39 protein-coding genes are annotated in these 51,050 nt (G+C 66.7%); 16 read left to right on the forward strand and 23 right to left on the reverse strand.

Going from position 1 to position 51,050, the window contains the following annotated elements:
- Positions 1-171 precede the first annotated feature (171 nt).
- From CYU59_RS13645 to CYU59_RS13655, 3 genes are all read right to left on the reverse strand, one after another.
- Complete coding sequence (locus CYU59_RS13645; RefSeq protein ID WP_292990331.1) at positions 172-564, reverse strand: holo-ACP synthase; 393 nt, start codon at positions 562-564, stop codon at positions 172-174.
- Positions 565-652: 88 nt separating this feature from the next.
- Positions 653-9,883 carry a type I polyketide synthase gene (locus tag CYU59_RS13650; protein ID WP_292990333.1) on the reverse strand — a complete coding sequence of 3,077 codons (9,231 nt, stop codon included), beginning with the start codon at positions 9,881-9,883 and terminating at the stop codon, positions 653-655.
- A gap of 490 nt (positions 9,884-10,373) precedes the next feature.
- Positions 10,374-11,609 (reverse strand): low temperature requirement protein A, encoded by a 1,236-nt coding sequence (locus CYU59_RS13655; RefSeq protein WP_292990418.1) that lies wholly within the window; start codon positions 11,607-11,609, stop codon positions 10,374-10,376.
- A 142-nt stretch (positions 11,610-11,751) separates the two neighbouring features.
- On the opposite strand from CYU59_RS13655, the gene CYU59_RS13660 reads away from it, so the two are divergent.
- On the forward strand, positions 11,752-13,383 hold the full coding sequence (locus CYU59_RS13660) for a serine/threonine-protein kinase (protein WP_292990335.1): 1,632 nt from the start codon (positions 11,752-11,754) through the stop codon (positions 13,381-13,383).
- A 7-nt stretch (positions 13,384-13,390) separates the two neighbouring features.
- On the opposite strand, the gene CYU59_RS13665 is transcribed toward CYU59_RS13660, so the two are convergent.
- On the reverse strand, positions 13,391-14,713 hold the full coding sequence (locus CYU59_RS13665) for a lipocalin-like domain-containing protein (protein WP_292990338.1): 1,323 nt from the start codon (positions 14,711-14,713) through the stop codon (positions 13,391-13,393).
- Between the two features lie 129 nt (positions 14,714-14,842).
- Between CYU59_RS13665 and CYU59_RS13670 the strand changes: the two genes are divergently transcribed.
- The gene (locus tag CYU59_RS13670; RefSeq protein WP_292990340.1) at positions 14,843-16,312 is read left to right on the forward strand and encodes an aldehyde dehydrogenase; all 1,470 of its coding nucleotides are present in this window, start codon (positions 14,843-14,845) and stop codon (positions 16,310-16,312) included.
- A 104-nt stretch (positions 16,313-16,416) separates the two neighbouring features.
- Here CYU59_RS13670 and CYU59_RS13675 read toward each other — a convergent pair whose 3' ends face one another.
- Genes CYU59_RS13675 through CYU59_RS13695 form a run of 5 tightly spaced genes read right to left on the reverse strand, consistent with a single transcriptional unit; the run spans position 16,417 to position 20,493 of the window.
- Positions 16,417-16,824, reverse strand: coding sequence for a MaoC/PaaZ C-terminal domain-containing protein (locus CYU59_RS13675; protein WP_292990343.1), 408 nt, complete (start codon positions 16,822-16,824; stop codon positions 16,417-16,419).
- 60 nt (positions 16,825-16,884) lie between these two features.
- Positions 16,885-17,355: a MaoC family dehydratase N-terminal domain-containing protein gene (locus CYU59_RS13680; protein WP_292990421.1), complete on the reverse strand. Its 471-nt coding sequence runs from the start codon at positions 17,353-17,355 to the stop codon at positions 16,885-16,887.
- Positions 17,356-17,411: 56 nt separating this feature from the next.
- On the reverse strand, positions 17,412-17,813 hold the full coding sequence (locus tag CYU59_RS13685; RefSeq protein WP_292990346.1) for a nuclear transport factor 2 family protein: 402 nt from the start codon (positions 17,811-17,813) through the stop codon (positions 17,412-17,414).
- 17 nt (positions 17,814-17,830) lie between these two features.
- A complete protein-coding gene (locus CYU59_RS13690; RefSeq protein WP_292990349.1) occupies positions 17,831-19,378 on the reverse strand; it encodes an AMP-binding protein in 1,548 nt (515 codons plus the stop codon).
- A complete protein-coding gene (locus CYU59_RS13695; protein WP_292990352.1) occupies positions 19,378-20,493 on the reverse strand; it encodes a Rieske 2Fe-2S domain-containing protein in 1,116 nt (371 codons plus the stop codon). Before CYU59_RS13695 ends, CYU59_RS13690 begins: the two co-directional genes overlap by 1 nt.
- A gap of 179 nt (positions 20,494-20,672) precedes the next feature.
- Here CYU59_RS13695 and CYU59_RS13700 point away from each other — a divergent pair, with 179 nt between their 5' ends.
- Complete coding sequence (locus CYU59_RS13700) at positions 20,673-21,896, forward strand: cytochrome P450 (protein WP_292990355.1); 1,224 nt, start codon at positions 20,673-20,675, stop codon at positions 21,894-21,896.
- A gap of 4 nt (positions 21,897-21,900) precedes the next feature.
- Here CYU59_RS13700 and CYU59_RS13705 read toward each other — a convergent pair whose 3' ends face one another.
- Positions 21,901-22,092, reverse strand: a complete 192-nt coding sequence (locus CYU59_RS13705; protein WP_292990358.1) for a ferredoxin — start codon at positions 22,090-22,092, stop codon at positions 21,901-21,903.
- A gap of 22 nt (positions 22,093-22,114) precedes the next feature.
- Complete coding sequence (locus CYU59_RS13710; RefSeq protein WP_292990361.1) at positions 22,115-24,496, reverse strand: CoA transferase; 2,382 nt, start codon at positions 24,494-24,496, stop codon at positions 22,115-22,117.
- A gap of 191 nt (positions 24,497-24,687) precedes the next feature.
- Between CYU59_RS13710 and CYU59_RS13715 the strand changes: the two genes are divergently transcribed.
- Both CYU59_RS13715 and CYU59_RS13720 read left to right on the forward strand, forming a co-directional pair.
- Complete coding sequence (locus CYU59_RS13715; RefSeq protein ID WP_292990364.1) at positions 24,688-25,509, forward strand: FCD domain-containing protein; 822 nt, start codon at positions 24,688-24,690, stop codon at positions 25,507-25,509.
- A gap of 3 nt (positions 25,510-25,512) precedes the next feature.
- Positions 25,513-26,238, forward strand: a complete 726-nt coding sequence (locus CYU59_RS13720; protein ID WP_292990367.1) for an SDR family oxidoreductase — start codon at positions 25,513-25,515, stop codon at positions 26,236-26,238.
- Between the two features lie 7 nt (positions 26,239-26,245).
- Here CYU59_RS13720 and CYU59_RS13725 read toward each other — a convergent pair whose 3' ends face one another.
- A complete protein-coding gene (locus CYU59_RS13725; protein ID WP_292990369.1) occupies positions 26,246-27,097 on the reverse strand; it encodes an LLM class flavin-dependent oxidoreductase in 852 nt (283 codons plus the stop codon).
- A gap of 79 nt (positions 27,098-27,176) precedes the next feature.
- Between CYU59_RS13725 and CYU59_RS13730 the strand changes: the two genes are divergently transcribed.
- The 9 genes from CYU59_RS13730 to CYU59_RS13770 all read left to right on the forward strand — a co-directional run bounded on the left by CYU59_RS13730 (position 27,177) and on the right by CYU59_RS13770 (position 36,813).
- On the forward strand, positions 27,177-28,265 hold the full coding sequence (locus CYU59_RS13730) for an acyl-CoA dehydrogenase family protein (RefSeq protein WP_292990371.1): 1,089 nt from the start codon (positions 27,177-27,179) through the stop codon (positions 28,263-28,265).
- Complete coding sequence (locus tag CYU59_RS13735) at positions 28,262-29,392, forward strand: acyl-CoA dehydrogenase family protein (protein ID WP_292990374.1); 1,131 nt, start codon at positions 28,262-28,264, stop codon at positions 29,390-29,392. Before CYU59_RS13730 ends, CYU59_RS13735 begins: the two co-directional genes overlap by 4 nt.
- Before the next feature lie 2 nt (positions 29,393-29,394).
- Positions 29,395-30,540 carry an acyl-CoA dehydrogenase family protein gene (locus CYU59_RS13740; protein ID WP_292990377.1) on the forward strand — a complete coding sequence of 382 codons (1,146 nt, stop codon included), beginning with the start codon at positions 29,395-29,397 and terminating at the stop codon, positions 30,538-30,540.
- Positions 30,540-31,475 (forward strand): acyl-CoA dehydrogenase family protein, encoded by a 936-nt coding sequence (locus CYU59_RS13745; RefSeq protein ID WP_292990379.1) that lies wholly within the window; start codon positions 30,540-30,542, stop codon positions 31,473-31,475. The genes CYU59_RS13740 and CYU59_RS13745 overlap by 1 nt, the downstream gene beginning before the upstream one ends.
- Positions 31,472-32,974, forward strand: coding sequence for an AMP-binding protein (locus CYU59_RS13750; RefSeq protein WP_292990381.1), 1,503 nt, complete (start codon positions 31,472-31,474; stop codon positions 32,972-32,974). The genes CYU59_RS13745 and CYU59_RS13750 overlap by 4 nt, the downstream gene beginning before the upstream one ends.
- 74 nt (positions 32,975-33,048) lie before the next feature.
- Entirely contained in the window at positions 33,049-33,516 is a 468-nt protein-coding gene (locus CYU59_RS13755; protein ID WP_292990384.1) for an RICIN domain-containing protein, read from the forward strand.
- 60 nt (positions 33,517-33,576) lie between these two features.
- Positions 33,577-34,623 (forward strand): hotdog fold thioesterase, encoded by a 1,047-nt coding sequence (locus CYU59_RS13760; protein WP_292990385.1) that lies wholly within the window; start codon positions 33,577-33,579, stop codon positions 34,621-34,623.
- Positions 34,624-34,720: 97 nt separating this feature from the next.
- A complete protein-coding gene (locus CYU59_RS13765) occupies positions 34,721-35,914 on the forward strand; it encodes an amidohydrolase family protein (RefSeq protein ID WP_292990387.1) in 1,194 nt (397 codons plus the stop codon).
- Between the two features lie 44 nt (positions 35,915-35,958).
- Positions 35,959-36,813 carry an enoyl-CoA hydratase-related protein gene (locus tag CYU59_RS13770; protein WP_292990390.1) on the forward strand — a complete coding sequence of 285 codons (855 nt, stop codon included), beginning with the start codon at positions 35,959-35,961 and terminating at the stop codon, positions 36,811-36,813.
- Positions 36,814-36,884: 71 nt separating this feature from the next.
- Here CYU59_RS13770 and CYU59_RS13775 read toward each other — a convergent pair whose 3' ends face one another.
- The 9 genes from CYU59_RS13775 to CYU59_RS13815 form a co-directional block, all read right to left on the reverse strand.
- Positions 36,885-38,582, reverse strand: a complete 1,698-nt coding sequence (locus tag CYU59_RS13775) for an FAD-binding protein (protein ID WP_292990392.1) — start codon at positions 38,580-38,582, stop codon at positions 36,885-36,887.
- Entirely contained in the window at positions 38,579-39,940 is a 1,362-nt protein-coding gene (locus tag CYU59_RS13780; protein ID WP_292990424.1) for an aromatic ring-hydroxylating dioxygenase subunit alpha, read from the reverse strand. Before CYU59_RS13780 ends, CYU59_RS13775 begins: the two co-directional genes overlap by 4 nt.
- A 37-nt stretch (positions 39,941-39,977) precedes the next feature.
- On the reverse strand, positions 39,978-41,510 hold the full coding sequence (locus CYU59_RS13785) for an acyl-CoA synthetase (protein ID WP_292990394.1): 1,533 nt from the start codon (positions 41,508-41,510) through the stop codon (positions 39,978-39,980).
- A 15-nt stretch (positions 41,511-41,525) separates the two neighbouring features.
- Entirely contained in the window at positions 41,526-42,398 is an 873-nt protein-coding gene (locus CYU59_RS13790; protein ID WP_292990396.1) for an enoyl-CoA hydratase-related protein, read from the reverse strand.
- A gap of 34 nt (positions 42,399-42,432) precedes the next feature.
- Positions 42,433-42,669, reverse strand: a complete 237-nt coding sequence (locus tag CYU59_RS13795) for a biotin/lipoyl-containing protein (RefSeq protein ID WP_292990398.1) — start codon at positions 42,667-42,669, stop codon at positions 42,433-42,435.
- Positions 42,662-43,660: a pyruvate dehydrogenase complex E1 component subunit beta gene (locus CYU59_RS13800; protein WP_292990400.1), complete on the reverse strand. Its 999-nt coding sequence runs from the start codon at positions 43,658-43,660 to the stop codon at positions 42,662-42,664. Before CYU59_RS13800 ends, CYU59_RS13795 begins: the two co-directional genes overlap by 8 nt.
- 4 nt (positions 43,661-43,664) lie before the next feature.
- On the reverse strand, positions 43,665-44,657 hold the full coding sequence (locus CYU59_RS13805; RefSeq protein ID WP_292990402.1) for a thiamine pyrophosphate-dependent dehydrogenase E1 component subunit alpha: 993 nt from the start codon (positions 44,655-44,657) through the stop codon (positions 43,665-43,667).
- The gene (locus CYU59_RS13810) at positions 44,654-44,977 is read right to left on the reverse strand and encodes a DUF4286 family protein (protein WP_292990404.1); all 324 of its coding nucleotides are present in this window, start codon (positions 44,975-44,977) and stop codon (positions 44,654-44,656) included. Before CYU59_RS13810 ends, CYU59_RS13805 begins: the two co-directional genes overlap by 4 nt.
- A gap of 94 nt (positions 44,978-45,071) precedes the next feature.
- Entirely contained in the window at positions 45,072-45,935 is an 864-nt protein-coding gene (locus CYU59_RS13815) for a mycofactocin-coupled SDR family oxidoreductase (RefSeq protein ID WP_292990407.1), read from the reverse strand.
- Between the two features lie 299 nt (positions 45,936-46,234).
- Between CYU59_RS13815 and htpG the strand changes: the two genes are divergently transcribed.
- Positions 46,235-48,160 carry a molecular chaperone HtpG gene (gene htpG / locus CYU59_RS13820; protein WP_292990409.1) on the forward strand — a complete coding sequence of 642 codons (1,926 nt, stop codon included), beginning with the start codon at positions 46,235-46,237 and terminating at the stop codon, positions 48,158-48,160.
- Here the strand turns inward: htpG and CYU59_RS13825 are convergent.
- Together CYU59_RS13825 and CYU59_RS13830 are read right to left on the reverse strand one after the other, a co-directional pair.
- Positions 48,157-49,422, reverse strand: a complete 1,266-nt coding sequence (locus CYU59_RS13825; protein ID WP_292990412.1) for an acyl-CoA dehydrogenase family protein — start codon at positions 49,420-49,422, stop codon at positions 48,157-48,159. The genes htpG and CYU59_RS13825 overlap by 4 nt on opposite strands.
- A complete protein-coding gene (locus CYU59_RS13830; RefSeq protein ID WP_292990414.1) occupies positions 49,422-50,561 on the reverse strand; it encodes an acyl-CoA dehydrogenase family protein in 1,140 nt (379 codons plus the stop codon). The genes CYU59_RS13825 and CYU59_RS13830 overlap by 1 nt, the downstream gene beginning before the upstream one ends.
- A gap of 120 nt (positions 50,562-50,681) precedes the next feature.
- On the opposite strand from CYU59_RS13830, the gene CYU59_RS13835 reads away from it, so the two are divergent.
- Positions 50,682-51,050: hypothetical protein (locus tag CYU59_RS13835; RefSeq protein ID WP_292990416.1), on the forward strand; the 369-nt coding region annotated here is incomplete at its 3' end.

The raw sequence follows: 51,050 nt of genomic DNA on the forward strand, positions 1-51,050 counted from the left end.
CCGACGAACTCAACGGACGAGCCAGAAAACGATTCAACTGGGACAACCCCACCAACCGAGTTAACCAACTACTACTGTCACCACCAACAGAATCCACTGTTGCAACCAAACCTTGAAACCGCCCGAGAGCCGACCACGCTGATGTCGATCTCGGCGGTAAGAGCGGCAAAACTAGGGCAGCTCGAGGATCGCGACCGCCGCCGCCGTGTCGGCTTCGTGCGTCAACGACACGTGGATCGTCACGTCCTTCAGATGCGCGGCAATGTCGCCGCTGAGCCGCACCTTGGGCCGTCCCCACATGTCGGTGACCACCTCGATGTCGCGGTGGATGTCCTCGCGCAACACCGGCCGCTGCGAGAATCGTGACCCGGACCAGGCCTTGATCACTGCCTCCTTGGCCGCCCACCGAGCCGCCAGGTGGCGGGCCGCCGACGAGCTCTTGTCCGAGGCGTCCCGCCGTTCACCCGGCGTGAAAGTCTCGGCGAAGACCGTCCCGGGCTGATCGACCTGCTCGGCGAATTCAGTGATGGAGACAAGGTCTATCCCCACTCCGACGATGCTCAAAGGCGCCGTTCCTCCTCATTGGCCCCGCTTCTACGGGGCACAGTCCCGTCGCCGGCGCGGCTCATCGGCTAAGAACCTATCGGATGACTCACCGGCTGTAGACGTCGTCGTCGCCCAGCCGCGCGTCGGCGTCGAGCAACATCGCCGATTCCTGACGCTTCTCCGACCCTTCGTGGTCGAAGCGACGGTCGGCGGGCCGCTCGTACATCGGGCGCCCACCCGCGATCGCCGAGGCCAGTCGACGTTGTCCGGCCAGCACCCGGGCGTCGGCCCGCTGCTGGTAGTCCGCGCGCTGACCGGCGTCGAGCGTGGCCAGGAAGGCCTCCGGGTGCACCAGCGCGACCAGACCCGAGACGTGACCGAACCCGAGGCTGGTCACCAGACCGGCCTTCAGCGGGAACTTGTCCCCGAGTCGCAGCGTGTCGCGGACCCAGACGAAGTGCGCGGAGTCGGCGAGTTCGTCGTCGACGCAGTCCAAGCTGCGGTTCGGCGGGATCACGCCGTCGCGCAGGATCTGGCACAGGCCCATCATCTGGAAGACCGCAGCGCCACCCTTGGCGTGCCCGGTGAGGCTCTTCTGCGACACGATGAACAGCGGCGCACCATCGGACCGGCCGATCGAATCGGCCAGCCGCTCGTGCATTTCGGTCTCGTTGGGGTCGTTGGCCAACGTCGAGGTGTCGTGCTTGGAGATCACCGCGACGTCGTCGGCGCCGACGCCGAGTCTGGCCAGTGCCCGAGCCAACGGCGAATCCTTACCGCCGCGGCCGGCACCCAGCGCGCCGAGGCCCGGGGCCGGAATCGAGGTGTGCACGCCGTCGGCGAACGACTGCGCGTAACCGACGACCGCGAGCACCGGCAGACCCATCTTGACCGCGAGGTCTCCGCGGGCCAGCAGGATCGTGCCGCCGCCCTGGGCCTCCAGGAAGCCGAGCCGGCGACGGTCGTTGGGCCGGGAGAACTTCGCGTCGCTGATTCCCCTGCCGCGCATCATCGAGGTGTCGGCGGTGGCGGCCATGTCACCGAAGCCGATGATGGCTTCCAGCGTCAGGTCGTCGAAACCACCCGTCACCACCAACTCGGCTTTGCCGAGCCGGATCTTGTCCATGCCCTCCTCGACCGAGACCGCCGCCGTGGCGCACGCGCCGACCGGGTGGATCATCGCGCCGTAGCTGCCGACGTAGGACTGAATCACATGCGCGGCAACGACGTTCGGCAAGACCTCCTGCAGGATGTCGTTCGGCTTGTTCCGGCCGAGCAGGTTGCCGTGGTACATCGTCTGCATCGACGTCATACCGCCCATGCCGGTGCCCTGAGTGCTGGCCACCAGGCCCGGGTGCACCCATCGCATCAATTCGGTCGGGGTGAAGCCCGACGACAGGAACGCGTCGACGGTCGCCACGATGTTCCACAGCGCCACCCGGTCGATCGAGCTGGCCATGTCCTGGCTGATGCCGAACACGGTCGGGTCGAATCCGGTCGGGATCTGCGCACCGACGGTCCGCGACAGTTTCGTCTTGCGCGGAACCCGGATCTCGGTGCCCGCCTTGCGGGTGACCTGCCAGTCGCTCGATCCCGGAATCGGCTGGACCACCGTGTGTTCGGCGTCGAACTGGGCGAACCCGCGGGCGTCGGCCTCCGAGGAGACGACGAACGTGAAGTCCTTGTCGAGGAACACGCTCACCATCAACGGTGACGCGTGATCGGGGTCGATCGCACCGTCGTCGACGAACTCGCGGATGCCGACGCGCTCGACCACCACGTCGTGGTAGCGCTCGACCAAGTCGGCCTCGTCGATCAGGTCACCGGAAGCGGTGTCGTACCAGCCCGGTGTCGGATCCTCTTCCCACTTGATCAGCCCTGTGGTCCAAGCCAATTCGAGTACACCGGCTGCCGAGAGTTCGTTGTCGACCTCCATCTCGAAGCGCGTCCGAGACGAGCCGTACGGACCGAGTTCGGCGCCACCGACGATGACCACCAATTCCGACGGGTCGAGGTCGAGGCGGTCCCACACCGGCGGCGGTGCCGGGCTGAAGCCACGTGGCGGCGACGGCAGCGCGGCGATCGTGCCCGCGTCGGACTCGTCGTCCTCGGTGGCAGCGCCGGACGTCATCTCCTCGCGGGCCTTGGCCGCCAGCTCGGCCATGTCCAGGTCGACATCGCCGAGTCCGCCGGTGAAGTCCACGTTGATCGGCGAACTGGCAGCGGCGGCCCGCGACTCGATGTTGCAGAGCCCGAGCAGCATCTCGGCCATTTCGTCGGTGGAATACGTTGTCACACCGGCTTCTTCGACCGCACTGACGATCGCGTCGTTGTGACCCATCAGCCCGGTTCCGCGGGTCCAGCCGATCAGCGCGTGGGCCAGGCTGACGCGCTGCGCCCACGACGACTCGGCGCTCCACCGGGTCACCACGGCGTCCAGCGCCGACTTGGCCTCGCCGTATGCCCCGTCGCCACCGAACATGCCGCGGTTCGGCGAACCCGGCAGCACCACGTGCAGTCGCGAAGCGATGTCACGCTCGGCACCGATCTTGGAAAGACCGCCGATCAGCCGCTGAACGGCCCACAGCAGCACCTTCATCTCCATCTCCGAGCGCGAACCGGCCTCGGACAGATCGCCGGCCACCCGCGGCGCCGCGAACGGGAACAGCAGCGTCGGAACCTGAGCGTCCTTGATGTGAATCGACTGCGGCCCAAGGCTTTCGGACTGCTCGTTACCAACCCACTCGGCGAGTGCATCGATGTCGGAGTAGGACGCCATGTTGGCCGCCACTACCCACAGCGAGGCGCCGAAGCGGGCGTGGTCGCGATAGAGGTTGCGGTAGAAGGCCAGTCGGTCGTCGTCGAGCTTGGACGTGGTGGCGATCACGGTGGCGCCGCCGTCGAGCAGCCTGCCGACCACTGACGCGGCGATCGAGCCCTTGGACGCACCGGTGACCACCGCGACTTCGGCGTGGTACGGGCCGGGATCCGGGTTTTCGGCGCCGGCGGCGATCCGGCCGTACAGCGAGGCGTGAATCTGTCGCCCGGCCGCCAGCGCCCTGCCCTGCCACCAGGTGGCCTGGGTGGCCACCACGTGGCCGGCCCCCTCGAAGCGCTCCGACAGACGCGCCCAGTCGGCGTTGGCCTCGTCTTCCTCGACCAGCCACAGTTTGACCAGGTCTTCGCGTGCACTGGCCCACCGGTCGTCGAACACGACGGCCTTCTTGCCGTCGAAGACCGGAGCCACCAGCCGCGGCCAGTCGGCGCCGAGTTCGGCGGTCACCAAATCGATCAGCTCGGCGTCGTTGGCGGCCGGCGGCGCGCTCACCTTCTCGTCGAGACCCAGCTGGCCCAGCACCAGCCTGGCCGCCGAGGCGAGCACCCCGTCGCGGCCGGTGATCTGCTCGGTGAACTCGCCGAGCGCGGCCGCGTCGACGGTTGCGCCGCCGCCCGCACTGCCGCTGGACGGCAGCGCCACCGCAATGCCCCGGCGGGCCGCCACGGACGTGACAGCGGCGTCGATGACGCTGTCCACCGCGGCGGCATCCGCCAGCGCACCCTCGTGCAGGTTCCCCAGCGAACCACCACGGACACTGGTGCCCTCACGTGTGCCCAGCGCCACCTCGACCGTGACGTGCTTGACCCAGCCCGCGCCGAGCTCCCAGGTCTTGGTGACCCGTTCGGCGATCGCGGCGGGCCGCTTGCCGGACGGTCCGAGGATGGTGCGCAGCTGGTCGTTGATCGCGTCGGAAAGTACTGGGCCGTAAGGCTTGTACGTGCGAGCCAGCTTGGTCACCTGTGCCCGGAGCGCGGCCAGGTCGGCCTCGGCCGCGCCGTCGATGGCACCGAGGTTGAGCTCCGAACCCAGGTCGACCAGCAACTGATTGCGTCGCGAGGACGCGCCGTCGGTGATGGACTCGATGGAGTCCAACTCCTCGATCTGATCGATGCGCATCTTGGCCGACAGTGCGATCAGCGCCAGCGTCGCGTCGGCGGCGTCGAACCCGATGTCGTCCGGCCTCGGAGCACCAGACGGAGCCACCGGCGTGGCCGGAGCGGCGGCGGGCGCTGCTTCGACGGAGGGCGCAGTGGTCTGCTCCGCGGCCGGCGCCACGTCGACGACGTCCTCGGGCTCGGGGTCGGTGTCGGTGGCGAACAGCACCGCGGCGTCGCGCTCGGCATTGAGCACTTCCACTGTGCTGTGCGCGTATTCGGCCAGCTTCAGGGTGTTGGTCGCCAGACCCGCGACGGTCGGCGCCGACTTCACGCCGATCTCGACGAACCGCTCCACACCGAGACCGCCGGCGGCTTCCTCGGTGAACAGCAGATCCTGGGTCTCGATCCAACGGACCGGGCTGGCGAACTGCCACGCCAGCAGCTCGATGATCAGCGTGCGGGCCAGGTCGAACGGCCGCTCGTTACGCCAGTAGTCGTAGTTCTCCAGAATCTCGTCGAGCGGCTCGGCCGGCACCAGATCCCGTATCTCCTGGATGAAGTCACGCTCCAGGCTGAACGGCCGCGGCACCAGGTTCGGGATGTAGCGCCCGATGATGACCTCGGGGTCTTTGCCCCGCGGCATCGCCCGTTCCAGCGAACGCCGGAATTCGGCGACGCCGACCCGCAGCACCTCGGAGTGGAAGGGCACGTCGATGCCCGGTACCAGGATGAATGACCGCTTGCCACCAGAGATTTCACGACGGCGCTCCACCTCGGCCTCGAGCTCCTCGAGACCGGCAACCGTACCGGCGATCGCGTACTGCGATCCGCGCAGGTTGAAGTTCACGATCTGCAGGAACTCACCGGTGCGCACCGAGACCTCTTCGACGAACGCCGGCACGTCGGCGTCGTCGAGATCGATCTGCGACGGCCGGATGGCGGCCAGCCGGTAGTTGGAGCGGCCCAGCTCGTCACGCGGCACGATGTCGTGCATGTTGGACCCGCGCTGGAACACGGTCTCCAGCAACGCTTCCAGACCGTAGACGTCGCTCACGCAGGCCAGCGCGGTGTACTCGCCGACGGAGTGGCCGCAGGCGATCGCGTCCTCGACAAAGGCGCCCTGCTCGCGCATCTCGGCGACCTGAGCCGCGGCCACCGTCGCCATCGCGACCTGAGTGAACTGGGTCAGGTACAACACGCCCTCGGGGTGTTGGTAGTGCACTCCGCTGGCGATCAGGCTGGTCGGGTTGTCGCGCACCACGTGCAGGATCGAGAAGCCCAGGGTCTCGCGGGTGTACTTGTCCGCGTCGTCCCAGACCTTGCGGGCGGCCTTGGAACGGGCCCGGACGTCCATACCCATGCCCTTGTGCTGGATGCCCTGGCCCGGGAACGCATACACCGTCTTGGGCGAGGCCAGTCGCGCGGTAGCAGACATCACCAGATCGGAGCCGATCCGGGCGGCGACTTCCAAAACCTCGGCGCCCCGGTCTATTCCGACCCGGTCGACACGGAAGTCGACCTCGTCGCCCGGCCGGACCATGCCCAGGAAGCGGGCCGTCCAGCCGATCAGCCGGGCCGGCGGCCGGGCTTGGCCGTCAGTGGCGGTCACCACGTGCTGCGCGGCCGCCGACAGCCACATGCCGTGCACGATCGGCGAGTCCAGGCCGGCCAGCAGTGCGGCCGCCCGGTCGGTGTGGATCGGGTTGTGGTCACCCGAGACCACCGCGAAAGGCCGCATGTCGACCGGAGCGGTCAGCGTGACGTCGCGGCGGCGACGGCGTGGGGTGTCGGTGGCGTTCTCGGAGACCGCGCCGCCGGCACGCAGCGGATCGGTCAGCTCGGCGGGCCCGGTGCGGCCGCGGATGGCGAACCGTTCCTCCATGGTGGCCAGCACCCTGCGGGCGGAGTCGGTCACGGTCACCGAGATCGGGACGACCCGGCCGACTTCGGTGTCGAAGGCCACCGACGTCGTTGCGGTGACGGTCAATTCGGCCGGCACCTTCGGCAACGGGGCGACCAGGTGAGCCGCGTGGTCCAGGTGCACCAGGCTCAGCAGACCCTCGACCACCGGAACGCCGGAGCCGGTGACCGCGGAGCCGATGGCCGCGAAGACCGCGGGCCAGCACCGGCCGACCAACGCGTCGGGCACGGTGGTCAGCGTCGGCGCCAGCAGCTCGCTGAAGATCGCGGTGACCCCGGTGTGGTCGGCGACCCGCTCGGGATCCCACGGCACGGTGACGGTCGCAGTGCCGTTGTGCACCCGGGGCAGGCTGTCCGGCCCGTCGGCACCGGCGGCGATCGCCAGCACCGAGCGCATGGCCTCGATCGCATCCTTGGTCCGGATCACCGGGATCGCGCCGTCAATGGTGTTGGCGGGCAAGCTGAATCGAATGTCGATCCACACACCGGCGATCGGGACGCTCAGCACGACCTGGTCACCCTCGGTCTGCAGGCGCGCACCGGTGGACGAGTGAGTCGCCCGGGGCTCCTCGAGCCCGTCGAAGTCGCCGTGCACCTGCCAGTCGGCCGGGTCGGCGATGCGGTGCACCGGGTTGATCGCAACGCGGTTGGCCCACAACACATCCGGCGCGTCGAGCACGGTGGCCAGCGGACCCCGCACGTCGAGACGGCCCTGCCGCCGCGCGGTGACCGGCGTGGGCGTCGTACCGGTGGCGAGCACGTCGTCGACCGCGGCCTGCTCGAAGCGGTCGAGCAGATCACCGACGGGCTCGTCGAGCCGGGTGATACCCGCGACCGCCGCGGTGCCGGGAATGATGCAGACCTGGTCGGCGTCGTAGCGGGCGTCGTGCGCCTGCCACAGCGAATCGCTTCGCCACCAACGGCGTACGTCCTTGTCGATCACCGGCACGAAGTTCACCGGCTTGCCCGGCGTCTTGCACTGGGTGACGAAGAACGGCACGTCGGCCGGATGCAGCTGCACCGTGGAGGCGTCCGGATAGCTCGCGACCAGCGCGGCGATCGCCTCGGCCGGCCGCTCCAGGAGATCGGCGTCGGAGAACAGCGTCTCGATCGGCCCGGAGTCCCGGGGGTGCAGCCGCGCCTCGGCGCGCTGCAGCATGGCCTCGAACCGGTCACGCCAGGTGTCGGCCAGCCAGGGGCTGCCCGGGGCGGCGGTGTCCGCGGTGCTGTCACCGTCGCCGATGGCCAGCTCGACGTAGCGCTGCAGCCACTGCAGGTAGGTCATCTCGCCGATGTCGCCGAAGTACGGCTTGGCGGTGTTGGCCATCGCGGCGATGATCTCGTCGCGCCGCGCGGCAACCGCGTCGACGTCACCGGCCACCTCGTCGAGCAGCCGGCCGCAGCGCGAGGCGGTGTTGTCGATCTCGTGGATGTCGGCGCCGAGCTGGCTGCGGCCGGAGGCCATGCCGCCCTGGGCTTTTCCAGCACCCACCCACTGGTCGGTGCCTTGGATGTCGACCAGCATCTGCTTGACCGACGGCGAGGTGGTCGCCTCGAGGGCGGCCATTGCCGCGGTGCCGACCAGGATGCCGTCGACCGGCATCAGCGGGAAGCCGTAGGACTGGGCCCAGCGCCCGGACAGGTATTCGGCCGCCTGCTCCGGCGTACCGATGCCGCCGCCGACGCAGACGGTGATGTTGGGCCGCGATCGCAGCTCGGAGTAGGTGGCCAGGAGCAGGTCGTCGAGGTCCTCCCACGAGTGGTGGCCACCGGCGCGTCCACCCTCGACGTGCATGATGACCGGCTTGGTCGGCACCTCGGTGGCGATGCGGATGACCGAGCGGATCTGCTCGACGGTGCCGGGCTTGAACACGACATGCGAGATGCCGATCTCGTTGAGCTCCTCGATCAGCTCGACGGCCTCTTCCAGCTCGGGGATTCCGGCGCTGACCACGAGCCCGTCGATCGCCGCGCCCGACTGGCGAGCCTTCTGCACCAACCGCTTTCCGCCGACCTGCAGCTTCCACAGGTAGGGGTCGAGGAACAGCGAGTTGAACTGGTAGGTGCGGCCCGGCTCCAGCAGCCCGGCGAGCTCCTCGATGCGGTCGTTGAAGATCGGTTCGGTGACCTGGCCACCGCCGGCGAGCTCGGACCAGTGGCCCGCGTTGGCCGCGGCGGCCACGATCTTGGCGTCGACGGTTGTCGGGGTCATGCCCGCGAGCAGGATCGGCGACCGGCCGGTGAGCCGGGTGAATTTGGTCGACAGCTTGACCCGCCCGTCGGGCAGGGTCACCAGCGTGGGCGCGTAGCTCGACCACGGCCGGGCCACCTCGGGGACGGCGCCGACGGTGAACAGGTTGCGCTGACCGCCACGGGTCGCCGCGGGCACGATGCCGACTCCGAGTCCGCGGATCACGGGCGCGGTGAGCCTGGTCAGGATGTCGCCGGGGCCCAGATCGAGGATCCAGCGCGCGCCGGCCTCGTGGACCTGAATCACCTCGTCGACCCAGTCGACCGGCTGGACCAAAATGGCCTCGGCCATGGCGCGAGCCAGCTCGACGTCGATGCCGACCTTCTCCGCCCATTCGCCGACGATGTCGATGCTGTCGGCGAGTCGCGGGGTGTGGAAGCCCACCTCGACCTGGACCGAGTCGAAGACCGGCGCGAAGACGTCGCCGCCGCGGAGCTTGTTCTTGCGCTCCGCTTCTTCCTTCTCCGAGATCTGCTTGCAGTACAGCTCGAAGCGGGACAACTGCTCGGGCGTGCCGGTGATGACCACCGAACGGCGGCCGTTTCGGATGGAGAGCACGGGCGGCAGCACCGTGCGGACGTCCTGCGAGAAGTCTTCGAGCAGGCGGTAGAGCCGCTCGGGGTCGGCGTTGGTGACCGACACCATCGGCGAACGATCGCCGAGTACCGAGATTCCGCGCCGACGGGCCACCAGCGTGCCGGCCGCGCCGATCAGCTGAGCCATCGCCAGCAGCTCGATGTCGCGAGTGCCGGCCGCCTTCAGCGCCTCGACCGCCAGGATGCCCTGCGAGTGGCCGACGACGGCGACCGGCGGGGTGGCGACCAGGTCCATGCCCTGCCGGGCCAGCGTGCGGATCGCCGCGATCTGGGTGAGCAGCACACCGGGCAGCGACACTGCGGCCGAGGTGAGGTGCTTGGCGGACGGCACCGGGTCTTCGGCGGCCAGCGCGCGGACCCATTGCAGCGGCTCGAAACCAATCGGTCGCACGACGACGAGCTCGTTGGCCACCGGCTCGAGCAGCAGGTCGACTTCACCGGCCAGGGTCGTCAGCTCCGATTCGATGCCGGAGGACGACACCAGCTCCTCGAGCGTCTCCAGCCACGCGCCGCCCTGGCCGCCGAACGCGACCGCATACGCCTCACCGGCGGTCAGACGATCGACGAGCGCATGAGTGTCCGGGGCGAACCCGTCGCGGTCAGCAGAGACTCGATGGTGCTCATAGATCGTCACGTGTGTATCTCCCTCAATAGCGCTCGTCCGCTCAAGTGTCAGAGCCGCGCTGCCCCATAAATTTCGTCAACATGCCGATCGAGCCCCCGGATCCCTTCCGGCCATGCCATGGCCGGCCCGGCTTGCGCGGGCCACGCCGGAGGACGTCATCGGCTGCACTAAGAGTGTCATAAGGAAATCGGAGGTTTCCCAGGGAAATTGGTTACTGGTGAGTACTACGCGCGAGTAATGGTGGGCTGGGTAACACTCCGCACAACAGCCGCCGAGGACGTCCGAACCAAACCTGCTGCATGCGGGTGGTTACGGTTGAGTAGCTATAACTGTGCAGATCAAAGCAGTATTGTTACCTAATCGTTATCTCGAAAAATTGCGCCTTATCCGGCGCTGCGGTCGCGCGTCGACGAGATGGTGTGCGGCGACTCGTCCCGATCCAACGGGTTGGACGCCGTGCAAAAGTTTGCTGGGAACTTACTCAAGAGTCAGCTTGGGCTCAGATCAGCGGCGTGGAGTGGCCACCACCCGTCCCCCGGCCGCCCGCCAGCGCCGCCGCCGTCCGCTGATGGCCCAACCATTCGTAGCCGGCGACCACCGCGGCCGGCGCGGCCGCGACCACCAGCAGACACACCGGAGTGGACACTCCCGCTACCGCCAGACCGACCGCGGTGCCCAGCACCGACAGCGTGACCAGCACGACGGCGGTGTAAAAACCGTCCCAGGCTCGGGTCAGCAACAGGTAGGTGCCGTAGACAGATCCGATGTACAGCCCAACCGGCGCGGCGACGGCCACCACCGACGCCACCGCGTCCAGCGAGGATCGGTGCTCGATGGAGTCCGCGGCCGCATGCAGGCCGGCGCCGGTGGCGACGATCGATCCGAACACCGCGATGTGCAGGTAGCCGTAGCCGAAGGAGCGCTCTCGGTGGGCGTGCAGCAGCTGAGCTGCCGGCACCACGAAGTACACCCACCACATCCCGAACGTCAGACCAGTACCCGCGATTGCGACCAGTGCGGCGTCGGTGGTCCAGCCGTGTTCGGCGACCATGGCCGACAACGAGGCGACGGTCCCTACCACCCCCTCACCCAGGGCGATGATGGTCAGCAGCCCGTTGCGCTCGGCGATGTGGTGCGCATGCCAGGGCGTTCCGCCCTTTCGCTTCTCCGCGATCAGCGGACCAGTCAGTTCGATCGCCACCATCACGGCGAACAGCACGAACGTGACGGTCACCGAGCTGTTGACGATCGCGACGGCAATCCACCCGAGCTGCGCGACGGTGATGGAGCCGGCGTAGGTCAGACATGCGACCTTGCGGGCCGGGTCCTGCCCGGCGGCCCGCAGCCACTGGATCACCATGGCCACCCGCATCACCACATAGCCGCCGACCAGTACCCGGTTGTCGACATGGGCACCCTCGGCTATCGACGAGAACACCGGCGGAATCCCCAGGGCCAGCACCAGCACGCCCACCATCTGCAGCATCGTGGTGAGCCGGTAGACCCAGTCGTCGGTGTCGTAGGCAGAGGCGAACCAGCTGAAATTGATCCACGCCCAGCACACCGAGAACGTGGCGAAGGAGAAGCTGATCAGGCCGGCTTCGACGTGACCGGACGCCAGGGAATGGGCGAACTGCCCAGCGGCGACGCCGAAGGCGATGACGAACGTCAGGTCGAACAGCAGCTCCAGTGGTGTGGCCACCCGGTGCGGCTCGTGCGGGTCGCGTCCCGACATTCGACGAAGCCGGTGGGTGCGGACCACGTGGTCGTGGCGATTTCCAGGTTCGCTCACGGGATTATTTTCCTCCGGTCTCGATTCGGTGACCGCTTAGCACCATGACCGTTGACGGCCGCGGGCAGTATGTACGATCCTCCCCATGCCGCTGGTCATTGGAGCGACAGCCGCTGGATTCAATATTGTTCGGCCGCTCGGATACGAGGAGTTCGGCGAGCTATACGTCGCCGAACATCCACGTCTACCCCGCCAGCAAGTGCTTCACCTGATTCCCGCCGACACCTCGCTCGATCTGGACTACCGCTTGCGGTTCCAGCAGGAATCCGACCAGGCGGCGACGCTCTGGCACCCGAACATCGCCGGGCTCACCGACCGCGGGGAGTTCGAGGATCAGTTGTGGCTCTCGTTCGACTATGTCGACGGTTCCGACGCCGCGGAGCTGATGAGCGATGGCCATCTCGACGGCATGCCGCCGCGGATGGTGATGGAGATCGTGTCCGCGATCGCCGACGCGCTGGACTACGCGCACGACAGCGGCGTGCTGCACCGCTACGTCAATCCCGGCAACATTCTGATCAGCAACTCTCCGGCCGACCGACGCCGAATCGCGTTGACCGGCTTCGGTGTAGCGCGACCCGAGGGTGCCCACAACACCTTGACCCGCGCCGGCATGTTCATCGGTACCGCCGGCTACACGGCTCCCGAACAGCTGATGGGCGAGGAACTCGACGGCAGAGTCGACCAATACGCTTTGGCCGCCAGCGCTTTTCACCTGCTGACCGGGGCACCGCCGTTCGCTCATTTCAACCCGACCGTGGTGGTCAACCGGCAGCTCAACGATCGACCGCCCCGACCGAGCGAGATCCGCCCCGACCTGACCGACTTCGATGCGATCTTCGCGCGTGCCCTGTCCCAGGATCCGGTCGACCGGTTCCGGCGATGCCGAGACTTCGCCAAGGCGCTCGAATCGACCGGCGGCACACGGTCGCATATCCGCGCCACCTCCGAGGTGCGCGCCGCGTCCATCTTCCGCGAGTCGACCAACGGCAACGGTGAAACCGCCACGATCGCAACGCCGGCCAAGGCCGACGAGCCGGCGCCCACCGTCGCAGCGCCCGAAGCCGCCGCTCCGGCCGTCCGGTCGAACGGCCACGCCAAACACCACGTCGACGAGGACGCCACGACGGTCCTTCCCCCGTCGTCCGCGAAGCTCGTCGACGTCGATGACGACCTCTCCGACGACTTCTCCGACGACGAAGCCGCCGAGGCGCGCAAGCGCCGGCTGCGGCAATCGGCGGCAATCGGCGGGGCGATCGTGGTCGTGGTGATTGCCTGGTTCGCCGGCGTCAAGGCCCTCCGTTCGGCGTCTCAGCACGACGACGCCCCGGCCAACGTCGAGACCACCACCACGGAGTCGACCAGCCCGGCCCCGGCAATCATCGCGCCGCCGGTCGTGGTGGCCCCGCCCCCGCCGCCACCGGTCATTCCGCCGCGGGTCACGGTCACCACCTCGTTGCCGACGACCACAGTGCCGACCACCACCAAACGCCCGACCAGTACGGCGCCGGCGTCGAGCGCCGCACCGCAGACACCCGCAACGAACCCGCCCAAGCCGGCGACCACACCGCCGACCGGGCCGAACGCCCTGGACACCCGGCCCGCAGTTGGGATGCCCTGTGGTGCAGAGGGTTCCACTGCAGTGTCCAACTCGGGTGTGCCGGTGAACTGCGTCGGCACCCCGGGCGGGTTCGCCTGGCAACCGCCGGGCGCCTGAGCCGCGGTCAGCTGTCGGGCGAGAGCACTTCGATCAACGCCTCGGCGACGTCGCGGCCGCCGACAGGAAACGTTGTGAGGTTGTCCTGCAACAACTTCTGCGCTCCAGCCCGATTACCGGCCGCGACCAGCCGACCGAGCTCCTCGACCACATCGGCGTGGCCGTCGAGGGTGGACGCCAAGACGTCGACCAGCTCCCAGTCCCGGTACAGCGCCAGCGAGCGTTCGTAGAACGCAAATCCGCTCACCTGCTCGCCACGCATGGTGCCGTCGTAGCGATATGGCCCTTCCATGTACTCGATCGGCAACCCGTGCGCGGGCGCCGCCACCAGCGGCTCGCCGATCAGGTCCAACTCGAGAGCGTCGCTGTGCAGCCGATGCAGATTCGGCATGAACCGGTCCGGCGCGGGGGGACGCACCAGGGGCCGGATCGCATTGGGCCAGCGGACATAGCTCTCGACCGTGACCTCGACGTCCTCCGCGCACTCTGGCGCCTTGGCTGGATCCGGGTAGCTCACGGTCGCACCCGAGAACGGTTGCGGCGCATTACCGTTCAGCCGATCGAACTGGTGCCAGATACTCATGTCGACACCGTTGTCGAGGTTGATCGTCCGCCATTCGTGCGACCGGGAGCGTGGGTCTCCCCCGTCTCCGCCACCGTTGGCGTATTTGGGAAACCACTGCCGGTCAACGTGTCCCGCGCTACCGCTGACCTGTTCGCGCTGCTCGCCCCAGCGCAGTGTTCCGTTCATCGCCATACCGGTTTGGAAATATGAGTAGGTGTCGGCCTGGCCGAAGCAGACGATCCTGCCGTCGTAGGTGTCCGCACCGACGGGGACCGGAGCACGCGTCGGCGTCACATCCAGGTCCAGTTCCATCGACCGGCCGGTCTGGTCCAGGCCGCGCAGGCTGATCCGGTAGGTGTAAGGCTTCAATTCGCCGTCGTCGTCCCGGCAGGAGCACCACGTCACCGGTCCGGCACTGCTCTGGTATCCGATGTCGAGATACCCCGCGGCCATCGTCATCTTGGGCTGGGCACCCGGTTGCATGTTCCGCGGCGGCATGTCGTAATCGGTGTATGTTCCGTATTCGCCTGTGTCGCAGTCGAATAGCGCCATAGTGTAGAAATCGGCGACGATGGTTCCGCCCGGACGGTTCTTGTTGAAGATGGTCAGGTAGGAGAACGTGCGGCCCGTCTCGCCGGTCAGCTCGCCCGCGATGAACCAGGTGTCGGACTCTTGGTCTTCATGCAGACCCTCGGCTGCCGGGAAATCCAGAGCGCGGTCGTTCTCCACCAAACGGAACGGGTACTTGCGCCAGTCAGTGTCCATCTCACACCTCGGGGTTTGGATCGCGTCGCTCTTGCCACCGGATTCACGATAGGTGTCAGGCGTCCCGTCTTTTTTGCTATGTTAGCATCAATAGCGAAGTTGCCATCGCCTTTCCAGAGGTCGTGCCCCATGCCGGAAACCCGTGACCACCGTTGCTACGACCAGCTTTTCGTCGGCGGACAGTGGCGCAAGCCGTCCACCGATCAGCGTCTGACGGTCATCTCCCCGCATACCGAAAAGTCGATCGGCGACGTCCCCGCCGCGACTCCCGCCGACGTCGACGACGCAGTCGCCGCCGCTCGGCACGCGTTCGACCACGGTCCGTGGCCGCGGCTAACCCCGCAGGAACGGATGAGTAAGGTCGAGCAACTCGCCACCATCTACGGTGGCCACCTCGACGAGATGGCCGACCTGATCACCGACGAGATGGGCTCCCCCCGCAGTTTCAGCCGGCTGGGCCAGGCCGCGGCGGCGGTCACGATGATCCATCTGACCCTGGGTGTGGCCCGTGACTTCGCCTGGACCGAACGACGGCACGGCGTGCTCGGCGAGGTGCATCTGCACCGTGCCCCGGTCGGCGTCGTCGCGGCGATCGTGCCCTGGAACGTGCCGCAATTCCTGATCATGCCCAAGCTGATCCCGGCGCTGATCGCCGGCTGCCCGGTGATCGTCAAACCCGCACCCGAAACGCCCTTGGACGCTTTGTGGTTGGCGGAGATGATCGAGCAGCTCGACCTGCCGGAAGGGGTGGTCTCGGTCCTTCCGGGCGGCACCGACGTGGGCGAGGCACTCGTGCGTCATCCGGGAGTCGACAAGGTGTCCTTCACCGGGTCGAGTGCGGTCGGACGCCGGATCGCGACGTTGTGCGGCGAGCAACTCAAGCGGGTCAGCCTCGAACTGGGCGGCAAGTCGGCGGCGATCATTCTCGACGACGCCGACATCGCCAAGACCGTTCAGGAGTTGAAGTCCGCGAGCCTGATGAACAACGGGCAGGCTTGCGTGGCGCAGACCCGCATTCTGGTCAGCGAGCGGCGCCACGACGAAGTCATCGACGCGCTGTCGGCGATGATGACGGATTTGCAGGTCGGCGACCCGGCCGACGAGGCCACCGACGTCGGGCCCCTGGTCGCTCAGCGTCAGCAGGCTCGGGTGCAGGACTACATCCGCTCCGGGGTCAAAGAGGGCGCCCGGATCATCCTCGGCGGCGAGGACGCACCGCATGACCAGGGGTGGTACGTCCGCCCGACGCTGTTCACCGACGTCACCAACGACATGCGGATCGCGCGCGAGGAGATCTTCGGTCCCGTGCTCAGCGTTTTGACCTACCGCGACGAAGCCGAAGCCGTCCGCATCGCCAACGACAGCGACTACGGCCTGGCCGGCTCGGTGTGGACCGCGGACATCGCGCACGGTCTCGAGGTGGCCGCGAGGGTGCGGGCCGGCACCTACGGCATCAACATGTACACGCTCGACATCGGCAGCCCGTTCGGCGGTTTCAAACAGTCCGGCATCGGCCGCGAGTTCGGACCCGAGGGTCTGCACGAGTACGTCGAGTTGCAGTCGGTGATCAGCAAGGGCGCGATGCCGCCGCTGTCCTAGCGCGGCCGCCGCGCGGTGTCGGCACTCGATGTGCCCGCCTCGTAGCGACAAATTCGTCTGACGCCCAGCGTTGTCGCTCAGAGGTGGGCAATCGAAGGTGCCCGCTACCCAGGCAAGTGCAGCGTCAATTCCACCGGTGAGCACAGTTCGCCGCGCTGGTTGACGATGTCGATCTCCAGGTCGATCAGCCCCGCCGAGGGTTTGGCCACCACCCGGCCCCGGCCCACCATCGTGTCGCCGGCGTAGATCGATCCGGCCAGCCTCATCTTTCGGCGCACCACGCGACTCTGCGGCCCGGCCCAGTCGGTGGCGACCCGGTCGGCAAAACCGGCGATGTGCATGGTGTTGACGAAAATGCCTGGGTGGCCCTGCTTTTCGGCGTAGTAGGGGTCGAAGTGGACCGGGGTGTAATCCCAGGTGGAGCCGGAGTTCATCACCACCCGCTGGTAGCTGATCTCGTCGCGAACCTCGGGCAGGTCGGTCGGCACCGTGACGCTTTCCCAGGCGATCATGCGGCGCTCCTCCTCAGAACTTCGTTCTGCATCGTCGCCACCGCGGCGATCATGCGGCGATCATGCGGCGCTCGGACTGAAGCGGAACAACGTGTTCCGATTGGTGGCCACCACCGCACCGTCCTGCCGGGTGAAGGTGTCCAGCGTCTCGATGAAATGCCCGACCCCGAGCTTGGAGTTCTTCTCCGGTGAGACCGACACCACCTGTTCGACGATCGTGAGCCGGTCGCCCTCGAGTACGGGCAGCGGAAAGTCCGCCTCGTTGGCGGCGTTGACGATCGTGGTGCCGGGCAACGGAACCCGCAGCGCGATCGCCGCGACCGGCGGCCGCCCGCCCGGTTCCCACGGCAGCGGGACCAGCCAACCCATCAGCAGGGCCGGGGGTGCCAGCAGCCCTCCCCATATCGTGGTGGCGAAGTCAGCGTCCCAGTACGACGGGTTGCCGTCTTGCACTGTGGCAGCGAACATCTGGATCCGCGCCGCGCTGACCACGGTTCCCGCGACCCTCGGCTCGGACGTCACGCCGACCATACGCAGCGCATCCTCGTAGGTCCCGAATGCGAGCTTGTAGCTGATCGGGGTCGCTGTCACGCCGAGACCGGCACCGAGTCCCACTGAAGTTCGCGAGAAGTGAAGTACCAGCCGCCGCGCTCGTAGATCAGTTGATCGCGATAGCTGCCGGTGGCACGCAGCGTAGATCCGCCGGTGAACAGCAGCGCCACACATCGCTGCGTCGCGTTGACGCCGTCGACGGTGATCTCGTGGTCGACCGTGACCAGCCGGCCGCCACCGCCGTCGAAAGCCTCACGCAGGTCGGTGAATTCGGCGCCGTCACGGACGAAGCTGGCGCCCGAGTGCCGGAACGTCGCGATCCACCCGTTGCGGTCCCCCTCGGAGAAGCACCGGTTGTGCCGCGCGGTCAGGTTCAAGATTGCGTCGCGCCCCACCGAGCCGTCCAGTACGTACTGCTGCTGATAGGTCATGGCCATGTGTTGTTCTCCCTGTTCTAGCGACTGACGATGTATCCGTGGCTTTCGCGGTCCCAGGCCGCGGGTCCGGCCCCTTGGGCGCGAAGGACGTCCTTGCGGATGCGCCCGATCACGTTCTTGGGCAACTCGCTGACGATCTCGACGTAGCGCGGCACCGAGAAGTACGGCATCCGGTCGGCGCAAAAGTCCAGCAGCTCTGAGTGGTCGAGGTCGTGGCCCGGGCGCACGGTGACGAACAGCAGGATGTCGTCCTCGCCCAGTTCACTGGGCACGCCGACGACAGCGGCTTCGAGCACCGCGGGATGCCGCATCACCACGGTCTCCACCTCGACCGACGAGATGTTCTCGCCGCGCCGGCGCAGCGAATCCTTCACCCGGTCAACGTAAGTCAGGTTGTGGTCGCCGTCCAGCACACCGAGATCTCCGGTGCGGAACCACTCCGGGTGTGGATCCACACCCGAACCGGACGGCCGCACGTAGCCCTCACTCATCACGTGCGAATGGCGGGGGCGGCACGCGATCTCACCGACCGTGCCTTCGGGAAGTGGGGCGCCGGCCGCGTCGACGATGGTCACGTCGAAGTGGGGATTCAGCCGACCCGACGTTCCGGGCACTCCGTCTTCGGCAACGCCTTTGACCGCGATCGGAAAGGCTTCGGTCAGGCCGTACATGGTCACGATCCGGCAGTCGTAACGCTTTTCGATGTCGCGATAGATGCCCGCGGCGATCGGCGCGGCGGAGATGAAGCGCAGCGGCAACTGTGCGTCGCGGGTGTCCGGCGGCTGATTCCACAGCATCGACACCATCGCGCCGGCGCCGACAAAGCCGACGGCGTTGCTGGCCCGCACGTCGTCACAGACCGAAGCGGGATGGAAGCTCGACGCCAAAACTGTTGTGCCACCGACCAGCATCGGTGCCAGCACGGCCGGCGCGGCACTGAGATGAAACAGCGGCATCGCGGTCCACAGCGCCTCACCGGCGCTGAACTCCCAGGCCGCCGCGGCGGTCGCGGCCGTGGTGAACAGGTAATGCCACGTGGTCGCAACGGCTTTCGACGGCCCGGTCGTGCCGGAGGTGAAGAACAGCGACCCGATGTCGGCAATGTCACCGACGTGGCCGGTAACCGCTTCGGCGCCGTCGTCCAGCGAATCGTCACCGAACACAAAGCAGGGCAGTTCGCCGGCCACCTCGGCGACCCGCGGCATGCGTTCGGCGTCGGTCAGAACGACCTTCGCCCGCGACAGGCTCAGCGCGTGCAGCAGGAAGTCGCCCTTGTTGGCCGTGTTCACGGCGGCGGCCACTGCGCCGATGCGAGCCGCGCCCAGCCAGAAGTAGACCCACTCCGGGCAGGTGCCGGCGAACAGCGCGACACCGTCGCCCGGACCGATTCCCAAGCCCAGCAAGGCATGGGCGGCCGCGCAGGAGCGCCGTCGCATCTGCTCGAAGGTCACGCCGACGCCGTCGACCGACAGCATCACCCGGTCGGGAAACTGCTCGGCACGCCGATCCAGCACCGCCGCGACGCTGAACCGCTCGACGCCGAAATCAGCCGGGCCGATGGGCATCAGGCCCCTGCAGCCGCCGGGTCCGGGTCACCAGCCGCGGTGTAGCCGAAGTCGTTCGAAGCGGGCTCTTCACCCGGGTAGAACCGGTGCGCCCAGCGCCGCAGCGCCGCGTAGTCGTGCGCCTCTTCGGGTGCGAGGTTCGGCTTCTCCAGATACTTCATGTTTTCCCAGGTGAAGAAGTCCTGCTTGATGACTTCTTGTTGCAGCGCCAGGAATTTCGCGGCCCGGCCACTCGGCACGTCACCGGTGTCGCCGGACTCCCGGACCGAGGCCTGGGTGTAGAAGTAGTCGGTGTAGTCCTCGTCGACCGGCGTCTGACCGGTGACCTCGATGGTGGCCACCAAGTCGCTGGGAAAGCGCACGATGCCCAGGCCCAGCGAATAGTTGTCGTAGACGATCTTGGCGTCGACCGGGCCGTTGGGGGTCAGCCAGGTCTGTGACCGTCCACCGCCGAAGTGCGCGCTGACCGTGGCGTGCAAGTGGTAGCCGTCGACTTCGAACGACGTGGTGTTCGCCGGGTTCGCGGCCTTGTGCACGTACTGCACGTGGTACGGGTCGGCGGCGTTTTCGATGATCATCTGCGCGTGCACCTTGACCCGGTTGAGCATCCGGCTGTGTGGGTGCAGCGGGTAGTACTCGTCGGTCTCCAACTCGGGCAACACCGGCGGCTGCCAGTAAGGCGCCCTGCCGTGCCGTTCGTGCCACACCAGGATGAAGCCGTACCACTCGGCGCTGTGGTAGGTCCGGACGCGGACATTGTTCTTGCAACCGATCTTGCTGTAAGGAATCAGCGCGTTGGTGCCGTCGCCGCGCCACTGCCAGCCGTGCCACGGGCAGACGATGTTCTCGCCCTCGACCGTCCCGCCGACGCCCATGTTGGCGCCGAGGTGCTGGCAGTAGGCGTCCAGCACATTCACTTCGCCGGACTCGGTGCGAAACAGCACCATTTCCTCGCCGAAGTAGTGCACCCGCTTGACGTCCCCGGGCGCCAGCTCTGAGGCGAAGCCGACGATGAACCATCCGGTCGGGAATCGGTACGGCGACAGGCTGATGCCGCTGGGCCCGAATTCGCGCTCGGACGGATCGATGGAGGAGTCCGAAATGGTGTCCGTCACTGGCTCTCCTTCTGCGTCCACTCACGCGCCGGCTGATTGGCACACAGCCGCGCTGGCCGCACTGTGAAGACTTGGTCTATTTTTACTATTTTAAGCATTGAACGTCAACGCACACGCACGACGGCGGTAGGTTCAGAAACCGAACGCGGCGTAAGCGTGTTGGTGAATCGAGGGTGACGATGACCGCTTCGAAAATCGATCTGTCCGATTTCGGATTGTGGCGCAACGGCTTTCCAGACGAGGTGTTCAGCGAGCTGCGCCGCAGCAGACCGCTGTTCCGCCACGGCCTGACACCGGGTGTCGAGAAGACCGTCAAGCGGGATTTCTGGATGACCACCAAGCACCGGCATGCCGTGCGGCTGCACCGCGACCACGAATCGTTCACCGCTGTGGACGGACCGCTTATTCAGCCCGCCGACCTGTTCGCGTCCAACCCGACCATCATCACGCTGGACCCGCCGGAACAGATCAAGCACCGCAAACTCATCTCGAGCGCCTTCACGCCACGGGCGATCGCCAGGCTCGAGGACGGCATCCGGGCCCGTGCGGCGCGCCTGATCGACGATCTGCTCGCCAAAGGCAGCGGTGACTGGATCGACGACGTCGCCGATGCCCTGCCGATGACCGTGATCGGCGACATCATCGGCATCCCCGAACAGGATCGACCCCGCATCTTCGACGGCTTCGACCACATCCTGAAGGTCCAGTCCAAGGCCGCCGAGATGGACACCGAGGTGTTCGCCTCGATCTTCGGCTACGCCATGGAGCTGACCGCCGAAAAGCGGCGCAATCCCGCCGACGACATCTGGAGCACCATCGCATCGGGCGTCATCACCGGCGACGATGGCAAGCAATTCCGCTTGGCCGCAAACGAACTGGAGTTCTTCTTCTTCGTGCTGGCATTCGCCGGCAGTGACACGACCAAGAATGCGTTGGCCATCGGACTAGAAGCGTTCGTCGCGAATCCGGACCAGATCGAACGGTACCGCGACGACGATTCCGTGCGATCAAGCGCCGTCGAAGAGGTGCTGCGCTGGGCATCGCCGGTGGCGTATTGGACCCGCAGCACCAAGGTCGACATCGAGATGGACGGCCAGCACATCCCCCAGGGCGAGCGGGTGGTCGCGATGCTGCGATCGGCGAACCGCGACGAGGAGGTCTTCGATTCGCCGTTCACCTTCGACATCGGCCGCCAACCGAACCAGCACGTCGCCTTCGGCGGCGGCGGAGCGCATCACTGCCTGGGCGCGATGCTGGCTCGCGCCGAGATCCGCGCCGTGCTGGACGAGCTCTTGCTGCGCTGCGACGACCTGACCCTCGGCCCCGCGCAGGTCAGCTATCCGAACCTGACCACCAACATGTCGATCTACGACGAAATGCCGATTACGCTGCGCGCACGCTAGCGATTCAGTCGACCACCCGCAGCGCCGCCTTCGGGCACTGGTCGACCGCGACGGCCACGTCGATCTGCAGATGCTCGGGCACCTCGCCGTCAGCGACATGCACCACGTCGGATGTTCCGATCTCGAAGATGTCCGGCGCCAGGGATTCGCAGAACCCGTTGGCCTCACACAACGATTCGTCGACAACTATTCGCATCGCTTACTCCCTTCGAGCACGGTTACAGTCCCTTGGGCCGGGTGCCGATCACCCCGGCCGCTTCCAGGCGCGTCAGGTCTTCACCGGTGAGCCCGCACGCCTCGCGCAGCACCTCGTCGTTGTGCTCACCAAGTGTCGGCGGTGGGCGCAGCAGCCAATTGTGCCGTCCGGTCAACGGAGCGAACGGCGGTCGCGGGTAGCGACCCGCCCCGGTGCGCGGATGTACGAGTGCCTCCAGGAACCCGCGGTCGTTGAGCTGATCGTTCTCCGTGATCAGCGACGGCGATACCACCGGCGCTGCCGGAATATCCACGGCAGCAAGCGTATTCAGCACGTCGTGCAGTCCCTGGCCGGCAAACCAGGCCTGCAACTCGCGGTCGATCTCGTCGGCGTGCGCATGTCTCCCGTCGACGGTGTCGAATCGGCGGTCGTCGGTCCACGACGGCTGCCCCATCGCGTCCACCAGTGCCTGCCACTGCTCGTCGGTGCGCACAGTGACGGCAATCCAGTCGTCCTCGCCGGTACAGCGGTACAGGTTCTGCACGGCGCAACCGTGGCCGCGGTTGCCGCGGCGACTCAGCGTCACCCCGAACACCTCGGCCTCGATCGGCTGGATCGCGGTGACGTTGAGCACCGTCTCGATCATCGGCAGCTCGACCAGCTGGCCCACTCCGGCGCGGTCGGCGAAGCACAACGCGGCAGTCACGGCGAACGCCGCGTGCACGCCGGCCAACGGGTCGCACGCACCGCGCGGCGGGACGGGCGGACCGTCGGCTGATCCGGTGACCCAGGCCAGACCGGCGATCTGCTCCATCGTCGGTGCGAACCCGACGCGGTCTCGCCACGGACCGTCCAGACCGAACGCCGGCATCCTGGCGACGACCAAACGCGGGTTGATCTCCAACAAGGCGTCGGCTGTCAGACCGAAATGATCCATCACCCGCGGCGAGAAGTTCTCGATCACCACGTCGGCGCCGGCGACCAGGTCACGAAACAGGGACCGCCCGTCGTCAGAGCCCAAATCCAGTGTGACAGAACGCTTGTTGGTGTTCATGGCGTGGAACACCCAGCCATACTCCCACCAGTCGTCGACGTCTTTGCGCATCCCACCGGAATAACGGATGCCGTCGGGCCGCTGGATCGATTCCACCTTCACCACGTCTGCACCGAAGGCCGCGAGCAGGTGGGTGGCGGCCGGCCCGGCCCAGAACGCGGTCAGATCGACGATGCGAACGCCGTCGAGCGGCAGCCGCGGATCGGACGGCTGGTCGCGGTATGCCCGAACCGGCCACGGTGACGTGCCGTCGGCCTCGCCGAGGGCGGGAGCGGCCCGCAGCGGCGCGGGTGCGCACCGCGACATCAGCCATGGGGTGCGGGGCTGGTGAAATCCCGCCGGGTTGGCGACGAACGCACCACGTTCGGTCGCGTACGCGGTGTCCCGGATCGTGGCACCGTTTCCCAGCGCCGCGATCGGCAGCCGGAACAGTTGCCCGAGCTCGACCACCTCGGTGACGGTTCGCTCGGCCAGCCACGGCCGGATCTGCTCCCGGATGAAGTCGCGGAACTGCCATCGGCCGATCTGGAAACTCAGCTGCGGATTCTCGGTCAGCTCAGGGCAATCCACCATCGCCGCGAAGTCCAGCCACTGCTGGCCGGTGACCATCGTGATCCCGACGTAGCCGTCTTTGGCCGGCTCGATGGACGGCACCTCGATGGTCCGCGTCACCGGCGGACTGTTCAGCAGGTGCGAGTGCAGCCACTCGCCGCTTTGCATCAACGTGATTGCTTCCAGCATCGAAAGATCCAGGTGTTCGCCGGCACCACCGTGCTCGACGCGGCGGCGGACGGCCAGCGCGCCGAAAGCGGCGAACACTCCACCCATGTACTCGCCGAGGTCACCGCCGACCGAGATCGGCGGACCGGCCGGATCGCCGCGGAAGCCGGTCAGGCCGGACCACGCCTGCAGAGTGAACTCGGTCGCGGCGCGGTCGGCGTAGGGGCCGGTCCAGCCGAAGTCGGAGATGGTGACGATCACCGTGCGGGGAAACGCAGCCAGCAATTGCGCCGGGTCGACGCCCCACTGCGCCGCCCGCGAGCGGGTCGCGGTCACCACGATGATGTCGGCGCCGGCCAATTCGGCCCGAAGATCCACACCCGACCAGGTCAGGCTGCGCTTACCGGCATTGAGAAAGCCGAACAATGGGGCGTCCGTACCGTCCGGGATGGTTGCGTCGACGGCACTGAAGCGTCGCAGCCAATCCCCTTGCGGGGGCTCGATTTTGCGAACTTCGGCGCCCGCGTCCACCAAGAGCTTTCCGCAATAGCTACCGGCGATACGATCGCTGAGCTCGACGACGCGGACGTCCTGCAGCGGCGTCGGTCGGCTGCCATACTCGTCGCTCAACCTGTGTCCGTCTGCGTCGTCGGGTTGTCGGTCATGTCATCGTCGTGAGTTTGCCCGGTCCGGCCGGTTTGCTGGATAGCCGCGTAGTTGACCAGCGCGGCTATTATGCCATTACTGTTAAGATTGCAGTATATGGAGTTCGCGGGCGCAGCGGCCGCAACTCCTGTCGGCCGTGCTGCTGCTGGAATCAGATGACTGCGCTGGGAATTGGGCCCGAGGCCCGACGTCGACTGTCGGCGCCGCGGATCGCGGAGATCGTCGCCGACGAGTTGCGCCGTCAGATCATCGACGGCGAGCTGGCCGACGGTGATTTGCTGCCCCGCCAGGAAGTGCTCGTCGAGCAGTTCAATGTCAGCCTCGTCTCGCTGCGAGAGGCGTTGCGCATTCTCGAAACCGAAGGGCTGGTCTCGGTTCGGCGAGGTAATCGCGGCGGGGCGATCGTGCATGCTCCGGCGAAGACCAGCGCCGCCTACATGCTGGGTCTGCTGCTGCAGAGTGAATCGGTCGTCGTTGCCGACCTCGGGACCGCGCTGCTGGAACTCGAACCCGCGTGCGCGGCGCTCGCGGCCCAGCGGGCCGACCGCGCCGACACCATCGTGCGCGAGCTCAAGGAGATCAACGACGCGATGGAGATCCACCTCGAGGACGGACCCGAATTCACCGAGATCGGGCGCAGATTCCACGATGCGATCGTGCACGGTTGCGGAAACAAGACCATCATCGCCGTCGTCGGCACGCTGGAGACGTTGTGGACCAGCCACGAGCAGCAGTGGGCCGACGAGAGCGCGGCCAAAGGCACCTACCCGTCGCTGACCAAGCGTCGCGCCGTGCTCAACACGCACATCAAGATGGCCGAGACGATCGCGGCCGGCGACGTCGAGCGCGCCCGCCGGGTTGCGGCCCGGCATCTGTCCGACACCCAGAGTCATGTGCTGGCCGCCGGTCCTGATCAACGGATCTACGCCTTGTCGCCGCAGGCGTTGTCGCGCCCGCGAGACAGCCGTCATCTCTAGCTCGTGAACGCACGAACCGCACTGGTCACCGGCGGAAGCGGTGGCATCGGCAAGGCATGCGCCGCCAAGTTGCGCGAATCCGGTTACGACGTGGTGCTTTCGGCGCGTCGCGAGGACCCGTTGCGCGCGGCTGCCGACGAGATCGGGGCGCGCTATCTGGTGGCCGACGCCTCCGACGCCGAACGTTTCGCCGAGGCGATCAGTCCGCTCGAGACCATCGATCTGGTCGTACATGCCGCGGGAACCCTGGGCGGAACTTACGCCCGCAAGCAGACATTCGCGCAGTGGCAGGCCATCATCGCGGCCAACCTGGACTCCTGCTTCGTGTTGACGTCGGCGGCGCTGCCGAAGATGCGGGCCGGATCCCGCTTCGTCTTCATCTCGTCCTCCGCGGCACACGAGCCGATGATGGCGCGCACCGCCTACTCGGCATCCAAGGCCGGCATGAACGCCTTCGCCCGCGCCCTGGCCCTCGAAGTCGACCGAGACGGGATCGCCGTCCACATCGTCACGCCGGGCCCGGTGGAGACCGAAATGCTGCAGGATGTTCCGTTCGAGATGCAGGCCATCCAGGTGTCGGACGTAGCCGACGCCGTGGCATGGCTCGACACCGTGGACCCGTCGGTGGACCTGCCCGAGATCCGGCTCAACGCGGTGCGGCGTGGGCCCTACGCCCGGGTCCCGGTTGTTCCCGACGAGGTTCATCGGCGAGCGGCGCAGCGCGACTGAACCGGCCTCACTGCGGAAAGGCTTTGATCACCGTCTCGCCGAACTCGCGCAGTGACTCCGGTGCGGCGAAATCGGCGAACCAGACGTAGAAGCGCTCGACACCTTGACCGGACAAATGGGTGAAGTGTCCGGACAATTCATCGGAATCACCACAAATCAGCCCGGACCCGAGATTGCCGAACCGCTTGGCACTCACCTCGCGCACCTTGACCGGATCGCTGTCTTTGCGTACGAAGCCGACCATCTGCTGAATCGATACCCGCGCCGATCCGGCCGTCGGGGCCAACTCCGGAAGCCGGTCGAGGTGGGTAACCGGAATGTTCCACCAATCCGCATGCCTGCGAACGAGTTCCAGCATCCGCCGTCCCGTTCCGCCGAGGACCAGCGGTATGTGGTGTGACGGTAACGGGGACTGGCCACCGGCGGGCCCGTCGGCCCGCCCCCAGTATTGGTCCAGCAGGGCCAGGTGCCGCTCGAGCTGCTCGACCCGGGCAACCGGGTCTTGTTGCCCGACATCGAATCTGGCGAACTCGGCGGGCCACGAACCCGACCCCAGGCCCAGTTCGAATCTGCCGCCAGAGGCTTCCGACAACGTGACCGCCTGCTTGGCCAGCACCGCGGGGTGGCGGAACGCATCGCACAGCACCAGGTGGCCGATCCGTAGCGTCTCCGTCTTCGCAGCCACCCAAGTGGCGACGTTCATTGCCTCCCAGATGCTTTCGTCAGGCAATCCCGGGGCCTCGAGATGGTCGATGAACGCGATTCCGGTGAATCCGCTCGCCTCCGCGTGGCGTGCCCGCTCCTCGATGTCGGCCACCGACACCCGTACTTGCGGCAAGAACAGAAACCACTCGGCCATCACTCACCACCATTCGAGTTGCACAACACCATTGACGCTTGTCGCGCTAGATTACTATCTTTACTATGTTAGAGGCCTTATGGATATTGGACTGAATTCCGGACAATTGACGCTTCGCGACAGCGTGCGTGACGTCCTGCGTACGGAATGCCCGCCGGCCAGTGCCCGACAGGCCATGACGGATCCGGAGCACTGGCACGCGCTGTGGAAGACCGTCGTCGGCCTCGGCTGGACCGAACTCGCCGTCCCCGACGGCGACAGTTCCTTTGACCGGATGGATCTCACGGTCGTTCTCGAAGAGTGCGGTGCCGCTCTGGCGCCGGTGCCGTTACTACCCAGTGTCGGCCTGGCCGCGGGGCTGCTGCGGACGGCTGGGCCCGACGTCGCCGATGTGCTGACCGACATCGCCGGCGGGGCGGTGGCGGCACTCGCGGTTCATCCGCCCGACTACCGGTTGCCCGGCGTCCCGATGACCTGCCACGGCGGTCGAGTGCAGGGACGCGCCATCGCGGTGCCCGGTCTCCCCCGCGCCGAACTGGTCGTCACACTCGCCTCCTCCGCCGACGGGCCCGTCGCCGCGGTCGTCCGGGTCGGTGACGGCGTCACCATCCACGACACCGAATGCACCGATCCCGCTCAGCCCGTCGCCGACGTCGAGGTCGACGCCGAGCCGATCGCGGTGGCACCCGTCCAACTCGAGTCCGCCCTGGCGACACCGCTGCTCGCCGCCGCCGCCGACCTGGTCGGCGTTGCCGCCGCCGCGCTGGTGCGCTCGGTCGAGCACGCGAAAACACGCCAGCAGTTCGGCAAGCCGATCGGCGCGTTCCAAGGCATCAAGCACGCCCTGGCCGACAACTACGTCGCGCTGGAGCGCGCCCGCGGTCTCACCTATGCCGCCGCCGCGCGGCTCGACGATCCGGCCACACCGCTCGACGCGGGCTGGGACGCGGCGGCGCTGGCCAAGGCCGCGGCCGGTGAGGCCGCCGTCGGCTGCGCGCGCACCGGTGTGCAGGTTCACGGCGCCTTGGCCCAGACCTGGGAGCACGACATGCACCTCTACTTACGCCGCGCCTGGCAGGGCGCGTCGACGATGGGAGACAGCCGCGCGCTGTACCACGCCGTCGGCCGTCGCTTCGCGGGAAACACGTTGGCGGGGAGCACAAAATGACGAGCTCCGATCTGACCGCCGAATACGCGAGCTGGCTCGCCGAGTTTCTGCCCGGCGACTACTACCAGCGCTATGACGAATACCGTTGGGACATCGAGCTTCGACGCGACCATCAGCGCGCAGCGTTCGAAGCCGGCTGGTTGCAGCCGACGTGGACCCCCGAGCACGGTGGACGGTCCCTGGGCCTGGCCGAGGCGATGGAGATCCGGATCGAGGCCGCGATGCGGTCGGCCCCCAAGCTGCCCAACGTCGCCGGGCCGGGTGTCGCCGCGCCCGGGATCCGGCAATTCGGTACGCCCGAGCAGATCGACCGTCTTCTCGTTCCGCTGCTCCGTGGCGACGAGTGGTGGGCGCTGGGTATGTCGGAGCCCGAGGCCGGGTCCGACTTCGCGGGTCTTCGCACCCGCGCTGTCCGGAACGGACCAGATGACCCCGTGTTCCGGATCAAGGGTCGGAAGATCTGGACGACCCAGGCGCACCTGTCCCGCTGGTGCACCCTGTACGCCCGTACCGATCCCGACGCCCCGAAGCACCGCGGAATCTCTTGCTTCATCCTCGATCTCGAGTCTCCCGGGCTGACCATCGAGCCCATCCGGATGTCGTCGATCTCCGATGAGACGTTCTGCGAGGTGATCCTCGACGACGTCGAGGTGCCCGCCGACAGTCTGCTCGGTGACATCAACGGCGGATGGCAGGTGGCGATGTCGTCGCTCAACCATGAGCGGCAGATGATCTGGATCATGAACTGGGTCGAGATCCAGCGCGGGCTCAACGAAGTCCGGGACTCTCAGGCCACCCACGACGATTACGCCTCCGGCGAGGTGTACTCCGAACTCGGCTCACTGCTCGCCGACGCCGAGGCGTTGCGGGCGACCGGTTACCGCGCGCTCAACAACGAGCTGGCCGGGTTGCCGAGCCCCGAGTCCGATATCCTCAAACTGCTCGGTTCCACTACCCTGCAACGGGTTTGGGAGCTTGCCGCTGCGGGCGCCGGCCCCCGTTCGATTGACGACACCGACCTGCTCTTCGAACGCCAGGACGCCCTCGCGGCGACGATTTACGGCGGAACGTCGGAGGTCCAGCGCAACATCATCGCCGAGCGACTGCTCGGATTGCCGAAGGGATGACGATGGATTACGACCTCGGCGCCGATGCCGTCGAACTCAGAGCGCGCCTGCGGGAACTGATCTCGTCGAACATCCCCGAAGGCTTCCTGGGCTCCTGCACCAACGATCCCAAGGACCTCGCGACCACTGAGTCGTTCTGCAAGATGCTCGCCTCCGACGGACTGCTGGCGCTGGCCTGGCCGAAAGAGCATGGTGGCGGCGGAGGTTCGGTGTGGCAGCAGACCGTGCTGCGGGAGGAGATGTGGGCGCACCACGAGCCCCGCGGCGCGCAGTACATGGGCATCAACTGGGTCGGGCCGGCGCTGATGCGGTACGGAACCGAAGAGCAGAAGGCCCGGCACCTGTCCGCCATCGCCGCCGGGGAGGTGATCTGGTGCCAGGGGTTCTCCGAGCCCGAGGCCGGAACAGACCTGGCGTCGCTGCGGACCCGGGCGGTTCCGGACGGCAACGGCTGGCGCGTCACCGGACAGAAGGTCTGGACGTCCTACGCGCTGATGGCGTCCTGGTGCGTGCTGGCGGCGTGCACTGATCCAGATGCCCCAAAAGCCAAGCGAATCACCCTCTTTCTGGTTCCGATGGATCGTGCCGGGATCACCGTGCGGCCGATCCGGTCGATGCTGGGGCCACACCACCTCAACGAGGTGTTCCTCGACGGAGTCGAGGTCTTCCCCGACGAGGTGCTCGGTGAATTGGGCGACGGTTGGCGGGTGATGCGCGAAGCGCTGGCATTCGAGCGGGTCGGCATCGCTCGGTATGCGCGGTGCGAGTCGCTGCTGGACCGGATGCAAACCGAACTGGGCGACGACTGGGACACGCTGCCCGAGTCGATTCGCACGCGCTGGGTGCGAGCGCTGATCGACTTGCGGATCGCGCGGTTGCTCGCCTACCGCGCGGTGTCGCTGCAAGACGACCCGTCGGCCGGTGCTGCGGCCAGCGCCGCCCGCATCGCCACCACCACCTGCGACCAACTGGTGGCGGAGCTGTTGTTCGACGTGCTCGGCCCATCCGCCTTGGACAGCGGCATGTCGGCCCCCCTGCACGGCGCCGTCGAGGATCACTGGCGCTACGCCCAGGCGGCCACGGTCGCGTCCGGGACCATCGAAGTGCAGCGGATGCTGGTGGCGCGTGAAACGTTGGGAGATCACTGATGGAAACCACTCTGCCGCAAGACATTGCCGAGTTCGCCGCGGTCGCCACCAAGCGGTTGACCCGCTTCGGTGGCGTGCCGACCGCGCTGCTGGCCGAAACCGACGACCAATTGCGGGACGATGCCCGGGTCGCGCTGTCCGACCTCGGCGCCTTCGACCTCGATGTCCGAGGCTCGGCGGACGACCTGCTGGCGGCCGCGGTGCTCTGCCAGGCGGCCGGCGCAGCGGCACTGCCCTATCCGCTCGTCGAAGAACTGTTGGCCGTCGACGGCGCCCGGTTGGCGCTGGTCAATCCCGAGGCGCCGCGGATCGACCACGGCGACCTGGCCGGCGACTGGATTGCCACGGACCTCGACGGCACGCGTTACCCGGTCCAACCGTCGTCGCGCACCGCCGCCAAGCTCGGGCCGTTCCTGGTGCCGGCCACGTTGGGTCAGCCCGACGGGTCGCTGTCCGGCGCCGACGTCGCCCGGCACCTGACGCTGGGGTCATGGCGGATCGTGGGCGCGGTGCAGCAGGCCCTGGAGATCACCCGGCAACACGTCAAGGCCCGCATGCAGTTCGGCAAACCGCTCGCCGACTTCCAAGCCGTCCGGTTCACCATCGCCGACGCCGGGGTGGCCGCCCGCGGATTGCACGAACTGGCCAAATATACGATCAGTCGCATGGAATCGGCTCCGGCACCGGTGTATTCGGCCGATGCCCTGATCCTCAGGCTCAAGGCCACCGAGACCGCGCGACAGGTCTTCCGGACCGCGCACCAGCTGCTCGGGGCACTCGGGTTCTGCGACGAGTCCGACGTCAGCGTGCTCGACCGGCACACCCAGCCACTGGTCCGGCTGCCGGTCGGCACCGAAGTGCTTGCGCTGCGACTGCTGCCGGAGGTGCGCAGCGGCGGGTTCGAGACCTTGTTCTCCGGCCCGGTATCGGCATGACCACACAGACATCCACCTCAGGCTCCGCCGCTGGTCCGGGCGACGCGGGAATACCGTTCGGCGCCAAGCTGCGACAGCTCGCCGAACAACGCGGCAGCGACCTGGCTCTGACCGTGCTCGCGCGCGACCGGAGCGCGCGGTCGATGACCTTCGCCGAGATCGACGGGCTGGCCAACCAATGGGGTCGGGCGTTGGCGGCCGCCGGCGCTCAGTTCGGTTCGCTTGTCGCACTGGGTATTCCAAATTCGGTCGAGTTCGTCCTCGCGGCGCTGGGCTGCTGGAAGGTCGGCGCCGTCCCGGTCCCGATGCGCTGGGACCTGCCCGACTGGGAGCGCTCTCGGGTGCTGGAAGTGATCGCGCCCGCGGTCACCGTTGACGATGAGACTCGGCCCGCCCTCGTTGCGAGCGCCGCCGATCAGTCCGCCGACGCGCTGCCGGACGTGGTGTCTCCCAAGGCCAATGGGATCTGCAGCAGCGGGTCCACCGGGCTGCCGAAGGTGATCCTGACGCTGGCGGACGGGGCCTGGACACCGGAATCGTCGTTCCCGTTCCTGGCCGCGTGGGCTCCGACCCCCACGCCACAGACCATCCTGGTGCCCGGCCCGATGTACCACACCAACGGCTTCTCGCCGCTGACCTACCTGTTGGGCGGCGACGAGTTGGTGGTGCTCGAGAAATTCGACGCCGCACTGGTAGTCGAGGCCATCGAGCGTTACCGCATCACCAACTTCACCGCGACGCCGACCATGCTGTCCCGCATCGCATCGCTGCCCGACATCCGTGAACGGGATCTGTCCAGCATCGCCTGGATCTTGCAGGGCGCCGCGGTCATGCCGCACGCGTTGTTGCGCACCTGGTTCGACCTGCTCAGTCCCGAACAGGTGGTGATGGCCTACGGGATGACAGAAAACCTGGGGCTCACCGCGTTACGCGGCGACGAGTGGCTGGCGCATCCCGGCAGCGTCGGCCGCGGCTTCCGCGACACCGAGGTGCGCATCCTCGACCAGCAGGGCCGGCCGGTGCGGCCCGGCGAACTCGGCGAGGTGTATTTGCGCTCGCCGATGAGCGCGGGCTACCTCTATCTGGGTGGCGCTCCGCTGCTGGCGTCGACGCCCGACGGTTTCCGGACCGCCGGCGACATCGGCCATCTCGACGACGACGGCTACCTCTACATCGCCGACCGCCGCAGCGACATGATCATCACCGGCGGGGCCAATGTGTTTCCCGCTGAAGTGGAATGCGCGCTCGTCGAACACGACGACATCGTCGACGTCGTCGTCATCGGTCTCGCCGACAGTGAATGGGGCCGCCGGGTGCACGCGGTGATTCAGTTGGCCGACGGGGCGAAACCGCTGACCGAGCAGGACGTGGTCGGATTCGCCAAGACCCGGTTGGCAGCGTACAAAGTTCCCAAGACCGTCGAGTTCGTCGACCAGATTCCCCGCACCGCCGCGACCAAGGTCAACCGGTCGGCGATGGTCGAAGCCCGCGGTGGCTGAACCCATCTCAACCCGGGTCGCCGAATAGCGGCGCTTCAGCGATTCCGGCAAGAACTCCTTCGCCGCCGGAGGCTGTGGCCGACAATAGCGTGGTGAGCGGAATGCCTCGAGCCCTTGCCGTCGTCGGCGCCGTGTTCGCCGGCGTGATCGCCACAGCCGGCAGCGCGACGGCCGACGGCGGTGTCGAGATCAAGAGCCGGCTCGGCGATGCCTGCCTCGACGCGCCGAGCGATGCGTGGCCTACCCACGTGGTCGTCAACCCGTGTAACGGAGCGAACTTCCAGCGCTGGAACCTCACCGGTGACCAGCGACTCGAGAGCGCGGCCTTCCCCGGCAAATGCCTTAACAAGCCGCAGGACATCGAGGCAGTGCGGTTGGTCGCCTGCTGGAACAGCCAGCACTGGAGCCTCCAACCCGACGGCCACATCACCGCTGCCCTCGGTGGCTGCCTGACTGTCCTCGGCGGCCCGGATCCGGGCACCGGAGTCGGCAGCCGGACGTGCGGCGGCGGTCCCGAGCAGGGTTGGGACAGCGTTCCCTGACGGCCCGCGAGCGGTAACCTCATTCTCACAGCGCAACAGGTGTGCGAACGAGGAGGCGTCATGGCCGCAGAGAACGAAGCCGACGAAGCCGAACCGTCGACCAGGGACGCCCGCTTCATCAAGACCGCCGTCGAGATCCTGCGGGAGACCGGGCGGACGGATTTCACCGTGCAAGAAGTCGTGGCCCGGTCGAAGACGTCGTTGCGCGCGTTCTATCAGCATTTCAGCAGCAAGGACGAGCTGTTGATCGCCCTGCTGGAGCGGACGATGGCGCAGGCATCCCAGGCGTGGCGCACAGAGACGAACGGCCTGGCCAGCACCGCGGCGATCAAGCTGATCATCGACCGGATCAGCGAGGAACCCGAGTCGACGACTCAGGACAGCCTGAACCGCGCGATGAATCTCTACAACCAGCACCTGTCCGAGACCCGCCCGCAGGACTACGCCCGGGTGCTGTCACCACTGCACGATCTGCTCCGCGACGTCATCCAGCGTGGCATCAGCGAAGGCGTCTTCCGGCCCAACCTCGACGTCGGCCCCGCCGCCGCGATCGTCATGCAGACCATCCTCGGCGCCCTCCGATTGCACTGGCTCGGCGCCGAATTGAACGGCGCTCCGATCGACGCGGCCCATCTGTACGACTTCTGCATCCGCGCCCTCGGCGCCGACGAGAGCGTGCAGCCCGAGTCACCGACGCTGGCCGAGTTGTTCGAGCAGATTGGTATGCGCCCCGGTTCGCGCAACGGTGAATTCGCGATGACGATCCCGGTGAGCCCCCAGGTGGTCAACACCTCCGGTGCGTTGCAGGGCGGCTTGATCGCCACCCTGATCGACGTCGCCGGGGGCCAGTTCGGCCTGGACTTTCTCCAGGACGGCACCACGATGACGACCGCCGACATGAACATCCGCTACCTGCGGCCGATCCGGGGCGGGACCGCCTATGCGGTGCCGCGGATGCTGCGCGGTGGCCGACGCGCCCTGGTCATGCAGATCGACGTGCTGTCCGACGGTGACGGTGACGACGCGCTGCTGGCCTCGGCGACCGTCAACTTCGCCGTGATCAACGGCGAAACACCGAAGTTGCCGCCGGATTGGCCGAAGTCCTGATTGCGGCTTCAGCCCATGGCAGATGAGTGGTAACGTCATTACCACTAAGTGAGAACGCCAGCACTTTGAGAACCTCAGCCCTCTTCAGGAGATTGTTATGCCGTCTCGCCAGCTGTCCTTCCCGGTCTTCGACGCCGACAACCACATGTACGAGCCGCAGGAAGCACTGACCAAGTACCTACCGGACAACCGCAAAAGGGCCATCGACTACGTGGAGGTTCGCGGCCGCACCAAGATCGTGGTGCGCGGGCACATCAGCGAATACATCCCGAACCCGACCTTTTCGGTCGTCGCCAAGCCGGGTGCCCAGGAGGACTACTTCCGCAACGGCGCGCAGGGCAAGACCTACCGCGAGATCCTCGGCGAGCCGATGAAGTCGATCCCGGCGTTTCGTGAACCGGGCGCACGGCTGGAGATGATGGACGAACTCGGCATCGACTACGCGCTGATGTTCCCGACTCTGGCCAGCCTGGTCGAAGAGCGGATGAAGGACGACCCGGAGATGACCCACGACGTCATCCACGCGCTCAACGAGTGGATGTACGAGCAGTGGTCGTTCAACCACAAGGACCGCATCTTCGCCACGCCGGTGATCACCCTGCCGATCGTCGAGCGCGCCCTCGAAGAACTCGAGTGGTGTCTGGAGCGCGGCGCCCGCACGGTGCTGGTCCGGCCCGCTCCGGTGCCCGGCTTCAGGGGCAGCCGCTCGTTCGGGCTCGAGGAGTTCGACCCGTTCTGGCAGGCCTGCGTCAAGGCCGGCATTCCGGTGTCGATGCACGCATCGGACAGTGGCTACTCCGAATTCGCGAACGTCTGGGAGCCCGGTGACGAGTTCCTGCCGTTCAAGCCGACCCCGTTCCGTAGCTTCGCGATGGGCCACCGACCGATCCTGGACGCGATGGGCGCACTGGTGTGCCACGGCGCGCTGTCGCGTAATCCGGATCTGCGGATCCTGTCGATCGAGAACGGCGCCGACTGGGTGCCCGATCTGTTCAAAGGCCTTGCCGGCGTGTACAAGAAGATGCCGCAGGCATTCGCCGAGGACCCGGTGGAGGCGTTCAAGCGCTGCGTCTACATCACCCCGTTCTGGGAGGACCGGTTCACCGAGATCGTCAACATGGTCGGCACCGACCGGGTGCTGTTCGGATCCGACTGGCCGCACCCCGAAGGACTCAAGGACCCGATCAGCTTCGTCGACGAGCTCACCGACTTCGACGAAGACGACGTCGCCAAAATCATGGGTGGCAACCTGATGAAACTGATGAAGGTCGCCAAGCCGGTCTCGGCCTGATTCGCCGATCGCCGGGACCGGTTACCGAGACAGATCCAGCCACTATGGAGCGACGCACCTTGGAAGCGGTGATCTACGAACGTGAACCGCCGATCGCGCGGATCATCCTGAACCGGGCTGACAAGGCCAACACCAAGGACGCGACGCTGGTCCAGGAGGTCGACGCCTGCCTGCACGAAGCCGACCGCGACCGCGAGATCAAAGTCGTCATCCTCAAGGCCAACGGCAACGGCTTCTGCGGCGGGCACGTGGCCCGCTGGGGTCCTGACGAGAACCCCTACCCCGATTTCGGTGACTCGTTCGAGGATCTTTACAAGGGCACCGCCGATCTGTTTCTCTGGCCGACGTTGTACCTGTGGGAATTCCCGAAGCCGACGATCTCCCAGATCCACGGCTACTGCATGGGCGGCGGCATCTATCTCGGCCTGCTGACCGACTTCTGCGTGGCGTCCGAGGACGCGTACTTCCAGATGCCGCTCGCTCAGAGTCTCGGAGAACCGGGCGGGCACACCATGATCGAGCCGTGGCTGCTGATGAACTGGCACCGCACCATGGACTGGCTGCTGCTGGCACCGACCCTCTCGGCGGCCGAGGCGCTGGAGTGGGGCCTGCTCAACAAAGTGGTGCCGCGCGACCAGCTGGAAGACACCGTCGAGGAGATGGCGCGCAAGATCGCGCAGGTGCCGCTGACCACGTCGATGGCGGTCAAGAACAGCGTGAAACGCGCCTACGAGTTGATGGGCATGCGGGTACATCTACAGGTCAGCCACATCCTGACCAACATGGTCGGCGCGGCCTCCGACGTCCAGGAGCGCCGCCGGCAGCTGATGCAATCCGGTTTGAAGCCAAGGGATTTCATCGACCGCGACGACGGCGAGCCAGGCCGAGCGCCCACATAGATTTGGCCGAGCGTGAAGCTACCCTCACGCTGGGCGCCGAACGTGAAACTGGTTTCACGCTCGGCGACGAGCTAGCGGCTGCGTTCGCCGGGCAGCGCACGCCCGGCCGCGTGGCGGGCGGCGACGTAGCCGAACACCATCGAGCTGGCGATGCTCGCGCCGGCGCCCGGATAGGTCCGGCCCATCACCGTCGCGGTGTTGTTTCCGGTCGCGTAGAGGCCCCCGATCACCTGGTCCTTCTCGTCGAGCACCTGGGCGTACTCGTTGGTGATCACGCCGCCGCACGTACCGACGTCGGCCGGTAGCACCCTGGTCGCGTAGAACGGCGCCCGGTCCAGCGGGCCGACGGCGGCGTTGGGCCGATACCCGGGATCACCGACGCAGTCGTTGTAGGCCGACTGGCCACGGCCGAAGTCGGGGTCGAGCCCTTTGGCCGCAAACTTGTTGAAGCGCTGCACTGTTCGTGCCAACTCGTCGGCGGGCAGTTCGGTCAGGCGGGCCAATTCCTCGACCGTGTCGGCACGCTTGACCGCGCCGGACTCGATGAGTTCGGCCGGCAGCTGGGTGTTGCGCTTGAGCGGGTTGACGCTGGTGACGTAGCGACGCACGTAGCCGTCGTCGAAGACCATCCAGCAGGGCACCGCCTTGTTGGCGTACATCGCCTTGCCGACCTCGACGTAGGAATTGGACTCGTTGCAGAACCGCCGGCCGGTGGAGTCGACGTAGATGGCGCCCGGCCGCTGACGCCCCGAGCCGAGCGACGCCGCGACGACCCGGTCGGGCAGGAAAACCGAAGGCAGCCACCAGGCTTCGTCGAGCAGATCGACTTTGGCGCCGAGTTCCATGGCGTTCTGCAGGACCTCACCGGTGTCACCGGCGTTGGCGATCGACCACTTGGCGTCGTTGGGCTGGTCGCCGCTGTACTTCTGGCGCATCTCGGCGTTGTGCCCGAATCCGCCTGCGGCCAGCAGGACTCCCTTGCGGGCTTCGACATTGACCGGTTTGCCGTCGTGGACGATGCGCGCACCCACCACCCGACCGTCCTCGACGATGAGGTCGTCGAAAGCGGCATTGATCCACAGCGGCGGCCGGCCATCGGTGACGTCCATCAAAGCCTTGAGCATCTGACCGATCAGCGATGCACCGTTGGTCAGGATCTGCCGTCGACGTGCCCGGCCCGCGGCCGTGCGCAGGAAAACCTTGGTGGCCACCGCGAAAGCCTTTGGCGCGCGGTTGAAATACTGCACCGACCGAAGCTCGTTGGTCAGCACGGTGAAGCCGTAGTTCTTGGCGAGCGACGGCTGCACCTTGTCGTGCCAGGCGCCCAGTTCGGCCGCGTCGAACGGGATGCCCTCGACAGCGCGGCCGGCGGCGTTGCCGCCCTTGTGATTCGGGTAGTAGTCACTCCACCCGGCACACCGGATCAGCTTGACGCCGCGGCGAATCAGGAAATTGATCATCTCGTAGCCCGCGGTCAGGAACATCTCGCGTCGTTCGGGTGACGACGCCGCGCCGATCTCCCCCACCACGTCGGCAAGGTAGGCGAGGCCGTCCTCGTGCGAATCGGCGATGCCGTCGGCCCGCATCAGTGGATTGTTGGGTAGCCACACGATTCCGCCGGACAGCCCCGTCGAACCACCAACCAGGGCTTGCTTTTCCACGATCAGCGGCTCGAGGCCACTGTCCAGTGCGGCCAGGCCGGCGACCATGCCGCCGCCGCCGCTACCGGCGATCACCAGGTCGACCGACCGGTCCCAGTGCGTGGTCATTGCGCCTCCGAGGTGAAGCCCAGATCGGCGATCGGGACATCGATGGTGGTGTTCGTCTTCTGGATCGCCGGCACCAGCTTGTCGTAGGGCAGACCGGCCAGGAAGCCGTCGACGACGCGCTCGAAGTTCGAGATCAGCCCCTCGATCTGACCCGAAAGCCGCATGTAGTCAAACCCTTTGGAATGCAATCCCTTCTGCTGCCTGGGCAGGTTGGAGAAGTCTTGAGCAGGGATCGGTGGCCAGCGCGGGTCGTCGGGCGCCAGCGGCTCCGGCGGCGTCGGCCTGCCGGTGGACTGGTCATCGGGCATCCGGGTCAACGACCAGATCTCGAACAGGGTCTCTTCCGGGCCGAGCGGCCTGATCCGGTAGGACGAGGCGCTGCTGTAGGTGGGCAGGATGAAGTGGTGCGGGAACGCGAATCCGATCGCGTCGGTGATCCCCCGGCGGATCAGGTCGTTCAGGTCGGGCATTGCGCTGCCCCGGGCCCGATGCCAGTCGACCACCGCGTCGTTGAGTGCGCTGCGCCAGCCGGCCAGCGCCTGGGCCGGGTCCGAGGGAAGCTGAAGAGTTTGCATGCCCTCGGCGATCCGGATGTCGTTCTCGTGGGTCATGCCGCCCATGCCGTCGCCCAGTGTGCGCATGAAATACAGGCTGCTGGCCACCACGGGATGCACGGCCTCCGAGGAACTTCCGGTCGACGCCGACGGCAACAGCTGCGGATGCGTCTGCGGAACGTGGTAGCCCTCCATGAACGCGGCGGTCGCCAGTTTCCAGTTCACCGGCAGCCGGCAGGACTGCCACCACTCGACGCGCAGAGATTCGACCTTCCAGGCGTCGTAGATCGAGGCGAACGGCTCCATCCATTCCCGCAGCGGCGGGGCGTCGTCGTCGAGGTTGATCCAGACGCAGCCGCCCCACAGCTCGCTTTTGACCCGGACCAGTTCCAGCTCGTCGGGCGCCATGTTGTCCTCGGCGAAGGCTTCGGGCCGCAGCACGAACGTGTTGCGGCCGTCGATCCCCCAGCACCAGCCGTGGAACGGACAGACGAACGTGCGCTTAGCCCCGGGAAGAGAGCCGTTGCCCTCCACCAGCTTCACCCCGCGGTGACGGCAGGCGTTGTGGTAGGCGCGGACCGTGTCGGCGTCGACCCGCACCACGATGATCGACTGGTCCAGGATCTCGTACTCGACGAAGTCCCCGACTTTCGGAATCTCCTCGAGCCGGCACGCCATCTGCCAGACCCGCGGCCAGAACAGCTCCGCCTCGGCCGCGTAAAAGTCGGAATCGTAGTAGCGCTGCTTGGGAATCCGGCTCGGGTCCGCCACGGCCAGGGGCACCGGTAGCGGTGTCCAGCTCACATCAGCTCGCGCGCTCATCTGGTTGTCCTTGTCAGCTTCATACGATCCTGGACGCCCGCCCCTGCCAATACCGCTCCCGGATACGACGTTTGTAGAGCTTGCCGTTCGGATCGCGGGGCAGGACGTCGAATTCGATTGTGCGCGGGCACTTGTAGCCCGCGAGGTGGGTTCGGCAATATTCGATGAGCTCGGCTGCCAGCTCGGGACCCGTGGCGACGCCGTCGGCCGGCTCGACGACCGCCTTCACCTCTTCGCCGAACTCGTCATTGGGCACGCCGAACACCGCGGCGTCGACCAGTTTGGGATGCATGGTCAGCAGGTTCTCCGCCTCCTGCGGATAGATGTTCACCCCACCGGAGACGATCATGAATGTCGAACGGTCGGTCAGATACAGGTAGCCGTCGTCGTCGACGTAGCCCATGTCCCCCAGCGAACGCCAGCCACGATCGTTGGACACCGAGGCGGTCTTGGCCGGGTCCTTGAAATACTCGAACTTCGGCCCGCCTTCGAAGAAGAGCTCACCGGTCTGCCCGACCGCGACCTCCTGTCCGTCGTCACCGACCACATGCACCGGTGACATCGGGATGCCGACCGAGCCCGGATGAGCCAGCCACTCCTGCGGCCCGATCGTGGTACCGGCGAATCCTTCTGTCCCGCCGTAATATTCGTGGATGATCGGGCCGAACCAGTCCATCATCTGCTGCTTGACGTCGACGGGGCACGGCGCCGCCGCGTGGATGACGCACTCCAGGCTCGACACGTCGTAGCGCCGGCGGACCGCCTCGGGCAACTTCAGCATCCGAACGAACATCGTCGGCACGAACTGTGCGTGGGTTACCCGATGCGCCTCGATCAGGCGCAGCACGTCCTCGGCATCGAACCTGCGCATGATGATCGCCGCAGCGCCGACCCGATTGACCGCCATCGTGTAATTGACCCCGGCGGCGTGATACATCGGCGCCGGCGACAGGTACACGCTCGAAGCGCTCATGTCGTACTTGTGGATCAGCGCCAGCTCCAGCACCGACTGCGCCCACGAGCCGTTGCCGTCGGTCGGCAGCGGCCGCCGAACGGCTTTGGGTCGACCCGTGGTGCCCGACGAGTACAACATCTCCGACCCGTCCGACACCGGCGGCGACTCTCCGCCCGCGGCCATCGCCTCGTCGTAGGACTGCCAGCCCGGCAACGTCCCACCGACCGCGACGTTCACCTCGACGCCGGCGTTGGCGCTGCGCAGATGCGCCGCAAGCTCACGCATCGAGGCCTCGACGAAGACCGCTTTGGCATCGGAATCGTCGATGACGTAAGCAACCTCGTCGGGGGTGAAGTGAGTGTTCACGGCAGTGTAATAGAGCCCGGAAAGCTGGCAGCCCCAGGTGATTTCGAAGAACTCCGGCCTGTTCGACAGCACCAGGGCGACGCCGTCCCCGGGGCGCAGTCCTGCGCTGTGCAGCGCCGCGGCGACCCGCTGACTACGGGCGTACAGCTCGCCGTAGGAGACCACCTCGCCGTCAGACATGACCAGCGCCGGCGACGGGCCGGCGCTGACCGCGTGCTCGGCGATGTTCACAGCGGGTCCTACCTGTTAGGCGGAGGGTGCGCCGTCGGTCGATGCCGCCGCGGCAGCTTGGCGACGGGCGTGCTCGGACGGCAGCACCTTGTCCTTGAACACCGTCTGGATCAGCTGCTGGACGTCCTTGCTGATCGAGGCGAGCGCGACGAGGTCGTTGGAGCTCTGCCAGTGCACCCGCATGCCCATCAGCTCCCAGGCGCGCTTCAAGTTGGCCTTGGTCAGCATCAGCGTGGTCAAAGGAGCCTGCGCGATGTGGCGGGCGATCGCGTCCACCCGGTCGTCCAGCTCCTCCCGCTTGACCACCTCGTTGACCAAGCCGACCTCGAGCGCCTTCTTGGCGTCGATCACCTCGGCGGTGAACAGGTAATAGGCCGCGCGGCGCCAGTTCATGAAAACCCATGGCTCGATCGAACATTCACCCGAAGGCATGCCGAACCCCTGCAGGGGCGGGTAGGAGAAGTAGGCGTCCTCGGAGGCGATGACGATGTCGGTGGTCAGGCCCATGTGCGTGCCGCCGCCCACGCAGTAGCCGTGCACTTGTGCGATGGTCGGCTTGGAGAACTCCCACAGGTTCAGGGTCGGTTTGACGAACAGATCCGACTGCGCCTTCCACGGGTGGCCGGTCACCATGGCGTTCTTGACGAACTCCGGGTAGTCGACGGCGTTGTTGCCGATCGCGTGCCCGGAGCAGAAGCCCTTGCCGTTGGCCTTGAGTACCAGCACCTTGATGTCGTAGTCGCGGTCGGCGTCGAGCAGCGCGGCGTCGACTTCCTCGGCCAGCTTCTGGTCCTGCGCGTTGGCCTTCTCCGGCCAGTTGAGGGTGATCTTGGCGATCGGGCCATCCTTCTGGTAGATGATCCGTTCGCGAGTTTCGTTCAGGTCCATGTGTTTTGCCCTTCTGTTCTGACGTGATGAAGCGTTATGCGGTGATGACGCCGATTTCTGCGCCGATGGCGTAGGTTGTGCCGATCTCTCCGGTCCACTGCACGGTGCCCGATGCCCCGGCTTCGATTTCCTGCTCCACCTTCTCGGTGGCGATCACAAAGATCGGTGTGCCCTCGTCGACGTGTTGGCCGTCGGGAACAAGCAGGTCGGTCAGCTCGGCCTCGGAGACGGCGACCGACACCCGGGGAATGCGAATGACGAAGTCAGCCATGGGCTCCCGCCCGCTCCAGAGTTCGCTGCGCGGCGTCGACGATGCGCTGCGGCGACGGGTACACCTGCGCCTCGAGCGCTGCCGCCGCGGGACTGGGCACGAACCTCGCCGCGACCCGCTCGACGGGTGCGGCAAGCTCCCCGAAGAGTTCGGCTTGCAGGATTGCCGCGATCTCCGCCCCCGGGCCGGCGAACTGCACGGCGTCGTGCACGATGACCGCGCGGCGGGTGCGGCGGACGGATTCGACGATGGTGTCGACGTCAAGGGGCACCAAAGTGCGCAGGTCGACGACCTCGGCGCTGATGTCCTGACCGTTCAGGGTTTCCGCCGCGGCCAGCGCGTCGTGGACGGCACGTCCGTAACTGATCAGCGTGACGTCGTTGCCGGGCCGCTTGATGTCGGCCTGTCCCAAGGGAATCCGGAAACCGGGGTCGAGCGGGACCGGGCCCTTCTTGCCTTGCAGCCGAATCGTCTCGATGAACAGGCACGGATCCTCGTCGAAGATCGCCGACGCCAGCAGACCTTTGCCGTCACGCGGGGTGGACGGCACGATCACCTTCATGCCCGGGATGTGCATGAACCATGCCTCCAGGCTTTGGGAATGCGTTGCGCCGGTGGCCAACCCCGCGTAGACCTGGGTGCGGATGGTGATCGGCGCGGTGGTCCGCCCGGCCGTCATGAATCGCAGCTTGGCCGCGTTGTTGATCAACTGGTCCGCGGCGATACCGATGAAGTCCATGATCATGATCTCGGCGACCGGCAGCATGCCGTCGATGGCCGCGCCGATAGCGGCGCCGACGATCGCGGCTTCCGAGATCGGGGTGTCGAGCACCCGGTCGTGGCCGTACTTCGTCGACAGCCCTGCCGTGGGCCCGGACGCGCCGGGGTCGGCGATGTCCTCGCCGAGCAGGAACACCCGCTCGTCGGACTGCAGGGCCTGATCCAATGCGAGGTTGAGCGCCTCGCGCATCGTCATCTCTTTGTCGTCCATGCCTTTACACCGGATACCTGATCGGAGTTGCGTACACGTCGTGATCGAGTTCCTCGATCGTCGGCGACTCGGCGCTCATCACGGTCTGCAGTGCGGCCTCGACCGTTGCCAGCGCCTCGCTGTCGATGCCGTCCAACTCGGCCTCGGTGCAGATGCCCGTCTCGGCGAGGTGCGACCGGAATTTCGGCACCGGGTCGGCATCCATCGCCGCGGCCAGCTGCTCCTTCGGGATGTACGGCATCCGGTCGCCGAAGTAGTGACCGCGAAAGCGGAACGTGACGCACTCGATGAAGGTAGGCCCGCCGCCGCTGCGCGCTCGCTGAAGTGCCTCGTCGAGAACGGCTTTCACCGCCAGTGGGTCGTTGCCGTCGACGCGCACCCCTCGCATGCCGTAGCCGGCCGCGCGGTCGGCTACGTGCTCGATCTTCATCGTGTCACCGGTCGGAGTCATCTCGGCGTAGAGATTGTTCTGGCATACGAAGACCATCGGAAGATCCCACAGCGCAGCCATATTGGCCGCCTCGTGGAATGACCCGGTGTTGGTTGCTCCGTCGCCGAAGCTGACCACCGTGACCCGGTCGAGCCCCTTGCGCTGGGCCGACATCGCCAGGCCGACCGCCACCGGCGGCCCGGCTCCGACGATCCCGGTCGACAGCATCACCCCGTTCTCGGGTTTGGCGATGTGCATGGTGCCGCCCTTGCCGCGGCTGGCGCCGACCACGCGTCCCATCATCTCGCCGTAGATCTCTTCGAGCGGTACGCCTTTGCCGATCAGGTCGTGCAGGCCGCGGTACGTCGTGACCAGCTGATCGTCGTGCCGCAGCGAGGCGCCCATCGCGGCCGCGATGGCCTCCTGCCCGCGCGACGGCCAGTACACGCACATGAACTCGCCGGTGCCGATGCCTTTGGAGAGCCGGTCGTCGGCGGCCTTCATCAGCACCATCAGCGCGTAGAGGCGCCGCTGGACGTCCGCTGAGACTTCGGTCGCCGCCGTCACTTTGGGTAGGACCCAATCTCCCGGTACACCTTGGGAATTGGCGGCGGGTTGTCCATGCTCAGATACTGCAGCGACGACATCTTGCCGCTGGCACCGAGTTCGCCGAGTTTCTGCACGACTCCGTCGAGGTCGTCACAGTCGAGCTCGTAGACGGCGACGAACGGACCGTCGCCATCCGTCGGCGCGAACCGGCGCGCCGAGACGATGCCGTCCACCGAGCAGATCTCGGCCAGATGGGTGTCGTTGTACCAGTTGTGGTACTCCTCCTCGAGGTCCGAGGACACCGGCATGGTCTGCAGGTAAATGATGCCTTTAGCCATTGCGCCACTCCTCCTCATCGCTACGCTTTTCGCTACGCTCTGCATCGTCGCTGGCGGTAGCCATTGCGCCACTCCTCCTCGTTACATGTCGTCGTCAACTGCCCGACCACGGCTTCACCTTCAGGAATCCGCCACCGTCGACACGAAGTTGCTGGCCGGTGATGTACCGAGCGGCATCGGAGGCCAGGAACAGCACCGCCTCGCTGATGTCTTCGGGTTCGACGTAGGGAATCGGCATGGCCTGCACCAGCGGGAAGATCGGTTCGGCATCCTCGCGGGTCGGGTTGGGTAGGTCCGGCCGGAAGGCCCGGTACATCGGGGCGCTGTGCAGCATGTCGGTGTTGACGTTCGTCGGGTGCACCGCGTTCATCCGGATCGAGAACGGCGCCAAGGCGCGGGCGAAGTCGTTGACGTAGTGCGCGGCAGCGATTTTCGCGAACGCATAGCCGGCACCACCCGGGCCGCCGTCGATACCGGTGGTGTTCATCGACGACATGAACGCGGCGTTGGACCCGATCACGATGATCGACGCGCCGGACTCCAGGTGCTTGAGGCTGGCGTGCACCAGGTTGAGCACACCGCCGAGGTCGACGTCGACCGCGTCGGCGAAGGCCTGGGCCGGCAGGCCGGCCGTCAGCGGGCAGATCCCGGCGTTGGCGACGACGATGTCGAGACGTCCCAGCTCGGCCACGCCCCGGTCGATTGCGGCGGCGAGCGCGGCGCGGTCCCGGACGTCGGCGATCTGGGTGACGATCCGCTGACCTTCTTTTTCGACGAGGCGGGCGGTCTCGTCGAGGTCTTCGGGCCGCGCGAGCGGGTACTCATTGGTCTCGATGTCTTCGCACAAGTCCACCGCGATGATGTCGGCGCCCTCGGCGGCAAGCATCCGCGCATGCGAGCGTCCCTGACCACGCGCGGCGCCACTGACCACCGCGACCTTGCCCGCCACTCTGCTCATAGCCGATCCCCTCTCATGCGCTCAACAGCGCGACCTACATTGGCGCTCAACACATTCGGCACGGGAGTAGACGTTGGCAAAAGTCGTCGCAGGCGCGGCAGGGGCGCTGATCCGAACCGGATGAGCGTTCAACTCCATCGCTTCTCTTCCACGACTGCGTCATTGCAGGACAGGCCGACCAAAAATCTATCGTATCTATTCTACTAAAGATAGGAAAGACACCGAAATGGTGCACGGAGGACCGCGCCGACGCAGTCCTGTAGCCTGCCCTCGAATACCGTCTGGTAGAGGGGAATCTCATGACTTCCGGCGTCGAGCAGTTGGAGTTTCAGGCCGAGGCGCGCCAACTCCTGGATTTGATGGTCCACTCGGTGTACTCCGACAAGGACTCGTTCCTGCGGGAATTGATCTCCAACGCCTCTGACGCGCTGGACAAGCTGCGCATCGAGGCCTTCCGCAACAAGGACCTGGATGTCGACACGTCGGATCTGCACATCGAGATCGACGTCGACACCGAAGCCCGCACGCTGACGATTCGCGACAACGGCATCGGCATGACCCGCGCCGAGGTGGTCGACCTGATCGGCACGCTGGCCAAGTCAGGCACGGCCGAGCTGCGCCAGCAACTCAAGGACGCGAAGATCGCCGCGGTGTCCGAGGAGCTGATCGGCCAATTCGGCATCGGTTTCTACTCGACGTTCATGGTGGCCGACAAGGTCGTGCTGCTCACCCACAAAGCCGGCGAGAGCGAGGCCATCACCTGGGAGTCGAGCGGCGACGGCACCTACACGATCGGGGCGGTCGACAACGCCCCGCAGGGCACGTCGGTCACCCTCCACCTCAAGCCGGTCGACGCCGAGGACGCGCTGCACGACTACACCTCGGAGTGGAAACTTCGCACGCTGGTCAAGAAGTACTCCGATTTCATCGCCTGGCCGATCCGAATGGAGGTCGAGAAGCGATCAGGAGAGGGCACCGACGACGAGACCGTCACCACCGAGGTCGAGACGCTCAACTCGGGTAAGGCGCTGTGGGCCCGGCCGAAGGACGAAGTCTCCGACGAGGAGTACAAGGAGTTCTACAAGCACGTCGCCCACGCCTGGGACGAACCCCTCGAGGTCATCTCGATGAAGGCCGAGGGCACGTTCGAATACCAAGCGCTGCTGTTCATTCCGTCGCGGGCACCGCTGGACCTGTACGAACCGGACGCCGGCACGGGCGTGCAGTTGTACGTCAAACGGGTGTTCATCATGGGCGACTTCGACCAGCTCATCCCCCGCTACCTGCGCTTCGTCAAGGGTGTCGTCGACGCCCAGGACCTGTCGCTGAACGTCTCGCGCGAGATCTTGCAACAAGACCGTCAGATCAACGCGATCCGGCGGCGGCTGACCAAGAAGATCCTGTCGACCATCAAGGAACTGCAGACCGAGCGACCGGACGACTACCGCACCTTCTGGGGCGAGTTCGGCAAGGTCCTCAAAGAAGGCTTGATGCGCGACTTCGACAACCAGGAGACGTTGCTCGAGATCTCCTCGTTCGCGTCGACTCACAACGAAGACCAGCTCACCACGCTGGCCGAGTACGTCGAGCGGATGAAAGACGGCCAGCGGCAGATCTTCTACGCCACCGGCGAAACGCCCCAGCAGATTCTCAACACTCCCCATCTCGAGGCGTTCAAAGCCAAGGGCTACGAGGTGCTGCTGCTCTCCGACACCGTCGATGAGATCTGGCTCGGTTCGGTCACCGAATTCGACGGCAAGCCACTGCAGTCGATCGCAATGGGCGACGTCGACCTCGACACCGAGGAAGAGAAGTCCGAGCACGAGGCCGAGCGCAAAGAGCAGGAGGAGAACTTCGCCGACCTGCTGACCTGGCTGTCCGAGACGCTGGGTGAACACGTCAAGGAGGTGCGGCTGTCCACTCGCCTGACCGATTCGCCGGCCTGCCTGATCACCGACGCGTTCGGCATCACCCCGTCACTGGCCCGCATCTACCGCGCCACCGGCCAGGACGTGCCGGTCGGCAAGCGAACCCTGGAGATCAACCCGACCCACCCGCTGATCACCGGTCTGCAGCAGGCCCACAAAGACCGCGGCGACGACCCGACGAACGGCGAGACGGCTGAATTGCTCTACGGTGCAGCACTTCTCGCGGAGGGCAACTCACCCGAGGATCCGGCGCGGTTCGCCGACCTGCTGGCGAACCGGCTGGCGCGCACGGTCTAGCGTCCGGCCTTGCCGTGCTTGACCTGGTTGAACGGCACCCCGCGGTCGGCGGCGTACTCGCGGGGGAAATTCAGCACCCGCTCGCCGATGACGTTGCGGGCCAACTCGCTGGTGCCGCCGCCGATACAGACCGTCTGACGGGACAGGTAGCGCAGGCCGGTCTCCAGGCCCGCCCCCTCGGCGCCGACGACGCCGGCGGTTCCGGTGATGGCCAAGCTGGCGTCCATCTCCAAAGTGACTGTCTCGGCATGGAATAGCCGCAGCAGGGTCCCCGCCGCCGGCGGCAACGAGCCGTCGTTCACGCTGCGGAAGACGTGCGCGCCCAGTTGATCGCTGACCGCGCGGTGCACCAACGCACGCCCGGCGATCTCCCGCACGCGCTCGTTGTCGGACTGCCCCGTCGTGGCCGCCAGTCGCACATAGTTCACCGGTGTCGACCGGCCGCCCTCACTGCCGCTGCCGCTGGCGAATTCCGAGCCCATCCCGACCGCGCGGCGCTCGTGATAAAGCTGGCGCGAGGCCACCGTCCACCCGTCGTCGACCTTGCCGATGACGGCGTCGTCACCGACGTCGACGTTGTCGAGGAACTCCTCGCAAAATTCGGTCGACCCGTTGAGTTGGGTGATGCGCCGCATCGTGATTCCGGGATGCTTGATCGGCACCAGGAACATGGTCAACCCGTCGTGCTTGGGCACATCCCAGTTGGTGCGCGCCAGGCACAGACCGTAGTCGGCTCCGAATGCGCTGGTGCTCCAGGTCTTTGCGCCGTTGAGCACCCACCGGTCGCCTTCGCGGTCGGCGCGGGTCAGCACACCGGCGAGGTCTGACCCCCCGCTGGGCTCGGACAACAGCTGAACGAGTACCTCGTCGCCCCGCAGCGCCGCTCCGATGCGCTGCCGCTTGATGTCCTCGCTCGCGGTGTCCAGCAACGTCGCACAGCAGATGGTGAATGTCGGGGTGTTGAGGATCAGCGGCATCTCATAGCTGAGGCTCTCGTCGTTGAACGCCTTTTGATACTCGTAGTCCAGACCCAGGCCGCCGTACTCGCGCGGAAAGCAAATGCCGGCGAATCCGCCGTCGTAGAGCCGCTTTTGGAGCTCGCGGGCCCGCTGCCATCCGCTTTCCTCGTCACGGTGCGCGGCCGGCGGGTGCGCCGGGTCGATCGGCGGCATGTTCTCGGCCAGCCACACCCGGGCACGGGCCCGGAATTCGTCGATGGATTCGGCCTCGACGGTCGCGGCGGTGCCGGTGTGCGACGTCATCAGGCGGACCTCGGCGCCTGCTGTCCCGCCTCCTGCAACGCATACACCCGAAGGTTGTGCTCCTCCGGTGTGCCGAACATGGAGCGGTACAACGCCGCTCGGCGAAGATAGAGGTGCAGATCGTGTTCCCAGGTGACACCGATTCCGCCGTGCATCTGCACGCAGGCTTGGATGATCTCGGTGGCCATCTCGCCGACGTAGGACGCGGCGATGCTGGCCGACAGCGACGCGTCCGCCGAGCGGCTCGAGATCGCCGTGACCGCCGCGGCGGTGGTGGCCCGGCACGCCTCCAACCACATCTTCATGTCGGCGAAGCGGTGTTTGAGCGCCTGGTAGGACGCGAGCGGGCGGCCGAAGCTGTGCCGGTCCAGTGCCCACGCCACGGTGAAGTCGAAGACGGTCTGCAGAATGCCGACAACCTCGGCGCACTGCAGCACCTGAGCGATCTGGCTCTGCCGGTCGAGCAGATCGACCCCGACTACCTCCGCGGCCCGGTCGACCTCGACTCCGTCGAATTGCACGCGGGCGTACTGCTTGACCATGTCGATCGACTGCTGCGGTTCGATCTGCACACCGGATGCGTCGGTGGGCACCAGGAATTGGCGCGGGCCGTCGTCGGTGCGGGCCACCACAAGCAGCAGGTCGCTCTGCGCGCCGGCCTCCACGCGGTCCTTGACACCGTCGATCCGGTAACCCGAGTCGGTCGCGGTCGCGGTGACCGAGGGCTCATGCGGCGCCCACCCTCGGCCGGGCTCGTACACCGCCCACGACGCAATGGCCTCGCCGCCGATCAGCGCCTCGATGGTGTCGGCATGAGATTGCGGGTCGGCGGAATCCACCAGCGCCGCAAGCACAGTGCTGACCGGAAACAGCGGGCCGGGTGCCACCGTCTTGCCGAGTTGTTCGGCAACCATCGCCAGGTCGGCGACGCCGTCACCGGAGACACTGCCGCCACCGAGTTCCTCGGGAACGAGCAACGCCGTCCACCCGAGTTCGGCTGCTCGCCGCCACCAGGCCGGTTCGAAGGACACCCCTTCGGAGTGCAATCCCCGCACCCGCGTCAGCGGGACCTCTTTTTGGAGAAACGCTTGGGTGGTGTTGGCGAAGAGTATCTTTTCGGGGGAATCGACGGCAGTCATGATGTTGGCGAAGACCTTCCTGGCCGTGCGTCCCAGTCGCTGGTCGCGGTGACCCGATGGTAGCAATGACCAATACCGTAAGAGATACCGGAGTTCAATCGATAATGACGTTGAGAAGTCGTGGACACCGTGGCTGACGAGGTCGACGGCCCCAAGGATCCCGTCAAGGCGAAGGCCGATGCGCTCGCGTTGGCTGAGCAGGCCGAGGCCGAAGCCGCCGAGGCCGAGGCGCTCGCCGCGGCCGCGCGTGCCCGCGCCCGCGCCATCAAGCTGCGGCGTGAAGCGCAGGCCCAGATCGAGGCTGCCGCGGCGGCCGAAGCTGAGGCGGCTACCGAAACCCGGGCAGCGGAGGCCGAAACCAAAACGGCGACCAAAACCCCGGCGGCTACCGAAACTCCGGTGGCCGAGACCGAAGCCAAGACCGAAGCCGGCCCCGGCGCCGACGAAACGCCGGAGGCCGCCGAGGAGGTCGAGCAGCCGACCGAGACC

The organism is Mycobacterium sp. (assembly GCF_002863225.1).
In the GTDB taxonomy this organism is placed as follows: Bacteria; Actinomycetota; Actinomycetes; order Mycobacteriales; family Mycobacteriaceae; genus Mycobacterium.

Coding starts and splice junctions, on each gene's coding strand:
- CYU59_RS13655 (WP_292990418.1), bottom strand. CDS start 11,609: ATGTCGGGACGCGACCCGCACGAGCCGCACCGGGTGGCCACACCACTG.
- CYU59_RS13660 (WP_292990335.1), top strand. CDS start 11,752: ATGCCGCTGGTCATTGGAGCGACAGCCGCTGGATTCAATATTGTTCGG.
- CYU59_RS13665 (WP_292990338.1), bottom strand. CDS start 14,713: ATGGACACTGACTGGCGCAAGTACCCGTTCCGTTTGGTGGAGAACGAC.
- CYU59_RS13670 (WP_292990340.1), top strand. CDS start 14,843: ATGCCGGAAACCCGTGACCACCGTTGCTACGACCAGCTTTTCGTCGGC.
- CYU59_RS13675 (WP_292990343.1), bottom strand. CDS start 16,824: ATGATCGCCTGGGAAAGCGTCACGGTGCCGACCGACCTGCCCGAGGTT.
- CYU59_RS13680 (WP_292990421.1), bottom strand. CDS start 17,355: ATGGTCGGCGTGACGTCCGAGCCGAGGGTCGCGGGAACCGTGGTCAGC.
- CYU59_RS13685 (WP_292990346.1), bottom strand. CDS start 17,813: ATGGCCATGACCTATCAGCAGCAGTACGTACTGGACGGCTCGGTGGGG.
- CYU59_RS13690 (WP_292990349.1), bottom strand. CDS start 19,378: ATGCCCATCGGCCCGGCTGATTTCGGCGTCGAGCGGTTCAGCGTCGCG.
- CYU59_RS13700 (WP_292990355.1), top strand. CDS start 20,673: ATGACCGCTTCGAAAATCGATCTGTCCGATTTCGGATTGTGGCGCAAC.
- CYU59_RS13705 (WP_292990358.1), bottom strand. CDS start 22,092: ATGCGAATAGTTGTCGACGAATCGTTGTGTGAGGCCAACGGGTTCTGC.
- CYU59_RS13715 (WP_292990364.1), top strand. CDS start 24,688: ATGACTGCGCTGGGAATTGGGCCCGAGGCCCGACGTCGACTGTCGGCG.
- CYU59_RS13725 (WP_292990369.1), bottom strand. CDS start 27,097: ATGGCCGAGTGGTTTCTGTTCTTGCCGCAAGTACGGGTGTCGGTGGCC.
- CYU59_RS13730 (WP_292990371.1), top strand. CDS start 27,177: ATGGATATTGGACTGAATTCCGGACAATTGACGCTTCGCGACAGCGTG.
- CYU59_RS13735 (WP_292990374.1), top strand. CDS start 28,262: ATGACGAGCTCCGATCTGACCGCCGAATACGCGAGCTGGCTCGCCGAG.
- CYU59_RS13740 (WP_292990377.1), top strand. CDS start 29,395: ATGGATTACGACCTCGGCGCCGATGCCGTCGAACTCAGAGCGCGCCTG.
- CYU59_RS13745 (WP_292990379.1), top strand. CDS start 30,540: ATGGAAACCACTCTGCCGCAAGACATTGCCGAGTTCGCCGCGGTCGCC.
- CYU59_RS13750 (WP_292990381.1), top strand. CDS start 31,472: ATGACCACACAGACATCCACCTCAGGCTCCGCCGCTGGTCCGGGCGAC.
- CYU59_RS13760 (WP_292990385.1), top strand. CDS start 33,577: ATGGCCGCAGAGAACGAAGCCGACGAAGCCGAACCGTCGACCAGGGAC.
- CYU59_RS13765 (WP_292990387.1), top strand. CDS start 34,721: ATGCCGTCTCGCCAGCTGTCCTTCCCGGTCTTCGACGCCGACAACCAC.
- CYU59_RS13770 (WP_292990390.1), top strand. CDS start 35,959: ATGGAGCGACGCACCTTGGAAGCGGTGATCTACGAACGTGAACCGCCG.
- CYU59_RS13775 (WP_292990392.1), bottom strand. CDS start 38,582: ATGACCACGCACTGGGACCGGTCGGTCGACCTGGTGATCGCCGGTAGC.
- CYU59_RS13790 (WP_292990396.1), bottom strand. CDS start 42,398: ATGGACCTGAACGAAACTCGCGAACGGATCATCTACCAGAAGGATGGC.
- CYU59_RS13795 (WP_292990398.1), bottom strand. CDS start 42,669: ATGGCTGACTTCGTCATTCGCATTCCCCGGGTGTCGGTCGCCGTCTCC.
- CYU59_RS13800 (WP_292990400.1), bottom strand. CDS start 43,660: ATGGACGACAAAGAGATGACGATGCGCGAGGCGCTCAACCTCGCATTG.
- CYU59_RS13810 (WP_292990404.1), bottom strand. CDS start 44,977: ATGGCTAAAGGCATCATTTACCTGCAGACCATGCCGGTGTCCTCGGAC.
- CYU59_RS13815 (WP_292990407.1), bottom strand. CDS start 45,935: ATGAGCAGAGTGGCGGGCAAGGTCGCGGTGGTCAGTGGCGCCGCGCGT.
- htpG (WP_292990409.1), top strand. CDS start 46,235: ATGACTTCCGGCGTCGAGCAGTTGGAGTTTCAGGCCGAGGCGCGCCAA.
- CYU59_RS13825 (WP_292990412.1), bottom strand. CDS start 49,422: ATGACGTCGCACACCGGCACCGCCGCGACCGTCGAGGCCGAATCCATC.
- CYU59_RS13830 (WP_292990414.1), bottom strand. CDS start 50,561: ATGACTGCCGTCGATTCCCCCGAAAAGATACTCTTCGCCAACACCACC.